Raw genomic sequence first — 57545 nt, 5'->3', positions numbered from 1 at the left:
GCGTTGACGAGCGGGTTGCCATTATAGGCCGGATGGAAATTGATTTCGCCACCGACCGTGGGCACGCCCACGCAATTGCCATAGCCACCAATCCCGCGGACGACGCCATCGATCACACGCTGCGTCACCGGAAGAGACGGATCGCCGAAGCGCAACGCGTTCAGGTTGGCGACGGGGCGCGCACCCATGGTGAAGACATCACGCAGGATGCCGCCCACACCTGTCGCCGCACCCTGATAGGGCTCGATGAAGGAAGGATGATTATGGCTCTCCATCTTGAAGACGGCGGCGAGCCCGTCACCGATATCGACCACACCGGCATTCTCACCCGGACCATGGATCACCCAGGGAGCCGTCGTCGGCAGGGTCTTGAGATGCACGCGTGAGGATTTGTAGGAACAATGCTCGGACCACATGACCGAGAAGATGCCGAGCTCTGTCAGGCTCGGCACGCGGCCCATGATGTCCAGAACCTTCTGGTATTCCTCAGCGGAGAGACCGAAGCGGGCGGCGAGTTCAGCGTTGACGATCATGCTCATGCGACGAGACTCTTCACCAGACCCGAGAACAGCGGCACGCCATCTGTCGCGCCAAGATCGGGATCGACCAGGTTTTCAGGATGGGGCATCAGACCGCAGACGCGCTTATTGGCGCTCAGGATGCCCGCGATCGAGCGCTGGCTGCCATTGGGATTGCTCAAGCGATTGGCGGCATCGAGCGTGCCTTGCGCACAGACATAGCGGAAGGCCACGCGGTCCTCGCCCTCAAGGCGGTCAAGTTCGGCTTCGGAAGCCGTGTAATTGCCATCGCCATGAGCGAGAGGCGCACGGAACACATCGCCCTTCGCCCAGTCGCGCGTGAAAGCCGTATCCTGCGTTTCAACACGCAGGAACCCGTCCTGCGAGAGAAACCGCATCCCGGCATTGCGCAACAGCGCTCCGGGCAGAAGCTGGGCTTCGGTCAGGATCTGGAAGCCGTTGCAAACGCCCAGCACATACCCGCCCCGTTCGGCGAAGGCACGAACCTCACGCAGGATGGGCGAGTGCGCGCCCATGGCGCCCGAACGCAGATAATCGCCGAAGCTGAACCCGCCTGGCAGGACGATCAGATCGAGATCAGGCAGGCTGGTGTCACGATGCCAGAGCATGGTGGGCGCCTTGCCGCTGACGAGACGGAGCGCCTGCTCCATGTCGCGCTCACGGTTCGTGCCGGGGAAAACGACGATACCGGCCTTCATGGCTTTCCTCCCTGGCCCGAACACGGATAGGCCTCGTGCAGAGCAGCGAATACGGATTTGCCAACCGGGAATTTCAGCACGTCCTGATGGCTTTTCAGCCAGGACAGGACCTTGCCACGTATGGCATCCGTCGTTTCGGCATCCGGCACGCAGAACCCGACAACGGCCGCGCCATCGCCAGAGCTTTTGGCGTTCAGGGCAGATAACGCCCCTGAATCGGCCATGCCCGCGATATAGGCGTCGCACACGGCCTTGCCCTGCGGCTTGGAGCAGATGGCGCCGAAACGACCCGCCTGCATGGAAGAGAGGCGATGCTCATCGGCCTGAGCCGTACCGGCCAGACCGCCCACGGGCAGCGCAAGAGCGACTACCGCCAGAAGAGCCAGCTTGCGGATCATCCAACGACCTCGACGGCAAAATCCTCGATCACGAGATTGGCGAGGAGTTCACGCGCCATGGCCTCACCCTGGGCGAGAGCCTTTTCGCGGTCGTCAGTCGCGATCTCGAGCTCCATGGTCTTGCCCACGCGCACTTCACCGACATTGGCAAAGCCCAGCACCTCAAGGGCGTGACCGATGGCCTTGCCCTGGGGATCGAGCACGCCTTCCTTCAGCATGACATTGACGCGAATTTTCATTGCATGACCTCCGGTCCTTTGAGATCGCCATTGCCTGCCTCAGGCAGAATTCCAAGGCGGCGGGCGACTTCCTGATACGCTTCCTCGACACGGCCCATATCCCGGCGGAAACGGTCCTTGTCGAGCTTCTCGCTCGTCTTGGTGTCCCACAGGCGGCAATTATCGGGAGAGATTTCATCGGCGAGAACGATACGCATCTCGTCATTTTCCCACAGACGGCCGAATTCCAGCTTGAAATCGACAAGCTGGATGCCGATCCCCTGAAACATACCGGTGAGAAAATCATTGGTGCGCAGGGCGTAGGCATTGATCTCATCGAGATCCTGGGCATTGGCCCAACCGAATGCCGTGACATGCTCTTCCGACACCATGGGGTCGTTCAGCGCATCGTTCTTGTAGTAATATTCAAGAATGGAGCGGGGCAGACGCGTCCCTTCCGCGAGGCCAAGACGCTTGGCGATCGAGCCCGCTGCAACATTGCGGACCACCACTTCGAGGGGGATGATCTCGACTTCGCGGATCAGCTGCTCGCGCATGTTGAGGCGGCGAACGAAATGCGTCGGAATGCCAATTTCATGCAGCCGGAGCATCAGGTGCTCGCTGATCCGATTGTTCAGCACGCCCTTGCCGGTGATGATGCCCTTCTTCACGCCATTGCCGGCGGAGGCGTCATCCTTGAAATACTGCACGAGCGTGCCGGGCTCGGGCCCCTCGAACAGGATCTTGGCTTTTCCTTCATAGAGCTGACGACGGCGTGCCATGACGATCTTTCAAAAACGGTGAACGGCGTTGTCCCGCATATAGCAGCGGAGCAACGCCGTTCATACCCATGATCGTCCCGGTCTTTACGACCGGGAGATGCGCCGGAGCTTACTGTGCGGCGGCAGCCTTTTCATGGGCAACCGGTGCGAAAGTGCCGTTGCGCAGGGAAGCCTCGAGTTCCTCGAGCGAGCGACCGCGCGTTTCGGGCACATAGCGCAGCACGAAGAAGAAGGAGACAGCGTTCACGGCTGCAAACAGCCAGAACGTGCCGCCTGCACCCAGCGCCTTCACCATGCTGAGCGTGGTGAGCGAGATGATCAGATCAGCGCCCCAATGGCTGGCTGCGACAAGGCTCATGCCCGTGCCACGGCAGGAAAGCGGAAACACTTCTGCTCCCACGAGCCAGATGGCCACCGAGAGACTGCCCACGTTGAACACGACGTAGCCGACGACGGCAGCAGCGGTCACGAAAGCGCCCCAGCCATGAGTCTGGCCGGTGAAGAACATGAAGCCAAGCAGGACGAGAGACACAACGGCCCCCGGGATCAGGCGAAGCATCAGGGTGCGACGGCCCCAGGCATCGACTGCCCAGCCACCGAACGCCACCGTACCAACCATGGACACGCCGACAGCAACCGAGGTCAGCAGCGCGGAAGACTGGCCGAATCCGGCATCGGCGAAGATGGTCGGCGCATAATACATCACGGCGTTGATACCCGTGAGCTGGCAGAGAAGAGCGATACCAACGGCGGCGATGGTAGCCGGGCGGACCCAGGGCTTGAACACTTCGGAAAGCGGCGCCTTCTCGTCATGCTGGTCCTGGATTTCCTGCAATTCGCGATCGGCTTCGGCATCCGTACGACGCACGCTGCGCAGAACCTGACGCGCGCGTTCGAATTCGCCCTGCATGGCCAGCCAGCGCGGGCTGTTAGGCAGGAACAGCATACCGACAAACAGGATCACGGCCGGGATCACACCCAGACCGAACATCAGACGCCAGGAGTAATCCTGCAGGACATAGCCGGTGATGAACGAGATCAGCTGGCCGAAAGCAATGGCGAACTGGAACGCGACCACGAGCGAGCCGCGACGCTCGGGAGGGGCGATCTCGGCAATATAGATCGGTACGATCTGTGAAGACGCGCCAATTGCCAGACCGAGGATCAGGCGGGCGAAAGTCAGGACGGCAACAGAATGCGCAAAGGTGACAATCACGGTGCCGATCAGGAACAGCGTGGCCGCCGCAATGATCGTGCGGCGGCGACCAAGCTTATCAGAGAGCGGCGCGGCACTGATGCACCCGATAAGGGCGCCGAGGATGACGGCCGAGGTCACGATCTCGGCGCTTTCCGTGGTCAGCTGGAACTGGGGGGTGAGCTGAAGCAGCGCCGCCGAGATGATGCCGGTGTCATAACCGAAAAGGAGACCACCGGTCGCCGCAATCACGGCGATAAAGTTAGTGAGTGCATGCCCTCGCGGGCGCGGTGTGGAAGCCATTGGTGAGCTTTCGTCCTGATCCAGGTGAACGTGCTTGAGATTACAAACACGTTACTTCCACACTATGCCCCCACAAGGTCAACACACAATGTGGGAAGTTAACCAAAAATCTTGTCATAGATGCGGTCTACCGCAACAAGATGTCGTGTGCTGTCCATGGCCTCATCCAGCACCGTCGAGTCCACGCGACCGGCAACCTCCGGGTCCTGCTCCAGATTCTCACGGAAGCTGCGACCATCGGGCGCGCCCAGCTTCGTCCACGTCTCCATCGCGTTACGCTGAACGATGCGATAGGCGTCCTCCCGCGAGATGCCCGAGCGCGCGAGGGCGAGCAGCACCTCCCCGGAATGGACCACGCCACCCAGCGATTCGAGATTGGCCATCATGCGCTCCGGATAGACCACGAGCTTGTCCATCATCCCGGCCAGACGCATCAGGGCAAAATCGAGCCCTACCGTCGCATCCGGACCGATATTCCGTTCGACGGAGGAGTGGCTGATATCGCGCTCATGCCACAGAGCAACGTTCTCAAGTGCCGGTACGACATGCGACCGCACCAGACGCGCCAGACCCGTCAGGTTCTCGGAGAGCACCGGGTTGCGCTTGTGCGGCATGGCCGAGCTGCCCTTCTGGCCCGGATGGAAGAATTCCTCTGCCTCGCGCACTTCCGAACGCTGCAGATGACGCACCTCAACAGCCAGACGCTCGATACCGCTGGCGATCACGCCCAGGGCGCAGAAGAACGCGGCATGACGGTCACGGGGAATGACCTGGGTTGAAACGTCCTCGGCCGCCAGCCCCAGACGAGCCGCAACGAATTCCTCCACGCGCGGGTCGATATGCGCATAGGTGCCGACCGCACCCGAAATGGCACAGATCGCGATCTCCTTGCGGGCCACGAGCAGACGCTCGCGGTTGCGCGCGAACTCGGCATAATGTCCGGCGATCTTGAGACCAAAGCTCGTGGGCTCGGCGTGAATGGCGTGCGAGCGCCCGATCGTGACCGTATTCTTGTGCGCGAAAGCCTGCTTCTTCAATGCAGCCAGAACCGCATCGATATCTTTCAGCAGAAGATCGGTCGCCTGCACGAGCTGCACCGAGAAACACGTGTCGAGCACGTCGGAGGAGGTCATGCCCAGATGCACGAAACGGCTCTCGGGACCGATCTTCTCGGCCAGCCAAGTCAGAAACGCGATCACATCGTGACGGGTCACGGCCTCGATCTCGTCAATCCGCGCGACATCGGCGTCCGAGAAAGCCGCCATGGCGGCATCGCCGCGCTCACGGATGACTGCAGCCGCCTCTTTCGGCATGTCGCCCAGTTCGGCCATCGCCTCGCAGGCCAGAGCCTCGATTTCGAACCAGATACGGTAGCGATTGGTGGGTGACCAGATGGCGGTCATTTCGGGGCGGCTGTAGCGAGGTACCATGGCTTGGCTCCTGGAATCTCTGGGACACGAATTGCGCTCCTCTTACCTCAACTCGGCGCGCGCGAATACCGTCCTTGTCATCCCGCTCAATTGCGCTGCCCCGAGGCTTTCTCTAGGCTTTCGCCGATCTATCGAATTGGAGGATGATGTGGCGCCTGATCTCACCTGGCATGCCCTGATCGCGCTCGCCCAGGTTGTCATGATCGATATCACCCTCGCCGGAGACAATGCGGTGGTGATCGGCATGGTCGTCCGCGGTCTGCCTGCAGCCCAGAGACGCAAGGCGATCATCGTCGGCGTAGCAAGCGCGGCGCTCATGCGGATCGTGCTTGCGCTTGTCGCATCGAAACTTCTGGCCGTGATCGGTCTCACCCTTGCAGGCGGGCTGCTCCTGCTCTGGGTGTGCTGGAAAATGTATCAGGAGATGCGTCACCCGGAGGTGGCCGAGGGAGAGGCGAAATCGGGCACACTCGGCCAGGCCATTTTCCGCATCATCCTCGCCGATCTCTCCATGAGTCTCGATAATGTCCTGGCAGTAGCCGGTGCCTCGCTGGGCCACCCATACGTGCTTGTGACTGGTCTCGCTTTTTCGGTCGTGCTGATGGGGGTGGCGGCAACACTCGTTGCACGGCTGCTCGAACGCTATCGCTGGATCGCGTGGTTCGGCCTGGCAATCGTCGCGTTCGTTGCGTGCGAACTGATCTACAAGGGAAGTATCGAGGTGGTCCATCATGTCGCGGGTTAAGTCTCTCCTCCTGGCTGGCACCTTCCTTCTCCTCGGCGGTTGTTCGTCCCAGGCGCAGGAACCAGAAAATGCCGTCCCGGCAAGCGAGACTCTGATTTCCGCCGAGACCACTCAGGACGCCCCTGCCCCGGCGGTCCCGACGCGCATCGACAATGTCGCGACCAGACTCGACATGTGGCTCGCGCTGGTACAGGCCAGCACACCCCCTTCGGCGCGCGCCTATGCCGATTTCCTGGACATCACGCCGGTCTGGCCTGAACGTGGCACCATGATGGCACGCTATCAGGCCGCACTCGCCACGCGTGCGAGCGACGCGGAGCTGCCGCAGCTCTGCCCGCGCGAGCCCCTCACGAATGTTCAGGCATTCATACGGTGTGCAACCCTCCTCCCGGACGCCGCCAGCCAGGCGAGGCGTATCTGGCGCAATGGCGCCGATCGCGAGACGGACCTGAGCCTGATCCTTGCGGAATACAGTGCATCACTCACACAGGATGACCACTGGGCCCGCTTCCAGCGCCAACTGCGCACAAGGCAATTCTCGGCGGCAAACAGGCAGATAGCCCTGCTGGCCCCTGACAGACAGGCGCGGGCGAGTACCCTCATCGCTCTCGCCTCCAACGCGCCGGATGCCGAGGTTCAGTTCGTCTCACTGCCTCCTTCACTTCAGTCAGACCCGCAGATACTTCTCGCCCGGCTGCGACAGATGCGGCGTTCGGGTGATCTCGCGGGCGCCTATGCACTCTGGCGCTCCAGCGGCTATGCGGTGCAAAAAAATACCCCCTCGCCGGAATGGACGACGGAACGGCTTGGTCTGGCCCGTGCCCTGCTGATGCAGGGTTCGGTTCCCGAAGCCCGCGATCTGGCGGACGATGTGACGCTTGGGCCTGCTGTCACTGCGGGCCTCGAGGCCCGTTTCCTGCGTGGCTGGATCGACCTGCGCTTCCTCAAAAAACCCTCCCAGGCCCGCGAGGCCTTCGCGCCTCTCACAAAGCAAAGCAGCCTCATCACCAGAAGCCGGGGCTGGTACTGGCTTGGCCGCACCTATGCTGCAGAGGGCAACACGGCACAGGCCAGCAATGCGTATCGTCAGGCGGCGGCGATGCCCACCACCTATTACGGTCAGCTTGCGCTGGCAGCTCTGGCGGGACGGGAAGATACACTCCTGCCCGATGGTGGCGATGTTCCCGGCCTCGACAACGCGCTCAGGACCCTGCCCTCTCTTTCATCGGGACCCGTCTCGCGCGCCGATCTGGTCGAGGCAGCACGCCTGCTGCATGAGCGTGGCGATGACGACCACGCCCGCGAATTCCTGATGCTGGGCTACAGTCAGGTCCAGGATGCGCCGGGTCAGGCCGCTCTCGCGCGCTTTGCCCTCTCAATCGATTCCTTTGAGCCTGCCGTTTTCGCGGCGCGCCGCACCGGCCGTCTCGGCTCCGCACTCTATCCTGAAGGCTGGCCGGTGCTTGACGCCGCGCAGGCGGAGGGCGATGCCCTGCCGCGCGGCCTTGCGCTGGGTGTAGCGCGGCAGGAGAGCAGCTTCGATGCGCATGTGGTCAGCCCGGCCAAGGCGATCGGCCTGATGCAGCTCCAGACCGGCACGGCAAAGGACGTGGCACGTCGCGGCGGCCTGGCAGGGCTGGATACCAGCGCCAGCGGTCTGCGCGATCCGGCAACGAACCTCACCCTCGGTCGTACCTATCTGGCACAGCTTCTGGCTCGGTTTGACAACGTCGTGCCACTTGTCCTGTCTGCCTATAATGCGGGACCCCATCGCACCGATCAGTGGCTGGCAAGCCTGCCCTTGCCGCAACCCCTGACACAGGACGGCCTCATCGACTGGATCGAGAGCCTGCCCTATGAGGAGACTCGCTCCTATATTCAGCGCGTGGAGGAAAACATGGCCCTTTATCGCGTCCTGGAGGCCGGCAACCATGGCTGACAACACCCTCATGACCCCGGATCTGATCGACAAGGCGTCGCAGGTTCTTTCATGGCTGCGCGGCCGGGGGGAGAAACTGGTCACAGCAGAGAGCTGCACGGGCGGTCTCATTGCTGCCACCCTCACCGCGCTTGCCGGGTCATCAGATGTGATCGAGGGAGGCGTCGTGACCTATTCGAACGCGATGAAAATAGCGACGCTGGGTGTATCGGCGTCAACGCTCGAGCGTCATGGGGCGGTCAGTGAGGCAACAGCGACTGAAATGGCCATGGGGGCCCTGGGCTGTGCGGAGGAGGCAACCATCGCCGTTGCAGTTACCGGCATTGCCGGGCCCGGGGGCGGAACGGCAGATAAACCCGTTGGCACGGTTTGTCTGTGTCTGATGCACGGCACGCATAATCCGGTGCTCGAAACCGCTCATTTCGCCGGAGACCGCGAAGCCGTACGCCACGCCACGGTAGAGCGTATCTTCGACCTGATTCTGACCAAAATCTGACCCCACCTGGGAGGTCAGCGGCGGAGTTACTTCGAAGGATCGGCTCTGGCCGATAGAATGCCAATGCCAATGCCAATGCCGCATCCCTGGCACCTCGCCCGGGGGACTCTCGCTGCGGTTTCCACGGCGTCGTGCGAAACGAGCCTGGAAACCGCGGGCGTAACTCAGTTATCGATGTGCTGAACCACCTCAAAGCCTTCGAATACCGGCGGTCCGAGTGTCAGGGGCTTGTTACCGCCCGCACCGGCATGGGCCTTGCGGAACTGCTCTGACTGGGTCCAGTCCTTGAACGCCTCCCGTGATTTCCAGATCGTGTGCGAGGACCACAGGATATGGTCATCCTTTACCGGGCCGCGCAGGAGCGAGAAAGAGACGAAGCCGGGTACGGTTGTCAGCAACACCTCGCGATCGAGCCAGCGCTGGCGGAATGCCTCTTCGCTCTCGGGGAGGACCTGAAACCTGTTCATTGCGATATACATCGACGATACCTTCATTTCTTCATGACAAACCGGGCAGAACGAGATCATGCGGCAGAAGAAAAGGCCGCCCCGTCTCGCCATGGCGCCCCAGAACGACATCGGTCAGGCCGAATACGTCCCGAAGCATAGTCGAGGTGATGACCCTGTCCGCAGGGCCGTCCGCATAGAGCCGCCCCTTGTCGATCACCACAACCCGATCGGCAAAGGCGGCTGCCCAGTTCAGGTCATGCAGGATGGCAAGACATGCCCCCGACCCCCATGATCCGCCCTTGCCCGTATGCGCCCGCGCAAGGGACAGAACCTGTCCCTGACGGGCGATATCCTGTGCCGAAACCGGTTCGTCCAGCAACAGGTATCCCTTGTCTCCATGCCAGCGAAGCTGGACGAACACGCGTGCCAGATGTGCGCGCTGCCGCTCGCCGCCGGACAGGCTCGTAATATCGCGCCCGGCGAGGTGCATGAGCCCGACCTCGGCAAGCGTCGAGTCAATCAGCGTGCTCAGCCGGGCGCGTTCTGACGCGCTCCCACGCGCGGCTACACCGAAACCCGCCAGTTCGGCGACAGAAAAACGGGCTTCCATCCCCTGGTCCTGCGTCAGCATGGCACGGTATCTGGCGAGTTCTGCCGGGGTGAACGCCTGCAAGGGACGGCCATCGAGGCTCACCTCACCGATACAGGGAGTGAGCAGCCCGGCAGCCACACGCATGAGTGTCGTCTTGCCCGCGCCATTCGGACCGATCACGGCAACCATCTCTCCCGGAGAAAGCGAGAGGGAAAAATCGTCCAGCAGCAGACGGCCCTGACGCATGACCGTGACATTTTTCAGCTCAAGGCTCACGCAGGAATCTCCTGGTCCCTCAGCCGGAGCAGCAGCCAGATGAAGACCGGAGCGCCAAGTCCGGCGGTAATGATCCCGACAGGCACCTCTGCGGGGGATGCGATCACACGCGCCAGCGTATCGGACAACACCAGCAGGATCGCGCCCAGCAAGGCGCTGCCCGGGATAAGAAACCGGTGATCGGGGCCGCACACAAGACGGACGAGATGCGGCACGATGACGCCGACAAAGCCGATGACCCCTGAAAAAGACACTGCCGGCCCAACCGCCATCGTCACGGCAAAAAGGCTCAAATACTTCACGGCCCTCACCCGACATCCCATCAGCATGGCGTTTTCCTCGCCAGCCAGAAGCAGGTTGAGTGGCCGAGTGAGCGCCATCAACAGGAGCAGCGCCAAGAGGATGAGGGGCGCCAGAATATCAATCTCCGGCCAGCGCGCACCCGACAGACTTCCCATGGACCAGAAGGTCAGGTCACGCAGGGCGGTGTCATTGGCGCGATAAAGCAGAATGCCGGTTGCGGCGGAGGCCAGGGCCCCAAGCGCCACGCCCGCAAGTACGAGCCTGTTGGTCGATAATCCGCCCTGCCTCGTGGACATCGCCTGCAAGACGAGCGTCAGGGCGCAGGCACCGAGCATCCCACCTGCGGGGATGCCCCAGCGCGCGATGATGCCTGCGCCGAACCAGATTGGTCCCTGAACGATCATCAGTGTGGCACCCAATGCTGCCCCGGATGACACACCGATCAGCCCCGGATCCGCCAGAGGGTTGCGGAACAGGCCCTGCATCACAGCCCCTGCGGCACCGAGCCCTGATCCGACGAGCAGGGCCAGAACCACACGGGGCAGACGGATGTCCATGATGATCATACGCGCCATCTGGGGGTCGCTCTCCCGGAAAGGCGCGAACCCGAAACCGGTCGCTCCCGAGGCGAGAGCGAGCAGAAAACTGGCAGCGAGACCAAGCCCCAGCAGGACGAGAGCCGGAAGCGCCGGAAGGCGGCGTATCGTCATGCGGGCTTCATATGTCCGTTGATCTGCTGCGCGAGTTCCAGCGCGGCCTCAGCCGTACGCGGGCCGAAACCAAGAAGCTTTTCACCTTCCATGTCGATAACCGCCCTGTTCCTGCCGGCCGGAGTGGCCAGAACGGCAGGATCTTCCAGCAATGCGTCGCGCATGGCCTGTCCGCCCTGACTCATCATCAGGATCACGTCGGGCTGAAGCGTGATCAATGCCTCACGCTCAAGTGCCTTGTACCCCTGCATGGCGCTTCCGGCATTCGTGCCCCCTGCAAGCGCGATGATGGCATCGGCTGCCGTTCCGGTGCCCGCAGCCATGGGGCGGCCATTGACCACACGCATCACAAACAGAACACGCGGTTGCTGCGGATGCAGTTCTTTCCAGGCCTTGAGCGTCCGCAGTTGATTATCGAAGCGCACCACCATCGAGGCGCCCTGCTCCCCCGCGCCAATGATGCTCGACAAGGTCAGGATACGCTTGCGTACCCCGTCGAGTGAGGGGGTTGCGTCGATCATGACCGTTGGGATCGACGCGTTCATGATCTGGTCGATCGCCGCTGGTGGTCCCGAGTCATTCATCGCCAGAACCAGATCAGGCTTGAGCGACAATATCCCATCAGCGGAGAGCTGACGCATATAGCCGACCGATTTCTTCTCCCTCAGGGCGGCGACCGGGTAGGTTGAGGTGATATCGACGCCGACCACGCGCCCTGAGGCCCCAAGCGCATAAAGCGTTTCGGTAATCGTCCCCCCAATCGAGACAATGCGGTCCATCGTGCCCAGAGTGACCCGGCGGCCACGGCAATCCTCGATCGTGAGCGGCCGTTTTTCGCCTGCCCGGGCACCACGCGCTGCTGCGCCCGATACCCCGGTGGCAAAGGCCGTCAAGCCGAACTGGCGTCGGCTGAACAATCTGATGCTCATGAACCCTGACCTTTCTCTCAACCGATCGAGGGGAAGCTGTTGCGTCATTCCCTCACCCGATGCGGCGGAGCTTTAGAGGAAGTTTTTCTCTCTTGCAAGTGCGAGTCATTCTCAATAACCCATCGTCGCATCCGTTAACGATTCGCAGGGCCGAAACGATGATCACAAAACGCCGGGCACTTTTCCTGTCCTCCGCTCTTGCCCTGACAGCCCTCCCCGCCAAACAGGCTTCTGCTCAATCTGCCACGCCCCCATCGGCGGGAAACGCTGCCGCCAACGCTGCCGACCGCGTGCCCGGAACCGGCGCGCATGAAAAAGCGGTCGTTGCGAGAACCTCTGCAACATCCCCAGGCGCGCCGATCCAGATGGCGAAGCTCGACACCGCGTCGCGTGCAGTGCTTCCTCCGGGCCGGACAGTCGGGGGCACCCGGAAGGAAGCTGCCGCGACGAGCGCCGCGCAGAACGGGGACGCCATCGCTCTGCCAAGTGTACGCGTGCACGGCGTTACTGAAACCACGGTGCCACAGGCCAGCGCGACCCTGACCCGCAAGGACATGCTTCGCGTCAATCCGACCGAGCCCTACATGATCCTGACCGGTTTGCCGGGGGTATATTTCCAGAATGACGGGTCGCCTGCGCTGGCCATATCGATACGCGGCATGCAGGATTTCGGCCGTGTGAATGTCATGGTGGATGGGGCGCGACAGAACTTCCAGACGAGTAATCATGGCGCCAATGGCAGCGTCTTTGTCGACCCTGCCCTCCTCGCCGGGCTCGACGTCGCCCGTGGCACAGTCTCGACTGCCGATGGCGCGGGAGCTATTGCGGGCGTGGTCAATATGCACACGCTCGGCGTGGATGACCTGGTCGCGTCAGGCAAGCGTTATGGCGTGATGGCCCGCGCTCTGGGTGGGTCCAATAACTACGATGGCTCGGGTGTGGTCGGTGCCGGGGTGCGGGTGCGCCCGTGGCTCGGCATCGCCGCCGCTTTCAGCATGCGCAGTTCGGGCGATTACGAAGACGGCGCTGGCACACGGGTTCCCAACAGCTACCAGCGTCTGCAATCGGGCCTGTTCAAGATCGACATCAAACCCGGCATCGGTCAGAGCCTGACGCTGGGTACCGTGATCTATCACAACCAGTTCGGTCAGGGGACCGAGGGGATCGCGACGGCCAATAGTATCCAGAACAATCAGGGCAATATCGAGTATCGGTTCACGCCTCAGGATAACAAGCTCGTCTCCCTCCACGTGAAGGGCTATGTAGTGTCAACCGGACTGGACAACGCCACCCCCGCCTATCGCGCGCTCACAATGGCTGCCGCGAACATGACCCGGTACGATCTCACCACCCTGGGGTTCGAGGCTGACAACACGTCCCAATTCCCCCTCGGGCCCGTACTGGCCTCACTCAATTATGGCGGGGAGTATTATCATGACTCGGTCAAGACCAAGGACCAGACCGGCTATGATGGCGCAACGCCATCAGGCGGACGTGAAGTAGGCAGTGCTTTCACACAGCTCGCCTTGAACTGGAAAATCATCCAGCTGACCGGCGCGCTGCGTTACGACGCCTATCATCTCTCCGGCGGCGGCGTGAACCAGGCCTCGGGGTTCACCTCGGTTCCGGCTGGCGCTTTCCATACCAGTACCAGTTCGGACGCGGTGAACCCGAAGGTCACGCTGGCGGTCACGCCAGTACATGGGCTTCAGCTTTACGGCAGCTACGGTCTCGGCTTTCGACCGCCCTCGACGACCGAGACGCTCATGGCCAGTTCGCATCCTGGTCTCGGCTTCCTGAAATTCATCCCGAACCCCAATCTCGCACCCGAGCAGACCTATGGGTGGGAGGCCGGCGCCAAGCTGCATTACCGTGACGTGCTTGCTGAAGGTGACAAAATCGAATTCGATGGCGACTATTTCGATACACGGATCAAGAACTATATTGCCCAGACACGCGTGATCGGCCGTCCCGCCCCAGGCTCCTATATTCCGGTCTACGGGTATTTCTACCAGAACATGGCAGGCAATACCTACACTCACGGGTTTGAGGGGCAGGCGAAATACGATAACCGCTTCGTCTTTGCCACCCTGTCCTACACGAACACCACCACCAAATTGCCTCGCCCCGATTACACCGGATTTGGCGCGATCCTGACCACGCCGCCGCGCTCGGTACTGGCTGGAACGGTGGGTCTGCACCTGTTCGATAGCAAGCTTTCCGTCGGCGCGCGTATCCGTGCAGCCACGCAGACGCTCGGCCAGCCCAAGAGCGGCACGCCGGGCTTCCCGAAACAGGGCGGCTATGTCGTCTTCGACATGTTCGGCGCCTACCAGATCACCAAGCAGATCCAGATGTTCGTCAATGCCGATAACGTCACCAACCGTCGCTATTACACGAGCCAGATCTCCTCAATCCCCAACCAAGGGCTGACCGTGATGGGAGGGCTGAATTTTGCACTGTCACGTTGAGGCGTGCCTTGCCCGTCCGCTCTTGTTCGGGGGACGGTAATCGGGCAATGGCGCGGCAACCAACAAGGAGCCGCGCCATGAACGCCCCCATGAACGCCCCTATGAAGGCCCTGGGCCAGACGGATACGACAACCGCGCTCGAACTCCGCCTGGGCCAGATGATTCGACGTCATCTGGACGGTTTCTCGGGACTTTTCATCCTATTCGTTCTAAAGCAGGGTTGGGCCTGTCTCTTCGGCGGCCTGATGCTGGGGGCCATTCTCATCAGCCACGCGCTCTGGTCGCCGGACTGGCCGCTCCATCGCTATGACGCGCTGTTCCTCTTCGCGCTGCTGACCCAGGCCGTGTTCCTCGCCTGCAAACTGGAGACGCGCCAGGAGGCGCTGATCATTCTTCTGTTTCATCTCACCGGGACAGCCATGGAGTGGTTCAAGGTCCATGCAGGGTCATGGTCCTACCCCGAACCCGGTTTCTTCAAGATCCTGCATGTGCCGCTTTTCTCCGGCTTCATGTACGCCTCGGTCGGCAGCTATATTGCCCGTGTGATCCGGCTATTCGACATGAGGTTCCTCGCCTATCCGCGTTTCGGCTTTTCTCTTGCTCTGGCCCTGGCGATCTATCTCAACTTCTTCACCCATCATTTCATCCCGGATCTGCGTTGGCTTCTGGTGCTCGCCACCATCGCAGTCTATTGGCGTTGCACGATCCTTTATCGCGTCTTCGATACGCAATGGCGCATGAGGCTTCCCCTCGCGGCGTTTCTCTCGAGCATCGCGCTCTGGATTGCGGAGAATATCGGCACTTTTACCGGCACATGGCTCTACGCTCACCGGCAATTCACCTGGGTCGTCCATCCGCAGAAGCTCGTGTCATGGTATCTCCTGCTCTATGTCGCTTTCATCACGGTCACGCTTCTTTTGAGGCCGGATCGTGACGTTCCCTCGCCGACGCCACGCCCAGCCTCTCGATGATTTTTCGATGGGGGCACGAGATACGCCGGGGGGCGATGGCCCTGCTCACACTGATCATCATTGCCGCTGGCATTGCTTGCCGCCTCGCCCCGCTTGGCCTCGACCCTGCCGTGCAGAAATGGGGCGGATCGATCCTCTGGGGATCGTTGTTCTGGTGCCTCGCTGCACTCATCCTGCCCGGCCGCCATCGCTCCGCCCTGTTCGCGCTCGCCTGTCTCGGCGCCTTCGGCAGTGAAGGGCTGAAACTGGTCCATATCGAACCGCTCGACACGCTTCGGTCTATGGCCGCCGGGCGCTTTTTGCTGGGGCAGCATTTTTCATGGAGCAATATGGCCGCCTATCTGCTGGGCATGACGCTCGTCACTCCCCTACGCGTTTGCTCAAATCCGGGGCCCGGTTCGGGTAGCGCCCCGACAGAGGAACGAGCGACCGTTATCAAGTCAGAATAATGACAGATCCATGACTGTTTTGTTTCCGATCTGATTTAATAAAACCATAATACTGTGTCACGCAGTGTCACGATATCTACGGGCCGCAAATCGACCTCAGTACGAAACGGCTCTTTTTCATGAAACTCAGACTCAGTCCTGTTCTATCGGCAAGCCTCCCTGCCCTGATCATTGCCGCGCAGTCTGTGGCGCATGCGCAAACCGTGACGAATACAGCAAAGCCGGTGAGCGCGCCGGTCAGCAAGAAGCAGCCGGGCAAGAAACGAAGCGCTGAAGTTCCGTCTCGGAAGGCGAGCGTGGAGGCCAAAAGCCCCGAAACCGTGATCGTTCTCGGCGCCGGACAGGCTCGTGAAACCCAGACCATTTCGCGCACGGCGATACAGGAATACACACCCGGGACGAGCCCCTTCAAGGCCTTGTCCAAGCTGCCGGGTGTGATGTTCACCTCATCCGATCCGCTTGGCTCCTATGAATGGTCGCAGCAGATCATCATTCGTGGCTTCGACCAGAGCCGCTTGGGCTTCACCTTCGATGGCGTGCCGCTGGGCAATCTGGCCTATGGCAATGACAATGGTCTCTCGATCGGCCGCGCGCTTCAGACAGAAAATAACGGCCCCGCCACGCTGACACAGGGCGCGGGAGCGGTCGGCGTTGCAGCCTCCAACGATCTTGGCGGCGCGCTGCAATTCAGTTCGATCGATCCCTCCGAAAAGTTTGGTGCCGATGTCAGCGGAACCATCGGCTCCGCCTCGACCTGGCGCACATTCGCCCGCATCAACAGCGGCGTGCTGAAGGGGGGCGGCAAATTCTATGTGTCCTATGATCATCAGGACGCCAATAAGTGGAAGGGCGATGGCGTGCAGCGTCAGGACCAGGCCAACGCCAAGTACGTCCAGCCTCTGGGCGAAAATCTGAAGCTCACGATCTTCGGCGACTGGTCCAAACGCGCCGAAAACGACTATCAGGATCTGTCGCTCTCCCAGATCAAGACCTATGGCTATAATCTGGACAACATCACCGGCAATTACGCTCTCGCCAAGCAGATTGCCTATGCCTATCAGAACGGCACGGCCTTCCCCAGAGGCATCGAAAACCAGGATACCGTTTATTATAACGCAGGCGGCCTTCGCGAAGATGCGCTGGGCTATGGCAAGCTGGATTTCAAGATCAATAACCGTCTGTCCGGCTATGTTATGGGCTATGGCCACACCAATAGTGGCGAAGGCGTATGGGTCACGCCCTATACCGCAACACCGGCGCAGCTTGGCGGCTCACCGCTTTCTACCCGTACGACCGAATATGACATCCACCGTGCCGGGTTTATCGGAAGCTTGACCTACAAGATTGCCAATCACAGCATCGAAGGCGGCTTCTGGTTCGAGAACAATAACTTCAATCAGGCGCGTCGTTTCTATCCTCTCGCGCTCGATGGCTCGCCCTCCTCCATCCATTGGTACAAGAACAATGCCTTTGCCACACAGTGGCAGAGCGCTTTCAACACAAAGACCTATCAGGTCCACCTGGGCGATACCTGGAAGATCACGCCGAAACTGAAGGTCAATTACGGCTTCAAATCCCTGATCGTCGACAACACGGCACGTGCCATGAACGGCAATTATCTGGGAATGCCGGTGGCGACGGCCTATCCCTCGGGTACGCTGAACGCCTCCAACGGTTTCCTGCCACAGATCGGAGCAAATTACCGCTTCAACCATAACCATGAAATCTTCGTCGATTACAGCCGCAACATGGCGGCTTTCGACAGCGCGCAGACCTCAGGCCCGTTCTCGACCACGGTAGCTGGCTTCCAGGCGCTGCAGGGCAGGCTGAAGCCCGAGATGTCGAACACCGAGGAACTCGGCTACCGCTATCATACCAAAACCTTCCAGGCGACAGTGACCGGTTACTATGTCGAGTTCGAGAACCGACTGCTTTCAGTCACACAGGGTGTGGGCATTCAGGGCAATGCCTCGGTACTCTCCAATGTGGGCGGCGTGATCTCGCGCGGTATCGATACTGCCGTGAACTGGCAGTTCGCACCGAACTGGTCGATCTTCGCCTCCTACGCCTTCAATAACTCCTTCTACCAGGACGACGTGATAGCAGATGGCAAGGTCTCCGCGGCCATCAAGGGCAAGAACGTCGTAGGAATGCCGCGTAATCTGGCCAATGTGCAGCTTGGCTATGACGACGGGCAGATCTGGGGCAACGTGCTGATGCAGATCCAGGATCGGCGCTATTACACCTATACCAATGACGCTTATGTCCCCGCCAATGACGTCTTCAACCTGAATCTGGGTTATCGCTTCAAGAGCCATAATTTCTGGCTGCGTGGACTGGACACCCAGATCAATGTCTCCAATCTGTTCGACAAGCGCTATGTGGCCACTGTAGGCAGCAACGGGTTCATCAACTCCGATCCCTCCGGCAGCTTCCAGACCCTTCAGGCCGCCGCGCCGCGTATGGTCTTCTTCACCATCCGCAAGCATTTCAACTGAGAAGCGGAAGTCCCAGCATGAAACCCGGCCGTCGGCAATTTCTCTCCCTTGGTGCTGCCGCTCTGGCCGGAACTGCCCTGCCCGATAATCTGCGCAAGGCCCTTGCCATCCCCGCCCATCGCGAAACGGGAACGATACAGGACGTCAAGCATGTGGTGATCCTGATGCAGGAAAACCGCAGCTTCGACCATTATTTCGGGTCCCTGCGCGGTGTACGTGGCTTTGGCGACCCACGGGCCGAGACACAGGCCGATGGCAGTTCAGTCTTTGCCCAGAAAGATGCCAAAGGCCGCGCCGTCTGGCCTTTCCTGTTCGACACGATCCATACCTCGGCGGCTTGCCTGAAAAGCCTCGATCACAGCTGGAAAGGCACGCAAGCCGCCTGGAATGAATGGGAGGGCTGGGTTCCGCATAAATCTCCCATGACCATGGGGTATTTCACGCGACGCGAGATTCCCTATTACTATGCGCTTGCCGACGCCTTCACCATCTGTGACGCCTATCACGCCTCCATCTTCGGGCCGACCAATCCGAACCGCCTCTATTTCTTCACCGGCACCAATGGCCTCTCCGTTGGGTCAGATGGAAAGCAGGCTGTCGAGAATGTGGATGACGGCAACTGGTCTGCCGACATGGCGCATGACAACCCGCATTTCGCGCCCTTCGACTGGACGACCTATCCTGAACGCCTCCAGGAAGCCGGTGTCAGCTGGAAGTTCTATCAGGAATACGATAATTTCGGCGATAATCCTCTCGCCTCATTCAGGCAGTTCCGCAACCTTGACCCGAAAGACTGGCGCTACCGCAATGCCCGCGCCATCGTCCCCGGATCGACGAAGGAGAATACGCACGAACTCGAGGGCCGCTATCTGCTGGACGCATTCGAGAAGGATATCGCCCAAGGCACTCTGCCGCAGGTTTCCTGGATCGTCCCCCCTGCCGCCCTGTCGGAGCATCCGGAAGCACCACCGGGATTCGGCGAACATCTGATTTCCAAGCTCATCGATATCTTCGTCCGCCACCCGGACACCTGGTCAAAAACCGTGTTCATTCTGAATTACGACGAGAATGACGGGTTTTTCGATCACGTCCCACCGCCAGTCCCGGATCTTGGGGGAACACAAAGCGGGAATGCGGGCGTTTCAACCCAGGGTGAGAGTTTTCACGGCGAACCGGTCGGGCTTGGACCACGCGTTCCGGCACTCGTCATTTCTCCATGGAGCAAGGGTGGCTGGGTCAACTCACAGCTATTCGATCACACCTCGGTCATCCAGTTTCTGGAGAAGCGCTTTGGTGTGACCTGCCCTACAATCACACCATGGCGTCGGGCTGTTTGCGGCGATCTGACCTCGGCATTCGATTTTGGCAAGGCCGACCCGGTCTGGTCGGCCGATCTGCCCAATACTGACGACTACCTGCCCCAGACGCGCCTCTCCTGCGCCCATCCACCGCCACTGGTCCCTGAACATGGGAGCCTTCCGGTGCAGGAAGCGGGCCAGCGCCCTGCCCGCGCCTTACCCTATCGTTTGAGGCTCACGACCCGGTCCGACAGGAATGATCGGCTCGAATTGACCAATGCCGGTTCACAAGGTGTCGTATTCCGTATCCGGCAAAAAGGTCAGCCTTCCCGGCATGTGACGCTTCCAGCCCACTCCTCCGCCCGTTACACCTGTACCGCTAATGTGCCGGTCGAAGTCTACGGGCCGAACGGTTTCTACAGACTTCATACCCCCATGGCTGGTCTGGGACTCACAGAGGAAAACAGCAGCGATTATCTAACCCTTATGATTGAAGTCGCCCGGACCCCTGAAAGCAGCATGACCCTGACTGACCATTACGGCGGTCAAACGACCGCGCTCGATCTCGCCTCACACACCCGCCTTGCCCTGAAAATCGCGCTCGGTGCGAGTGACGGATGGTATCATCTCGAGCTACGCGCGGCGGATGGCACGCCGTTGCATGTCCTCGCCGGCCATGTCGAGACCGGAAGCCCGAGCCGCTCCGACCCCCATCTCGCAAGAACGGTCGTAGATCCGGCCTGAGCGGAGGCCGCCATGCCACGTTGTCAGACATCCGGAACTTGCCGCTTCCGGTGCGGGTGAAGCTGTGCCCGAAACGTCGCAGAGGAAGCGTGAAAACCGTGATGCGGGTGTGGTCTCGTTGACACGCCGTTTCTCCACGCTAGGGTCGCCCCCGATGGTTCCCGGGTGACCGGGATGAAAAGGGAACATGGTCCAAGGCCATGACTGCCCCCGCAACTGTAGGTGAGGAGCACGCGCGCGCGGGCCGAAAGGCCCAGTCACTGGGTATCTATCCCCGGGAAGGCCAGCGCTCGTGTCATGATGCACAAGTCAGGAGACCTGCCATCATCCATGGTCACGGACGGAACCTGACGGGCGGGGTGTCCCAGAGGTGGCGTATCATGATGCGCCCATCGTAGTGACGTGAGTTCAGGATAGAAGCCGCCGTCATGCGCACCTTCCCCCCTCGCCCACCGGCCGGAAGCACCCGGCCAGTATCGATATTCCCCGCTTCCGCAGAGCCGCCCGGCCCCGTGTCCGATGCCGCGGCGGCCTCCGTGCGTCGATCTTCAGCGCCTTTCCCGTTGCCTGTCGGAGCGCTCCCACTATGGCCGCTGCTCGTTATCGCCGTACTTGCCATGCCCAAGACCGCACTCGGTCAGGATCGGACAGAAACGGACGAGTACATTACGACCAAGGGCGAGAGCACCGGGCTTAAGGCGCGTCCGGCCATTGGCGGAAGGCTCGGACTAACCCTGCAGCATAACCCGGCTTCCATTGCGGTTGTTGATCGTCGCACCATCTTGCAACGCGGATACGTGCATGCTGAAGAGGCCGCTGATTCCGCTCCGGGAGTGACCTCTGGTGGATCGCCGGGGAATCCCGCCCAGTTGCTGATGCGCGGATTCAGCGGCAACCAGATTCTGATTTTGCGTGACGGGTTCTATTTCGGCCCGACAACCATGGTGAACCGCCCGCTCAATGCCTTCAATCTGGAAGCTGTAGAAGTTCTCAAAGGCCCATCCTCGGTGCTTTACGGGCAGGGCGCGGTGGGCGGAACGGTGGATATGCGCAGCCGTACGCCTGATCTGGAGCGTGTACGCGCGGACGCCCTTGTCTCATATGGCAGCTTCAATAGCTGGAGCGCAGGGTTCGGCGGTTCAGTGCCACTTTCGCGCACGGTGGCGATCAGGAGTGATTTCAGCCGCACCTCTTCAGACGGTTACGTCAGGAATGCCAACCCGCATAGTAATGACTGGACGACCACGCTCCTGTGGCATCCGTCCCGGAGCTTCACCGCGCGCCTTGGCGTCGATTACCTGACCGATGAGCTTTCCACCTATTACGGCGCCCCGCTTGTGCCCGGAAGCGCTGTGGGGGATGCCGCAACCGGTTTGCTGCATTCCACCCGTGGGTTGGTCATCAGCAAGGCTTCGCTGTGGCGCAATTACAATGTAGCCAATCCCCAGGCCAGCTCCGTGAACGCCACCCCGACCCTACATCTCGACTGGGTTGTGAACTCTCACGTCACGCTGCACGACAAGGCGTATTTCATGTATGCCAAGCGTCGGTGGAACAATGCGGAGACATACAGCTTCATCGGCACGACAGGGTCTCTCGACTCAAATGGTGTTGCGATACCTCCCGGGCGTATCGGACGTGACCGGTTCTATGTCTATCAGAACCAGCATCAGGTGGGTGACAGTATCGACGCGCGTATCGACCATACCCTATTCGGTCTGCACAACCGGCTGGTCATGGGAGGCGACGCCTATTATCTGCGTTTCATCCGCAACCGTGGTTTCCCGGATGCCGATTACGCCGATAGTGTTTCGCTGGTTAGCCCCGAAGGTGGGGCAGTTGGGCCGTTCGCCGGGGAGCTCCCGTTTCGCAAATCTCCCACTACCATGATCGATGCCGGTCTTTTCCTTGAGGATACGCTCTCTGTCACCGCGAAGCTGCGTCTCGTTGGGGGATTCAGGTATGACTGGCTCTCGCTCGACCGACAGAACTACAACCAGAACGGTCAGTTCAATACCGCCACCAGCTTCAAGGGGCACTATAACCCCGCCAATTTCCGTATCGGCCCCGTTTACGATCTGATGCCCGGTCTCAGCCTTTATGGTGTGTACACGACTGCCGAGGACCCTCCGGGCTCCAATTTATTTCTGGCCAACCGGGGACAGTTCTCGCGTTTGTCGCATTCGCGCCAGGGCGAGATTGGCATCAAGGCCACCGCACTCTCGGGGAAGTTGATAACAACGCTCTCGCTCTACGATATCAAGCGCACGAAGGTCCTAGTCCAGACGGGGCAGGACAGCGTTTCGACTGCGGGGAGCCAGAAGTCGCGCGGGGTCGAAAGCCAGATCGACTGGCGTATCAACTGGCACTGGAGCGTCTCCGGCAACGTCGCGTATACGGACTCCCATTACGGCACATTCTTCCCGGATGCCTCGACGAATGCCTCCGGTCATTTGGTGCCGAATGTGCCCAAGGTGACGGCCAATCTGTGGGGTATCTGGTCAGCAGTACTGGACCTGCCGCTCGATCTCGGGGCAGGCATGCGTTACGTTTCCGCGCGCAAGGGAGATTACGCCAATACATTGTCGCTCAAGGACTACGCCTTGGTGAGTGTTTTCGCGGGGTGGCATATCTACAAGGGTTTCACCCTGTACGGGCGGATCGATAACATCGGTAACAAGCATTATGTGCAGTGGGCGGATACGAGCTATCCATCCGAGGTCCTGATCGGTGCCCCCAGGGCGTTTTCCGCCAGTATGCAGGCCAGTTTCTGAGGGTTCCCTACCGGCCCCGTGACGGGGCCGGAGGTCAGTCTGATCGCAGCATCGCGTGCCGCGGACTTCGTCAGGCCGCGTGCCTTTTAAAGTTCGCCTTCAGATAGGCCACGCGGCGTGTGAGGCGCGGGTGGGTCGATGCGATTTCGACCACAAAGCCCGCCAGCCCCGGTACCCGGAAATCCTGCGCCGCGAATGCATCGACATTCATTGCTTTGTTCAGACGCTTGGTACCACAGGCGAGCATTTGCAGGGCTGTGAGCGCGTCATGTACATCCGGCAGGACCGAGGCCCCGACTGCATCGCAGCTGAACTCACGCGCACGGGAATAGGCCCGATAGAGAAATGGAACAAGAAAGGCTGGGAGTCGTATGAAATGCTTGAACGCATTCAGATGGCCCAACGCATGATGCGCGATTTCATGCGCCATGATGAAACGAAGCTGCGCATTGTCTTCCGCCTCGACAATGGCTGAAGTCAGGAAAACGTAACGCCCGCGCAAAAGCCGTATCGCAAATGCGTTCATGACCCCACCGGAGTTATGAATGAAAGCCTGCGGTGTCTCGGCCAAACCGAGCTCACGGGCGATCGCGACAAACTGGGTATGAAGCTCCGGGAATTGATCTTCCGAGAGCGCGACCATATTACCTATGGCGTAGGCCCGGTAGAGCGCAGCCGTCATGATCGAAGTGAGGTATACAAACAGCCCGTACACGCAGATCATGAATAGATGAGCGATCCCGCGGGGACTCTCGAGCGCTCCTACAACGACGAACAGCATAAACAGGAACCAGAATAATCCTCCGAAAACCGTGAGGAGGAAACCGTAGAGATGCTCACTTGGATGGCGATGTATCTTGAGCGTGGGCGACATTGCAAGCCTCTGTTATTTTTGGTTCTTCAACATGATAAATAAAAACAGAAACTAAGATATAAAAATAATACATATTCAGATGATATTCTGTTTCTGTCCTGGAGCGACGTGCTCTTCTGCTCGGCGCGGACAGCCTTCGCTCTACCGCTGATTTCCCCTCCCCTCGATTGCGCGCTATCCTCCTGCCGATGATTGAAAGGGCAGGTATGAACGATTTCACTGCGCTCCTCGCAGATACGGGCCTCTTTGTCTGTGTCCCGTGGCTTTTGTGGCGCCTGGTTGGCAAGGCTGTGCCGATCGCAGTCATTCCCATCCTGATCGGAATCATGGCAGCTGTCTGGCATCTTCCCCTGAAGTCGATCGGCGTTCCCTCATTTTACGGCGATACGATTGGCTGGGTTGCTGTGCTTGTCCTGGCGTTTACGGCCGGCATGGAGATGTGGCAGCACCCGGAAGGTACATCCCAGCAAGACGCCCTGCCCCGCCCTTCATTGCCGCGCCTTCTTGGCGGCGCTGCTGCTGCGCTCGGTGGCCCTTTCCTCGTCGGCGCAGTTCTTGTCTATCTTTTCTTCCTGCCGCTGCCGGGTTGGCATGCCACGGCAGTCAGTCCAGGCATTGCCGCGGCCTCGATTGGGTTATGTATTGCGGTAAGCGCCCTGCCCGTCCTGATCGGGATTGTGCGGGAGCTTCCGACGCGGGACAAGCCGATTGGACAACTTGCGCTGAAGCTCGCAGTCATTGACGATGCGACACTCTGGATCGGCCTTGCGCTGCTGCAGCTTGCCGCAGAACGCCAAACCGCAATGCATAGCTGGGGCCTCAGAGAGTGCTCGGCGTTTCTGCTGCTCATACTCCTCGGCTTCGGGGGGTGGCTTGCCACGCGGTACATCCGTAACCCTCCCAAACTACTCATTTGGGCCGTGATTCCCATCTATCTCAGCCTTGGTTCTTGGGCGAGCATGACGCTTGGCCTGCACGAACTTATTGGCGCTTACTTTGCTGGCGCGTTCATGCCCCCTTCATGGGTGAAGCGTCTCCCCTTCGAGGCGATTTCCACCTTTTGCCTCATCTGGCTCGCACCGCTCTTTTTTGGCCATAGTGGTTTGAAGATCAACGGCGACGCCCTGACCTGGCCGTCGGTGATCGCATCCCTATCGCTTGTCGCCATTTCCATCATTGCCAAGATCGGGTCCATCTACCTCTTCCCCCCTGCCGGCGGCCTCTCCCGCAGGCAGACGCTGAGCCTTGGTGCTTTGCTGCAATGCAAGGGGCTCATGGAGATCGTCGCCGCCACTATTCTTCATGAACAGGGAATGCTGTCAGAATTCGCCTTTGCTTCGCTCATGGTCCTCGCCGTGATCTCAACCCTTCTCACCGGACCGCTTTTCCATCTGTTCAAGCCGAGAACTGAAAGTCCGGTATAAACAGTGAATAGCTGATGAGTGAGTGACTTTCGGTCAGGCAGTCGGTCTGATCCGCGCCGAGAGTTAACCCTTCCTTGCGCTGGTCCAAGCAACGACACGGGGCAAAGAGAAGTGACCTCTCCTCCCCTTTAAGCGATGGACCACGCGGCAGGACCAAAAGGGTCCGTGGTTTGGTGCAGATGAGACAACGCTGTTCTTACAGGAACGCGTCAGGATTCTGAGCGTCACAAGACCCAGCGTGATATAGGGCGACAAGCTAGACACACCGCCGAGACAAACGTTCGCTTTCGTCAAGTTGAATGCAAGGAAACCGGTACGTTCAAGTGGCTTCCCAGCTCTGACAAGCAACAGCCGGCTAAGGTTGTACGGGCTGTACGACGCGGTTATGGCAAACCATCAGGTACAAGGTCGGTTCCGAAATCAAGACAGGCGGCGCATCATAGGACGCGTCGTCAGACGCTCGTGCGGCCGACGCCACTTTCAAACTCTGCCCGCCGCGAAGCGAAGTAAATACCTCATGCTGGGCCTGCAACTCTCAACAGGTCTGTGGAGCGGGCAGACGCAAACAATCATGTCTCGGCAACCATAACGGGCGCCCGATGAACACGCCGTTCATTGTTTGTCTCTCCTTCAGTTCTCGATAGCACGGATATGATGCTTGTTCAGCATAGCCGTGAGACAACGCTTCTGAAATCTTGCCCTCTGAACCGTGGCCAAAACCTTAGACACGCCCTGGCGGATCACGGCCTCATGCACGGCCTTGAGGTAGGGACCTGCATCCAGCGCCTCCAACAGCTTGGGGGGCTAAACGTCACGTGTCTCTCAGTCCATTCTCGCCACGAGAGACAAATAACTCTTCCGCATTGCGTTGCGTGTACTGTCCCCGCATCAGACTCGATCGGCGCGGCAGTCGAACGCCCGCTCCACAGCAGATCTGGATATTCACGACGCCTAGGATCCGGAACGGTCGTGCCCAGCGTCTCTCACACCACCCGTAGCCCCGAGCCTGCAAACAGCCAAGGAGGATTCTTGCGCACGGCTTCGTGTGCAAGACTACAGGGATGCTCCGTTGACTGGAGGAACCCAGGACGGGACGCCTCCAAAACCCAAGTAGTGATCTGCTGCCCCTACGCAATATTGCCCCCTTGTCCCGGCATCGGGAAATATCGGAGGGCTATGCTTTTGTGCCGCCGTAGGGCGTTTTGCCGCGCCAGTGAGACTCAAGGCCGACTTTACTCGAATATCTCTCGACTCTGGTCGGGTCGGGTCGGTTTGAGTAGAGCAAATTTGTTAGAAATCTGCCTTGCCTCATGCCTGTTTCGCCAGTTATTCCCTACCGGAGATACGGGGGCCACCTCAGCCTTGCATCTGATTTCAAGGCCCAGGTGGCGCGGGCATACGCTCGCGGATTAGCGGAAGCCGCGTCGAGACCCGGAGAGATCGCATGTTATCCTCCTAGTCATTCGGGACCGTAAAGATAGGCTGGCGTGGACGGCCCTTTCGACGCTGACACGCTTACCCTTCCTGCACCCATTGGGCTCACATCAGTATCAACCCAACCTCGAAAGTCCACCGGCCAGAACGAGAGCCCCATGGCACCTCTCTATAGTTGCAGACTCAGGCAAACACTTAGGCGCGCACTCACGCTGGAACTTCGAACATACGGGTTCCTAGCGCGCGCTACTCGATGCGTTATTTTGCAACCCATGCTGCTGTGATCGCCGGTCCCGTCAATGCTCCAATCAGCTGGTTGAACTTGTAGAATCGGTTCGTCCGAGCATTGGCGACGAGGAGAACATCTTTGTTTTTCATCGGAAAATGCTGTGCCAGAAAGTAGCTCGTCGGGTTCATCATATCGAGATGATAGATCACTGGAACGCCGTCGTGAATCCCCTGCCTGATAGAGGGCGTCGTCAGACCCATCTGACGAGCCGCCGGCACATCCTCGAACCTGAAAAGAAAGACTGCATTCGGATCTGCGCGGGCATCATTGGGGCCACCGGCACGAGCAATCGCCTCGGCGAGCGTCAGATCGGGCGATTTGAACTGGGTTTCAGACACGCGATCCGAGGCACCGAACACCGTATAGCTACGAGGCTCGTAGATGATCTGTATGCGGTCTCCGGGAAGCCCGGCAACATCGAGATCAGGGTGTGACTGCAATGTCCCCAGATCCGTGCCACCCGTCTTACCGTTGCGCAGGAGCTGCACATAGGTATCTTGCGGCGCCCATTTTGCTCCGCCAGCGATCGCGATAAGATCAGACAGACGTTCTCTCGCAGAGGAGAGAACGACGCGACCAGGTCGCTCGACCTCGCCGGAGACAATCACAGTATTCCCGATATCCCGCACGATATGGACCATGACCTGCGGGTTGTCAGTCTTGCCCTTCAACCCCTGCTGGATGACATCTGCGACCTGACGCGGGGTAAGACCCGCGGCCTTGATCCGCCCCACATAAGGCATGCCGAAGGTACCGTCAGCCTCGACCTCAGCAGGAGGAAGCTCAGTGTTCGAGGCGCCTGCTGAGGTCGCGGGGGTCGAACCACTGATACCTGCCGAACCGGCATGGGTGGCGCTTGAGAAAAGACTGTTCCCCACCTCGAAAACCGAGACCGAGAGCATGTCGCCCCGACCGATCCTATCATTGTAGACAACCGGCATATGTCCGACGTCGAGGCTCGAAAGAAGAGGCGGCCTCTCGTCGGAAAGGATCGAAATGGTCTTCATATCGACAGGACGAATCTCGAACCCCAGCGGATTGGCGCCCTCCTTTTTGACGCTGGACAGCACTCCTCGTTCTGACGGGCCACTATCAGGGAGAGCATTGCAACCGGCGAGAGAAACACCGATAGCCGCGAGGCACAGGCGGTAAGCCCCGAAAGATTTATGAACCATCAGCACTTTCAAACACCGTAATTCGTTAATGATCTTATATCAGCTTTTGGGCGATCGGACGTGAGCGACACTACACAAAAGTTGCACAGGAGGGACTCCTCCCTATTAGTCACAGCGACTCATAATCATGGACTGCCTGCTCGACGGTATCGCATACACGAAAATGTCCCCCGTGGAGCAGTGCCCCTGTGTCGCAGTGTTCCTTGATAAACCCCATATCGTGGGAGACGATGATGAGGGCGCGGTCAGCTCTCTTGCCAAACAACTCATCCTGGCATTTCTGCAGAAAGCGGGCATCGCCGACCATGATCACTTCGTCGATCAGGTAGCAATCGAATTCAATGATAATCGATAAGGCAAAAGCCAGCCGCGCTCGCATACCAGAGGAATAGGTCTTCACCGGTTCGCCCAGTTGCCGCCCAAGTTCGGCGAAATCGTCAACGAAAACACGCGTGGAAGCGTAATCCAGCCCGTAGATACGACATATGAAACGCAAGTTGTCCAATCCGCTAAGGCTACCCTGGAAAGCCCCTCCGAAAGCCAGTGGCCATGAAACAGACATCAGACGCTCGACACGGCCGGAAGTCGGGAAATCAACTCCGCCAATAATTTTAATCAGCGTAGACTTACCAGCTCCATTGCGACCGATAATACCCATCTTCTGTCCAGGGTTGACGACAAAATTGACATTATCGAGAACCCGCCGCCTCCCATGGTGAGTGGAAAACTCACGGACTATGTCAATACATCTGATCACTTGTTGAGACACTTCTTGGGCTGGTTGGTGGATATCCGGGATTGGCACATTGGAGAGTAAACAATTCCTGCCGTTATCGGGGGCTGACTTATCTTCCGACGCCCGAGAGCGTTCTCTCCACGCACCCGGACCAGCGACAAATGGCTTGCCCGCGGGACAGACAGATCAGTACTACCCGCTCAGCGACGCTCGAGGACATGTCGATGCTCATGACGAGTAGCCCCCCAGTTCCAAGAGAAGCTTCGCCGATGAGACATTGAGAGCGAGCAATCTCTCGATACGCGCCGCTTCGTTCGAAAAGTTACGTTCTGAGCGTCCCACTTACATGACGCGATGCTCTCGAGCCCCCGAAATAACTAATCTACCGATCGCATAGAACATTCCCAAGGTCATGAATACGACAAAGATTGACGCCAAAGCCTTCGGATAGGCGGCGTAATCAGGGAGGTTAGGCTGAACAACCTCATCTATATAAAGACGCTGCCGATCGGCACGTGTCTTTGCTGCCTCCAGAGCCATAGCGGCGCCCTCAAGTTGCTTCTCGAGCAAGGTACGCTGAGTGATTAGATCATCGTATTCGGTGATCTTCGGCACCAATGTTGACCCTGGCCCCGCGACTTTCCCATTGAGCTCATCGATATGCTGACGCAGGATCTTGACCCTCTCCCGCAGAACAGGAAGCAAAGGGCTCTGCGGAGCAGATTGAGTGAGTTGACCAATCTGAACTAGGCTGGACGTCAGCATGATCGTGAGATCATTCGCATGATTGAGCAAGGGCGCTGACTGCTTCAGCGGATCGATCAAGGCTTCCTTCGTACGGTAAGCCGCAATCTTCATGTTCACGTCGCGCAGAGCCTGCTGCGTGTCCGCCTGTTCCTTGCGCGAACTGCTGATCAGGTTCTCTCTTTGCCGCTCATTCATGCGGTTCACGAGCTGCTCGGCGGCATTCATTAGGGCGCGAGCAAGAGTCTGAGAGTCTGACGCAGAGAAGGTCCTGACCGTGAGCGTGGATATCCCTGTCGTCGAGTCGAGCTCTGCCTCAACGTGGTTCTGATAGTATTTGTAGAAATGCTCTCGGGTTACGCCGCGAAATGGTCCAGGGAAGCGAGCAAAGATGTCTGCATCCCGACTGGCGTACACCTTCTCTAGGTTGAAGTCATGGATGAGAAATTCCATGGCGTCTCGCGACATCATGTAATCCTGCACAGCGAACGTATCCTCGCTTGCGCTTCCCCCCCCCCCGGTGGCGCCTAGCAAGGTCGACAATGCGCCGGGTGGGGCAGTGCCTTCACCACGGACAACAAACTGAGCTTCTGACACATATTGAGGCGCGGCTAAAAAAAGAAAGTACGCTGCGGCTATCAGCGTGGGCAGCAGTACGATGAGCGTGAAAGGGCGACGTACGAATTGGGCAATCTGCGCCGCGGCACCCGGCCCATGGGGACGTGGATTACCTTCCCTGCCCGGTAAGGCAAGATTGAAGCCCCCTTGAACCGATCCCCTCATAATCTTTCAACTTCCCTTATGAACAGCCTGACAACAAACAGGCGCCTTAACTCTGTTGCGTTTTCTTAGCACATACGTGTTGCTTTGGCGAAATTAGCAACACCTTTAATACCTCAATCACGTTCCACTCATCGACAGGTAGGAATCTCGGTCCCATATATCTCGCGGTGGGGTGTCTTGAGAAGGAGTGAACACTTATTACCTGAATTCAAATGCCATGGCAGGTACTCTCAGAGCTTGTGTTAGCGCATTTAGATGGGAGATCGCGGCGGAAAAATGACCTTCATGCCACTGTGCTTTGCGGCGCCCGTCGCCGTTGTATCCGGAGCCATGCCCGGATTTGATCTCTCTACCCGTGAAGTTTTCCCCGAGGGGCGCTTCAGCGGACACAAGCACTGTACAAGGCCCCTAGCCGCTCCTCATACGATCGCATGTCGTACTTGCGCACCTGCATAGGTGCCATTCGCCTTATATCGGCACGTATTGTTTCGTCGCGATCCAGTTTCTCGATACCCGCGGCAATGCTGGCTGTGTCATACGGATCAACGAACACTGCGGCATCGCCAGCAACTTCTTTGAGGGCGCCCTCTCCTGAGGTCAAAACGGGCGTATCTACTGCAAGTGCCTCGAGCACGGGCAATCCAAAGCCTTCGCATATAGACGGAAACAAGAGGCCCTTGGCAGTCCGCGTGAGTGCCGTCAGCAAATCGCGGCTGAGGTAATCGAGCTTGATGACCTTACCAGCCTCAACACCCCGCTCTATAAAGCGGAGTTCTGCATCTGACTTCCAAGCCATCGCACCGACGATGACCAGGGGCACTGTCACGTCCGCCACAAGAAAACTCTCAAGGAGCCGTCCGAGATTTTTCTTTGGCTCCAGTGATCCGAAAAACAGGTAATATCCCTCTTTCTTCAGCCCAAACAGCGCCTTCACCTTACGAGCGGCGAGTTCGGCCGCCTCTTCTGAGGCTTCCCCATCCTGATGAAACGACTGATACGTATTATGAGTGCGTCCTGCCGCCTCAGGGAAAAAGGAGATAATATCCGCTTTAGAACTTTCTGAGACCGTGCAAAGGCCATCTGCCTGGGCCACTAGTTTTTTCAGCAACCGGTGATGATACGCTTTGTCGTCCAAGGTGGTATAGGGCAACCGGAGCGGAACCAGATCGTGGATCGTATAGATATTCTTTGCCCCCTCCAACTTGATAGGTAAGGGGTAGGTCCAGTGCATGATCTGTGGCGGCGCTGGCAATCGCACTGACATGAGCTTTCCAGTCAGGCGAAAGTGCCGCGCGGCCTTGCGATAAAGACCTGGAACATTCCAGATCTTGTCAAATGACGGCAGGCGGTCTGCCACACCGCGGGGTTCCACCGCCCCCGTTATGGGTACTGGCTGCCCGCGCTGCACCTGAAGCATCTCCCATGTCTCAACGCACCAACGGGGTGAGAGCACAGGAGATCTGCGCCTGGGTTTGACTCCATCCAGACTGTTGAAAAACTCAACCTCCATCAGGTTCCCGCTGGCATGTCGAGGCATCTCGAGACCATAAAGAATACCCGTCTCACAGCCCATGTTTCTCAGGCATTGCGTCAAAGTGCGAGCGTAGGTGGCAACGCCTGTTCCCTTCGGCATAGCAAGATTGTAGCCGTCAACGACAACGCTCGGATGGATGTCAGACATGGAGAAAGCAGCCAAATTCAATCGCGCGTGGAAAACAGAGAATCGATAAACGGAACGGTAATCGAGAAATTGTGTTCATCACTGACATAATGGTGCTTCAGGTGGTGGCGCTTCACACGGGCCGCCCAAGGAGATTTCATTTCGAAATTATGGCATGCGTAGTGGGTCAGATCGTAGATAAAATAACCCAGAACGAAGCCCGCCATGAGAGCGGTCCCCGTAGCGAGCCCGAACACCGCTATGGCACCCAACTCGAACAACGCCGCAAGGGGTAGGGAAACACTCAGGGGCATCAGGGTGCGCAGTCGATGGGATGGCTGTATATGATGGTTAGTGTGCATCATCCACACGAGGGCATCGATATGACGATTTCCCGACTTCAGATGGAACAGGAAACGATGCATCACATATTCGAAGATAAACCAGACGACCAACCCGCCGGCAATCATCCCAATTGTCTTTCCAGCCCCTTGAGCTTCTGAGATGACAAGAACAATTTGCAGCAACAAAAGCGGGATCCAGACACCGAGGAACATGTTGATCGATATAAGCGTGAACCGCTCCAGTCGATCAGACTTAAAAATGCGGATTGGGGGATCGTTTCTCCCCAAACGAGGCATAACAGCGGACTTTCTTCGACGGGCGTGCGGCATAGCTTGGGCCCTCATGCCAAATAGGTCTCGACCTCGGGGATCACTTTATCAAGCTGACTTATGGACGCCTCAACGCTCTCAGTCCATCCCCAAAAGCGGGCTGTTACAACAGCTTTACCCTGCCTAACATAGCGCTCGCCACGGTTACAGAAATCCTCAATCGCGCATCGCCAGCCAGGGCCGTCGAGCGGGTCGAGATACTCAGGAATGTGACCGCCTACTTCTCTGAGGACCGGGATATCAGCACAAATGGCGGGTACCCCCAGCATGAGCGCCTCGGCCAGCGGGAGCCCAAACCCCTCCGAAAAGCTCGGGAAAAGAAGCGCGCGTGCACCGCGAAGGATATCCACCGTTTCGCGATCGGGAAGCCCGTTCATCTCCTGTACCTTCCCTCGCAGAGCTGGGCACCGTTCGAGCATGTCGATGACGTTCTCATTCTCCCACCCGCGCTTTCCGATTAGAATCAGACGAGGCACCTGTCTGCCTTCCGCTTGAACCATCTCACGCCACAAATTGAGAAGGAGAAGATGGTTCTTGCGCGGCTCAATCGTCCCGAGACAAACGAAATACACGTCCTCCTCATTCATCTCGCTCTCAGGAGGCGCAGGTGAGCGTGCATAGGCAGGAACACCGTGACGTATCGTCCACACTGGGATTGCACGCGTTGTCTTACTCTTTAGCGTGATGCGTAATGCATCTCCAACAACGTCCGAGGGTACTATGACACCGTCAGCCAGCGCGGCAACAGTCTCGATGCGGCGTCGATGGCGCTCAGGCTCCCTGGGGCGGGAATACTCAGGGTACTCGAGCGGGATAAGATCGTGGATCATGGTGATGAAGACAGCATTCCAGCGCCTCAATGCGCGGGCGATAGTGTCTTTGCGCATAAGATGGTGGTGTGACGTCAGGAGATAAGCGATCCTCCTGCCGTGTGCCCTCTGCCGCAACATACCCACGCGGTTCGGCCACCAGAGCAGCAGGCGTTGAAGTCTTCGCGCTGCGCCCTGAGCTGAGACGCGCGTATCACCATTCCATCGAGCCTCGATCAAATCGACGAAATTCTCCGTTGCCTGCAATGGCAAGAGTCTGAGTATGCCCAGTGGATGCATGGCACAGAAGCCCGTGCGGTGCCGCGCGTGGTCCAGTAGGTATCGCGCATACGCCAGCTCAACCCTGTCGATACCGGTCGCCGCTGCCGCAGTCGCCCTTGAGATCAGACGAGAAATATCAAGCACAATGAAAGGTGCGTCATCATGGTGCTTCAGCAAATCTTGAGTCTCACTTTCCGCGCGGGCAGGTCAGCCATCCCGAGTGGCCTGTAGATATTGTTCACTGCCTGTTGTGGTGAGCGCGGCAACAACCAACGGGCATATTCCATCGGGCAATGCGCCTTGAGCCGTTTCACGCTGCCTTTTACGAGCATGTCCAGAGCCTCGTCCGAGAAGAACCCCCCCTTGACAAGGCATCGCTCTATCAGCACCCGCCTGAACGCATCGAACAATGCCATATCCGGCTCGCCGGGGTCACTCCAGAATTCGTCGAGGCTACGTGTGTAGGTGATGCCGGGGACACCGTATACGGCATCACCGAGCGTGATGACGGGCCGCCCAGAATTCAGAGCAAGCGTGCCGGTCGTACTGTTGATCGTCACCAATCCTCGGGAGTCACGCACCATCAGGGCGATATCCCCCTCCTCCACGTAATCCACCCTATGTCGAACGCCATGCTGCGCAGCCACATCGGCAACGCGATGCCGCCAGTCCACCACCCCATTATCGAGCGGATGCTCCTTGACAACCAGTCGGAGATCTTCGGGGGCATGCATGGCGAAAGATGAGATCACCCGCACGAGAGCATCGCCAATAGAAGCGAAAGGGGAATGCAGGCGCACCTGCGCATCTGCATCGAGCTGCAACGGAAAGAGCATGTAACGCGCCTTCGTAGCACTCAGGCGCTCAAGCACTGCTTTCGAGCGACGACGTGCCGGCTTCCGATCGACGAGCCGCTTCAGCCAGCCCATCCCCTCCACCAGAGGCGGCCAAGGACGGTGTGTAGTCCAGTGACGGTAATACCAGCGTGAGAGCAGGTCTGCCGCGTTGTAAGCGACCCCCTCGAGTGCGCGACGTCTGAAGGAAGACGGAACGGTCTGCGGAAGATGTTCACTTGGTTCGCTGAATTCATGGTCAAGATACCAGGCAGGGTCTCTCGGCAGAGCGGAATAGCCGTTTACGCCGCCAATCTCCAGGGTCACCCAGTCGGGCCTGATGTAGCCTTCCTCAAAGACGTGAACCGTTGTCAGTTGCTCGCGACATACTTCAATCGCTGCTCTGTGGAGCGTTCGGCAATCTCCGAACAGAAGCACATCGGTGATACGGTGCTTGGCGATCAGTCCGCGCAACTCTGCCGGCCAGTCTTCCTCGGTGCCTGTGTAATCAATCCCGCCGGGCTGGCGCCAGAAGAGTCGGTCTCCGCCATTAAAGTTGACCTTGTGGACGCTGAATCCCTCACGCCTGAGAGCGGCACCGACCAGCTGAAAGAAAGGACCCATCAGCCCTTGGAGCAACAGGAAATGACGCTTGGCGGGCTGCATAGATGATGGCGGTACCGGGTTGTCACTTCTGTCAGTCATGAGAAAATACTCGTGCCAGCTCGTGGCAAAATTTTGTCACGTTTTTGGTCAAGGCTCCCTGCTTTCTTCGTAGCGAAGTCCTCATACCGGTGCGCCACAGCCCAGGCTCCCCCAACCTTCCGATCAATGTCTCAGGCGAGCAGGGCAAGCCACTCACTGGATCGAGATACCTCGGATAGATAATGAGCGTGGCTGCGATCAGTTCCTCAAGCGTTAGAATTCTGTTTCGACGTCCGGTCGGGGCCGCGAAATCGGTTGTGAGCCCCCACCCCGAGTAGAAGGGCTGTCCCCATGTCGAAACCTTGATCCCACGCATCAAGGCTTCGAACCCTGTCAGAGAGGTTAGCGTATGGACCTCATCGATCTCACCCAGCAGTCCCGGCATCGATCCGCCACGATGAATCTCATCAGCGACCAGGAGGGCCGCATCATCGGCTATGGCCCCTGCTCGATGTCCCGCATCCACATCAGGATGGGGTCGGTAAATGATCCAGGCATCGGGTTCAACCTGCCTCACACGTCTGATGAGTTCGAGGTTACTGTACACCCCGGCGCCACCTTTCAAGACCGACTGATCGTCTGAAACTTGTCCGGGCACAAGAATGACATGCCTTCGCTCTCGGCTTTTCACCCTAATCGGTGTTCCCGCCTCAACGCGGGAATGAGTGCCATATTTTGAGATACGTTCTTCCACGATACGTCTTGCGAGACATCTCGCACGCTCAATCAGCAAAGGATCGAAGACTTGTGTCGAGAGGATCGTTTCCAGATCGCTGGGAGAAGCTGGATCATAATAGATGCCACTCTTATCCAGGACGATTGAGGCTGGCGGGAGGAGATCGCTACCGAGCCCCAGCGAGCGGATGAAGCCATCTTCGATGCGCAAGATCGACTGCCCCTCTTGCGCAACCCGTCCTTCCAGCCCAGACGGCACGCGTGTCGACCAACAAGCGACAGCGCCGTTACTGTCTCTCGCCGCACGCACAGCCGAGGCGGTGTGACGCATGAAACGAGGAGACCCAGGGGCTTGGGCGAGGAATTGCCGCATCCTGGCTTTCTTCCACCAGGCCATCCCCATGCAGGCAGCTATCTCTCGATTATCCTGCACGATGTCGCGCCAATCTGACAGATGCACGAGGATGTCATCGAAGGTCGTTTCCGTTCCAAAGAACGGATCATGGTATCGGGTACCATACACAATGGCGCTCGCTGCCTTCAGACGGTTCGCTTGGGACGGAATCTTCTTATCCATGCACCAGACGGCTCGATCATAGGCCAGTCCTAACAGACCCAGATCGCCCATTCCGAAGGTCAGAACGACAGCGCTGTGTTCGAGAAGAGCGTGAGGATTGATTGGTCGCCTGACAATTCTCGCACCTTCCGCCGCAGCCCCCCGTAACAGGTGAGATATCGAAGGCTGGCTTCGGGTGGAGACGCTGACCGTGATTTCGTTAGCGTACCATCCCGACTTTGCGATGCGCCACGCCTGTCGCGCCTCAAGGGGATTGGACGGCAACTCAAGGAGTACCCGACGACTCGAATCGGGTTTGAGACCATGAGGGTTCGTGTAATCCCCGCCCAAACGTCGTCGGGCCAGTTCCTCGAATTTTGAGAGGGCCGTCTCAGGGTCACCCCCGAAGCTGTCGGCCTCAAACTCCTCCCACGAGCACGGGAATACTCCAAGGTCGGGAAGCCTGGGACGGAATGGTGGCGCACGCAGCAGCACAGGTAATGGACATTGCTGGCGACGCATCATGCTCCAATCGTCAACGAGCTACTAGGGTGACCTGACAGACAACGATATCTCTCACAAATCCCTGCGTGTGGCAAAATGCAATTCCCAGCACGATTGCCGAAAATGTAAATTCAGGTAACAGGCGAAACTGAGTATCATTTCGGTATCGATATTTTCCTCATTGCGTGAGACTACCATGTTTTCCGCGTCAGGAAGAACCAACGTCCTGCCCTGAGCCGCTCTTTATTATCGGTTACGCTCCCGGTGGAACCGATCAGTCCCCAGAAGAATTCGACATCAGGCAGGTTTGTATCGCGTAAATGTCCAAAGCACTGCTGGGGTTTCCCATGTATGCCTCATCATCAGTCGAACCAGCGCTCCACGGGATTGCGCGGCGTGGCACACCGCCTCGGCGTCACGACTGCAAGATCTTCAAGCACATTTATCCGTGCTCCAACATTTTGGGGTCCTTCGGTTGAATCCTTAACCCAGAAGTTTGCCGTAGCCTTCTCTTCGACCGCTCGACTATGTTCCCCCTGATCCGCAGCTTCCTCATCTGCGAGGCGGTTGACCAAATGGCGCCGCTTGGAGCGGTATATTGTCTCCTATGGGGCTGACCAGTTGCTCTCGCCATTCTTTTCACGCGTGAAACTTGCTACTGGGCTGGCTTCTGTGAAAGCAGACACTGACGAATCATTTTCATCCCAGCTGTCCAGGACCATGCAAACAGAATCGATCTTCTTCGTGATCATGGCCTGTGTAAGCGCGATATGCGCCGAAATCACCGACCGCCTTACCATTCCTTCTCGATTACACAGGAGCGCTCATGGCGCAGCCCTGAGAATTCTCCCTGTCCTCTGGGCCTACGCGGTACTGACCGCTCTTTCCGGGTCGCCGGTTATCGGCGCGGCATTACCGCTGATGAGCGTACTGGCGCTTGTCATCGGTTCGAACACGAAATACCGCATCCTCGGTGAGCCGCTCGTCTTCTCCGACCTGGTCGTTGTCCGATCCTTTATCATGTACCCCCGCTTCTATCTTGAAGCGATCTCGCTGCCACTGCGCTGCTTGCTTCTTATCTCGGCGGTTTTGATCATCTACCTCGTCATGAGCTTCTCCTCCCCTGATCGCACAATGGCAGCGGCAGGCCTGTCCCTCGCCCTCGCCAGCACCGCCGGTCTGCTGATTGCGTCGAGTCAGACGCGGAAGTCGACGAGAATGTCCGAGCCGGCGCTGGAGCATGATATTGCAACCTACGGTTTGTTTGCGGTGCTGATCATCTACTGGCTTCGTTGGCGTCAAACGCGCGACCACCCTGCCCCGGCGCCTGTCGAGGAAACGTCTGTCGGGGCGACGCCGCACTCAATCGTCATCGTGCAGTGCGAGTCCTTTGCACAATTGACCGCCCAGCTCGCTTATCTGCCGGGCCTCAGTCTCGCGAGGCACCGTGCAATAGCGTGGGGGAATCTCGAAGTTAGTGGTTTCGGCGCTTACACAATGCGCACCGAGTTCGGGGTGCTCTGTGGAATAGACGAAGAGGCTTTGGGACTGCGACGCTACGACCCCTTCCTGACAGCCGGACACGTACCAGGTCATTCACTCCCGGTGAAACTCGCCGCACTATATCCTCAGAGTTTCTTTCTGCATCCGCACGACCTACGTTTCTACGATCGGATAAAACTCATGCCTCGTCTGGGTTTCCAACATCTGATCGGAGAAAACCATTTCCCTCCGGCCGAAGCAGGATCGCCCTACGTGAGCGATCGGGAGATAGGCCACAAGATTTTGTCCCTTGTGGACCAGGCTTCCGAACCCACGTTGATCTACGCCGTCACGATGGAGAATCACGGGCCGTGGGACAAGGGTCGAGCAGGTCAAACCGACGGCATCAGCGCCTGGGCCCATCACGTCCGGAATAGCGATAAACTGCTCAACCAGCTCGTCGATGGGCTCGATAGAAGCGAGCAGTCGAGTCTATTGATTTTCTTTGGCGATCACCGCCCTACAATTCCCGGCCACATCGCTCCAGGCCGTGTGCGTCACACGCCTTATGTAGCACTCCAGTTCCCCGCCGGCGGGGAACACTGTCTAGACATCGCCGAGACGCCCTCCACGCGCACGCCGGCGGAACTTCATCAGCTGATCCTTAATCTTGTATCGGGCATCGAGGCAAATCCCGGGTCGACGGTTGCGTAAAAACTGCTCAAACGTCTCGTGAAATGTTCCTGACTGAAGCGCGCAGCACGCGCCCTTCCACGGGCAGATAACTGCTGCAGATACCCGTCTTCCAACTCGCTATCCAAGGCCGCAATTCCATCAGCGATATCTCGGACACTTAGCGGGTCCACGAGGTATGCGGCATCGCCGGCGACTTCCCCAGTCGCTCCCCCTCGTGATGTCAGTACCGGCGTGCCAAGACTCATAGCCTCAATGATCGGCAGGCCAAACCCTTCCGCCAATGAAGGAAAGAGAAGAGCACGGGCCCCTTTCAGGGTCCGCAGGAGGCGGATCTTGTCGCACCATGGGATCCTTACAACATGACTAGTCGCCCCACGGGACCGGCAGTCCGGTCGGTCGTCACCGTCAGGCCCAATCAGTGTAAGGGTACGAACACTCGAACTCATCGCATGAGCTTCGAGCAATCGGTCGATATTTTTTCGGGACTCAACGCGGCCGATACAGATGAAACCTCCATCCGGCACAAGCGGTTCAGCCTGCATGACGGCCTCCAGCAAGGCAGCATCGAATGACACAGGTTGATAAAGGTTATGCAGTTTCTGCGGTTCGATAGAGAATTGCTCGATCAACTGCGTTCGGACCGTTTCGGACACCGTAGCCACTGCGTCGACGGTTTTAAGCAATACTCGAAGGAGGCGTTCGTGACGATCTGGGGCGATTCCGGTCAACTCTGGATGCGTCAGGGGGATCAAATCGTGGATCGTCACGACATTCGGCACATTTGCGAGCGTGATCGGCAGAGGCGCCGTCCAGTGCATCAAACGAGGGCGTTGTAGCGACGGCGGCAATCTCAACTCGGTTAAACGCCTTCGCAATCCGAATCGAGAGTGAGCAGTACGGAAGAGGTCGGTTGCGTACAGAAAGTTGCCTTGGGCATCTTCCAACGTCTGTCCGCGACGGGACACTGCAGAGACAAAGCGGCCTGCCCTCGCAAATCGAGCATGACGCCCTCCATAGGCCTCCTGAAGCACAATCCGCGAAGGTATCCCACACTCAGTCAGTGTGTCGCGAAGGCCGTGCACATAACTATGGACGCCTGTCCCACCTGGTTGCCAGTTGCGGCCGTCGAGCCATACAGTGTTATCATTTTCAGACATGTCCACGAGCATAAGACTAGTTCAAGACATGCGCGAGCCTAGATAGGGCGAGGCGCCCGGCAATGTGAAAAGGGTGGCGATCGTGAGTTTGTGCGGAATTCGGCGATCTCGGTAGATTGCAGGAATGTTATCCTTCATCACGTATTGAAATCCGTCTCTGTGACGCGCGCAAAAACGTGGGCTCGAGATCGAGTCTTTAGACAGTTGTGCCCGAAGATGGTTATGGATGTGTGAGAAACTTGCCTAGCGAGTCGCGGGCTAAGCCCGCCATGCGTATTAGATCTCGACAAAATCTGCCGCGGCAGCAACGCAGACCACGGAAGCGGCAGTTTACTCGTATCGGGTACCAGTAGTTCACCGCCCTTTGGGGCGAGCCCATAAAATTTTGACCAGATGGCGGTGTCCATAAGCCTATTTGGAGCACGAAAGGGACGGCTCATTTCGTTTCAACGGAACGACAGGCCGCGGGTCTTTGCTTCACAAACCTCGCGCAACCGGTTTGAGGCCGATCACCCGTCGCAAGCGACATAGTGTGGCACACCTGGCAGTACGTTCAGGTGAGCTATAGCGGACGGCAGTTCGAGCCTTGCCCCTGGGTCAGGGTCAATAACAGGGTATTTCCGCGCCCATCTGTCGCTATGCGTATCTTGCCGCCAAAGCCTCTGGGCGAGCGGCTAAGTGTTTGGGACAGTAACTTCGGCCTTTTCCCGTCTGAGCGGCTTCTGCCGCTCTGCGATGCGCCATGATGCTCGTGCGTCCAGAAAGACCATACCCAAGGTTAGATCCCTGTTCTTTTCCCTTTCAGTGAGTACCTCCCCCAGATCTAGCTTCACTCAGCGAATGAAAAGGTGAGCTCCAGTCCACCCAGAGTTGAACTCCGAAGGAAAAAAGCGCCTTTTCACGCCGTTCTGATGACGCCAGAAGAACGCCAATACCGTCAGGCGCCGATTGCGTGGGGGTCGTTTGCCTCTGGGTCGCGCCGCCTCGATCGAAGGCTCGCAGTTTCACCATGCAACATCAGAAATCCCAGACTGCTCCAAACTTATCACAAAGAGCTAGGCAGACCCACTGGGGATGCAAGGCCTAACAGGCCCTAATCGAATTGGGAGGCAAGTTGGTCGCGCCAGTGAACGCCAGCCGCACAACACAAAGAACGCCTCGAGCGTTGGCTCTAAGGCGCTGTCCGAGAGTTCGTTAAAGTTGGTTGCGGGGGCAGGCAACCATCTCAACTTGCTCTTCCGCGCTGCGACCTAAACGACTTGAGACGATAGGCCCCCTCACCCTCTCGGCTTCAGCCACCATGTGAACGTGGGCGTCCCAGACAGCCGCCTTGAAGAAGCATCCTGCGCCGCACGATTTCAATTGATCAAAGAGAAATCAAAATTTCACCCGGATATAATTGACATGCCACTTTTATCCGGGTATTAATCGGGCAATCCACAAGCGAGCATCATATGTCCGATCCTACTCTCAAGACCTGCACGGCATTCGTCGGGCATCAATTGCTGCTCTCAGGACCTCTCGCTGAAGTGGCCCTGGCAGTTCGGCATTCGAGCGAAGCGGCAGACATGGTTCTCGTGTTTGACGACGCAACGGGTCACATTGTCGATCTCGATCTGCGTGGCAATGACGCCGATATTCTTGAACGGATTTCCCAGCCCCCGACGACCTATGCGGGGCGCTATCGCCCCAAAATTGATGTGGTGCCGACCCCGCAGGGATCGGACGAAGCCCCGAGCCAGAAAACCCGAGGCCGGCCGAAGTTGGGCGTCGTCGCCCGCGAGGTGACCTTGCTGCCCCGGCAGTGGGAATGGCTGACGGACCAGCCCGGCGGAGCGTCCGCGACGCTGAGACGTCTCGTCGACGACGCGCGCAAAGCGGCGAACCCACTCCAGCTGAAGCGAGCGGCGCAGGAGGCCGCTTACCAGTTCATGCAGGCGATCGCAGGCGATCTGCCCGGCTACGAAGAAGCGACTCGGGCACTCTTTGCCGACGACCGGTCCTCATTGGAACAACGGATCGCTGCGTGGCCTGAAGACATCCGCACCTATGCGCTGCGTCTAGCATTCGGTGCGAGCGACAACCAAGGCTTAACCCGCCATTCAACGGAACGCTAATGACCAGAACTGAAACCATTTCCTACCTGGAACCGACACAGGAAGCCGGCCGTACGTTCGTAAAGCGCGATCTTGCCGGCCCCGTCGTGATGCTTAACCTGCTGCGCTTCAGGGACATGGCCGATTATTCGAGCCACCCCGATCTGGCGCCTACCGTGCCGATCAGCGGCGCTGAAGCTTTCGATCGCTACATTCAGCACACACTGCCTTTTCTGCGGGAAACGGGGGGCGATATCCTGTTTTTAGGCCATGGTGGCCCCTTCCTGATCGGCCCCGGCGACGAACGCTGGGATATGGCAATGCTGATCAGGCAGGCAAGCGCCGCGTCCTTCCTCTCCTTCGCCAGCCGCGCGGGGTATCTGGCGGGGCTCGGTCATCGTACGGCGGCGGTGACGGATGCACGACTTCTGCCGCTATCCGAAATGCCGCTGCCCATCGCCGTTGATGGAGCGAGGCCATGAATATTGTGAAAGCCAATGGCATCGAACTTGCCTGGGACAGTTTCGGCCATGCCGATGCGGAACCGGTCCTGCTGATTTCGGGGCTCGGAACGCAGATGATCCGCTGGTCCGAACCCTTCTGTACGGGGCTGGCCGCGCGAGGCTATCGCGTGATCCGCTTCGACAATCGCGATGCGGGCCGCTCGACGCATTTCAGCGTTTCGCCCGCGCCGGATTTCGGCGCGCTCGCGGCTGCCCTGATGGCCGGGCGCAGACCTGACGTGCCCTATACGCTTGACGACATGGCGGCGGATGCTATCGGCCTCCTCGATGCGCTCGGGATCGTCAGGGCGCATGTCGTCGGGCGCTCGATGGGGGGCATGATCGCGCAGGTTCTCGCCAGCGATCATGCCGATCGGGTCCTTTCGCTGACGTCGATCATGTCGAGCACCGGCAATCCGGCCCTGCCGCAGGCGGAAGCCGATGTGATGGCGATGATGATGCGCGCCGCGCCTGATCCTGTGATCGACCCGGAAGGCTTTCTGGCGGTGCGCCTCGCGTTCGCGCGGAGGATCGCCGGGACAGGTTATCCTTTCGATGAAGAGGCTCATCGCGCCATTCTCCTTGACGAAGCAAGGCGTTGCTACGATCCGGGCGGGGCCGCGCGGCAGATCGCCGCAATGGCGGTGGCTGGAGACCGGCGGGCACGGCTTGCGGACATCACGATACCAACCGTCGTCATCCACGGAACGGATGATCCATTAATACCGCCCGCCTGCGGTCAGGACACGGCGCGCTCGATCCCAAATGCGATCTACCTGCCTATCGAGGGAATGGGTCATGATTTGCCGCGCGAAGTTGAAGAACGGATCATCGACGCGATTTGCAACGTGATGGCAGGCCAATCACGGCTTGAAAAAGTTTGACGGCTTCGCAGAGTATGAGGGTGACGCCGGTCGTCACCCTCATACTCCCTGTGCCAGTAGACTTTACGAGGACACAACCGGGCCAACAATGGCCTGGCCAAACGTTTCGCAGACGGACTGGACGTCGTTGAGGTCATGCGGAACCGGCAGAGCATCCATGGCCTGGAAAAAGCGGTCATGGCGTGAGGGTGTCGATACCAACATCAAGCGCGCCACGCCTCCCATCGCGGAAAAGCCATGGGTGACGCCTTTGGCAACGAACAGCCGATCTCCCGCCTTTACTTCAATCTTTTGCACGTCGATCAGGAACCGCAACCGCCCTTCGCTGATGCAGAAGACCTTGTCCTCCTCAAACGAGATGTGCGCCGGCGCGCCCTGATCCGGTTGTACCGTCATTGCCATGACGGTCATGGGTGCAGCTTCGCCACCGAGCAGGATTTCGGCATCGATGCCCGAGAAGCGGACGGTGGCGTGGGAGGAGAGTACGCCGCTTGCAGGCGCAGCAGGATGAGGGGTGATGTCCATGATGTGGTCTCCTTACTATCCGGACCGACTGTACCTCATCAGAGTAAGCACCATTACCTGGCAAGTTCTGCCATCATCATCTATTATTCTGAACAATGATGAAACTTGATCCGATCCAAAGCTTTGTCGAAGTGGTTCGTGCTGGCGGGTTTACCGCGGCGGCGCGGTACACGGGCATGCCGCGTTCGACGGTAAGCCTTCAGGTCAGGGTGCTCGAAGAAGCGTTAGGGGTTCGGTTGCTCAAGCGCTCGACCCGTTCCTTTGCCCTGACGGACGAGGGGCAGCGCCTCTATGACAAGGCGTCGGGTCCAGTAGATCTTCTCGTCCGGGCGCTTGATGACCTGCAAGCGGGAGATGGCGTATTGGGCGGTCTGATCAGGCTGACCGTCCCGGCGGATTTTCCCACCGCGTTGCTGGCGAGCGCAATCACCAGCTTCACGCAGACCCACGCGGCAGTCCGCTTCCAGATTATGTCGACAAATGCCGTGATGGACCTTGTCGAGGACAACATCGACATTGCGGTCAGAGTCGGCGCGAACCCTGCCCAGACTGCAATCGAACGACGCTTACTCGACATCGAATGGGCTTTCTATGCGAGCACATCGTGGCTGAAGCGAAAGGGGCGGCCGGAAAATATCAGCGAGGTGGAGGATTTCATCTCCCCGCAACCAGTCTTGCGCGGATATCTGGAAAAGCATGTGCTTGGTGGTGTTTCCCTACCTGCCGGTGCGATCGAGGTCGATAGCCATGCCTTGGCCCGGGATCTGATGTTGAACGGCTTTGGTGTTGCTGTGTTGCCGCAAGGCTTGTGCCAGGATGCAGTTATGACTGGCAGTGCAGAACCTCTCCTCCCGCACGCGGGGCTCCGCCCGACGCGGCTCAATCTAACGTTTCCAAATCGAGCGGACATGGTGCCAAGAGTGCGTGCATTCGCTGACCACATATGCACTCACTTCCGCTGAAGTGAAAAAGGAAAAGAGAATGGCGTTCCTAAAAGCAACACGGACTTTAGCTGACGACACGTCAAGGCCGCACCGCCTGATATTGCGCGCACGCGATCCTTCCGACGCGGAAGCCTTGTTTTCGACGATGGCCGATGCAGACATTATGCGGTGGTGGTCTCGCGCGCCCTTTGAAGATATCGGGGATCTGCGGGAGTATTTCGCCAGTGACGATCAATCGAGCTGGCGCTCGTGGGTAATTGCACGGACAGGTGACGAACTTGTCGTTGGCTTCGTCGCTGCTGGCCAGAAACGCGAAGGCGTTTGCGAGATCGGCTATCTGCTTGCACGCGAAGCACAGGGGCATGGATATGCGCGCGAGGCCGTCGCCATGTTAATTGACCAATTGTTCGCCGAGGGCCAACGGCGGATTTTCGCCGATACCGATCCGGACAACCAACCCTCAATCGCGCTGCTCACGGCGCTGGGCTTTAAACTGGAGGGGCATCTGCGGGCCGAATGGCAGACGCATATCGGCGTTCGCGATTCTCTGATTTATGGTCTTTTAGCCGACGAGTGGCGCTCTCGGTCCAGCAGATAGATGTTGATCATGCCTGCTTATTGTTGTCTGCGCCCTCGCCCACCCCACTGACGCGCCGCGAGAGCCGCCATGTCATCAATGCGTCGGCACCGGGACCTGGGCGCGTGCCGAGATGTGCCGCATCAAGCGCCTCGTGGGTTTCCTCATCGACCGTCATCAGTTTGACGCCATGGCCCGTCCGCCTGTCGATGAACTCTAGAGGCGCCCCTTGAAATCCGGGCATTTCCCACTGATCCCCAATCTGGACCAAGGCCTGCATGAGGAGGCTGAGATCGCGACCTCTTGCCGTCGGCTGATATTCAAACCGATCGGGTCGCGTCTGATACTGCCGTCGTTCGACGAGCCCGTTTTCCTCCAGGGATTTCAGGCGATCGGACAAGGTCGCGTTTGTAACACCGCTCGATTGGCGCAGATCGTCGTACCGGCGAATGCCGAGCAGCAGATCGCGCATGATGAGCATGCCCCAGCGATCTCCGATCGCTCCCATCACGGCGGCAATGGGGCACACCATCCCTTCAAACCCTTTGGAGCGCATCGCCTTCTCTCGTCTCCGCTCTTTTTCTCGGCCCCCTTGATAGCAGATTTCTACTCTGATGATAAGAGCTTGACCAACTCTTATTATGAGAGTTACATGACCTTCGTGAAGAAGGAGATTGCCGATGCACCAGAATCATGGGGTAGAACGCAGGACAGCTATCGTAACGGGCGCATCGTCGGGGATCGGCGCGGCCTATGCCGATCGCCTTGCCCGACGCGGTTTCGATCTGGTTCTGGTTGCGCGTCGCGCCGACCGGCTGGAGGCTCTCGCCAAGGAAATCGCGAGCTCTCTTGGACGGCAGGTGCGGGTCGTAGCCGCAGATCTCGCGTGCGAGAGCGATCTTCGCCGCATCGAGGGGATCGTTGAGGCGACATCTGATCTCAGCTTGATCGCCAATGTTGCGGGGACCGGCGCATTGGGTCCGGCGACAAGCATCAATCCGTCAGCGGTCGAGGCGATGCTAAAGGTTAATGTTATCGCATTGACAAGGCTGTCGCTGGCGGCGTCCCGACGCTTTACCGCAGTCGGAGCAGGAACGATCATCAATATCGGATCGATTGTGGCAGTCATGGCCGTGCCAGGTGCTGGGGCGTACAGCGGCTCGAAGGCTTATGTGTTCGATTTCTCTCGGGCACTTCAGGCCGAGGCGGAAGGCCATGGCGTAACAGTTCAGGTCGTCATGCCCGGCCCTGTGTATTCGGAGTTTTTTGGCGAGGCCCCGCCACCCTTCCCGGCCGGTTTGTTCATGTCGGCGGACATGCTTGTCGATACGGCCTTAGCAGGTCTCGACCGTGGCGAGACTGTGACGTTCCCGACCCTGCACGATTCAGATCGTTGGGACGCATTCGAGGCTGCCCGCAAGCAATTGGTGCATGGCCTCCTGCAAACGGGACTGCCGGCGCAACGCTACGCCAGCCAGTCGGCTATTATGGAATAACCCAATTTATTCAAGGAGAACCATTATGCCAATGTGGCAAATCTACCATCCTGAAGCTGCTTTTTCTCAATCCGACAAACAGGAACTGGCTGCGAAAATCACGGCGATCTACGAGAGTTTCCTTCCGAGATTCTATGTGAATGTCTTTTTCCATTCGATCCCGAAGGGCGGCCTTTTCATCGGCGGCGAAGTGGCGAACGATTTTGTCCGCGTCACGATCGATCATATCGCGCGCTCGATCGACGATCCCGAAATGCAACAGCAGTTCCTTCGCGGCTGTGCACGCGTACTGGAACCCTATGTCGCCGGGCGCGGCTATCGTTGGGAACTCCATATCGACGACACACCCTTCGACCTGTGGATGATCAACGGCCTGAAACCGCCCCATCCCGGCACGCCAGCCGAATTGAAATGGCGATCGGAAAACAAGCCGTCCACTTATTGAGGCGAGTGTCGCGCGGCACTAGGCGGAGCTCTTGCATCGCATGCTTCGCTTGGGTGGATTGCACAGTTGTCGGGAGGGGAGACGGATGATCAGGATCAGAGCGGCGAGATCGGAGGATTTGGCCACGGTTCATTCGATCACACAAAGGGCGTATGCTGCCTGGCTTCCGGCCTTGGGCTACCCAGCCCAGCCGATGACGGATGATCATGGGCCTCGCATCAAACGAGGCGAAGTTTTGCTGGCTTGCCATGGCGAGCATGTGCTCGGCCTGATTGCTGTAGAACCCAGTGACGACCATCACCTTATTTTCAGTGTCGCCGGTGATCCGGACAGCGCTGGAAAAGGTATCGGCCCCCGTCTTATCGCAGAGGCGGAGCGACAGGCGTTCCTTGCAGGCAAGAGACGCATGGACGTATATCTCTGACCCGGATGGCAACACGCTTGAATTGTCGTTCGGGCAGGAAATAGCATTCAGTATCGGCAGTGGTGACGATGCTCTCGAAGTGTCGTCCCGAACTTGATCCAGAAGACCGAAAGTCGGAAAGTAACGAGCAGCGTAGCCGTCGTCGCCCCGCAGATGGCTTTTCTCAATCACGGCTGTAGCGTCCATCTGCCTCGGTCGCCAGCCAGCATTATTGGAAACTTCTAATGGCTCTTCCCAAGCTGCCCTCTCATCCACTTGAAGTGCGGTGAATGACCGCAGCTTTCATATCTCATAACCTCAAGTTCTTTGAAGTCACGTCCTGGCAGATCACTGACACGCGACGTGCATCAAGAGGCGGAGGCAATCTAGGTGAGTATACTGACTAGCCTCGGGACTGCCCGGCGCCTGGTCACAAATCGGACTAAAAAGCAATATCAATCCCGATGCAGAAGCTGATGCATGGGTCACAAAAAAGAGCAGCTCGAAGATAAGGCTGAAGTAAATAAAAAATGACCCAGATGTTCACACGACGGACTACATTTCTGACCCTACTCATTGCATTACCTTGTTTGTTCGGGCGTGGCGCGCGCGCAGATGACGGCCGAAGCATTGTCGAAGACCGGCTTCGGGAACTCGAAATCCGCAGTGGTGGTCATCTTGGCGTTGCGGTCCTAGACACCACGACCGGTCAGATATTTGGGAACCGTCTCGATGAACGCTTCGCTCTGTGCAGCACGTTCAAGGCTCTGGCTATCGCGTTCACGCTCGCTCGCGTTGATCGCGGAGAAGAGAAGCTGGACCGAAGAGTCTTCTTCGGCGAAAAAGATCTGGTCATGCCTTTCAAGGCGACTAAACCGCACCTTGCTGACGGCATGACAGTCGAGCAGCTCTGCGAAGCGGCAGCAATTGTCAGCGACAGCACCGCGGCAAATCTGCTGATGGCCAGCTTCGGCGGACCTTCTGCATTGACCGCCTATCTGCGCTCAATAGGTGATCACACGACCCGTATCGACAAGACCGAACTGGCTCTCAATATCGTCAAGCCCGGAGAAACGCACGACACGACTTCGCCGCGCGCGATGGTTAGCACACTGCAGAAGATTATCCTAGGTTCCGTTCTGTCCCCCTCCTCACGCGGTCGTCTCACCGCGTGGATGATGGCGTCTAGGGATGCCGCCGCACTGCGTCTGCGGGCAGGCTTGCCGGAGGGATGGCGTATCGCCAACAAACCAGGCACTTGGAATGGAATATCAACGAATGATATCGGTGTGCTTTTCCCTCCTGACCGTCCTCCGATCGTTGTCGCAGCTTATCTTGGCAGGGCACGCGGCACCGTTCCGCAACAGGAAGCCATCTTGTCGGAGGTCGCGCGCATCGTTGCTAATGCCATGTAGTCGCGCGCTTTGGCGAAGGCTGCCGGCACCTTTTCGAAAGACCCGGCTGCGATCGTATCTCGCAATTCCATCCTCGTCGATTCAGACGAATACTTGGTCCGAAGGAGGCGCCGCAGCACCCCCGATAATTGAACGTTGGCGAAGCTGTCCGCCTTTGCGCCACTGGCTCGTTCAGCCCTGAAGATTTACAACAGCCGACAAAACGTTAAGGTCTCGCCAGTCAGGATAATTATGGAGCCGGAGATCCTGTTGGGGCGGGTACTGAAGCATCATTATCCTGTTCTTGACAGAATGCCGGCCGTGTTATCACTAAGATATGACCCATCAATTATCACGAACTAATGATCCGTCTCGAAATAGATGCGAAGCGTTTTCAAGAATTTAAAGGTCTCACGTCGCAGGGTATCGATTTTCTTCTCCGATATTCCGGCATGTTCGATTGCAATGCGAAGGGCGTATGCCGTTTCTCGATCCGACGATGACATATCGAGCCGCCGTGCTTCTTTAAGAAGCGCAAGGCATTCGTGCGCGCGCAAAAGGGTAAGAAAGGTCTGCGACATCGGCACGGTGAGTGCCGGGTGATCAATCCAATTAAGGCCATCGAAGAATTGTTGGGTTACGCGCTGCCCTGCTCCGAAGCAATCAAAGTCGACGCATCCCTGATAGCCTTGAGGCCTGCGGTTTGCGTGGATTGAACACTGACCGCACTCATTCAAATTCGGGCATCGTTGCCCACTCGGCTTGTTAATAGCGAATAGACGCGATTTATCAAAAGCCAGAGCAACACAGCACAAGGCAGCGCACCGCGTGCAATCGGCGCGTAGATCTATATTTGTCATTTGAAGATAACCCGAACACCAAGCAGCAGGTCACTTCGACCGACTTTGAAAACATGGCGCTGGGGAAAATTGTCGAGCCGCGAAAGGGCTCGTGAACTGAGTTGCTGATAGCCAAAAGCCGTCGCGATGTAAAGACTCGATTTTGTTCAGCCTGCTAGGGAAGCTTTTGGCTTAGGTCTTCCAAGGCATTCAGAAACAAGCACGACGCCCCTTTATTCGATTCGTACACGAAGTCTCTCAGGGCCCTGCTTCGCGCGCATGCGGCTGAGATATCGCCGAGGACTGCCAGGCGCAGTTGGTAATTGACGAATTTCTGGACGAGCAGCCCCGCAAATCCCGTTTGGAGATCGAAGAAATTTTGGCCTAGTCGCGCTGCAGGCAATGCGACTAGGCCGGCTCTTCCGCTAAAGGCGGCTCCGACAAGACTGTTGACGTCGGCCTCTGTAGAGATTCGCGGACCATTCACGTCGCAGGAGAGTACTCGTATATTGCCCAGCATTGTAATGACGTCGCTCATGGAATGCGTCCGATTTGCTTGTCCCGAAGAAAATTGAAGATGGTTTCCCGCTGATTGGGAAGGTGATGAAAGGCCTGTTCCAGATAATGGAGCTGGGCATTGGGCATAGTGCTCTCCACCCGGCGCCTGGTTTCGTTGGAATTGATGAGAGCATCCCGTCCCCCAATAATGATGAGGACCGGCATCTTCAGGCTGCTGAGATCTGCATCTGAGACAAGCGGAATCCTAATCGACCGTGGGCGGACTTTCGAATGGATGCTGGAGACGAGATCCATCAAAGGTCGCGCCCTGTCGGCGAACGCTTGCGGCTGCGGCCCCATGACCATAGCGCGAACCTTGGCCTTTCCCCAGGACCCGAGCAGCAGAAGCGGCAAGGCTTTTAGGAAGAACGACTTCTGGCGGCCGATTCCTGCCGGACAAAGCAACGCGAGACGATCGACACGATGCGGCCGGCGGACGGCGTAATCCAGAGCAAGCCACCCTCCGAAAGAAACGCCGACAAAGGCGGCGCTTTCCAGATCCAGCCCGGCAAGCACGTCGTCGAGCCACGCCGCGTACCTACCGCCTTCCACGGAAGGACGTTGGCCCGAACTCAGTCCCGGCTCCCCGATCACATCGACGGCATAGACACGAAACGACTGCGACCAGAGTTCAGCATCGAACATCCAGATCGCCGAATTGGTCAGCGCTCCATGCAGGAGGACGAGCGGGGGCGCATCCTTGGGGCCACAGGCGATGACAAAAGTGGTGCCCTCTCGTGTATCGACCAAGAGGTGATCGGCAGGAACCGGCCATTGACCAAGAACGTCCCGATACTGATCGACGAGCACGGCGTCGAGTGTGGAAACATTCGATATCTCCGTCGTCATCTGACCGCCTCCAGTTGCCTGTCCAGGCTTCTCAAGAGTTCGGAGGTATCGGATGCGGAGCCGATCATGATCAGCTTCAAATGCCGCAACTCCGCATCATAGACGGAATTGAATTGAACGCGGTCGGGGCTGTGCTCCTGAGAGAGCAGCATCGCCTGAATGGTTACCGTCAGGCGACGCGACAGCTCGGGGGAGACATCCGGCACATCGACAACACAAGATACTCGCGCCGTGATCGGCTGCTGTGGAGCCCGCCCCGCGCCGGCGAATGTATCCAGGTTGGATCGTAGAATTCGATAGGATTTCCCGATCTTCGTCCCTTTCAGGCGTCCTTCGCGGATAAGCCGGAGCACGGTTTTCGGGTGCAGGGTCAAACGCTCCGCCGCCTGATCGACAGTATAAAACTCTTCAGACATGTCGTCCAAAACATCCTTATTATTCCACAAAGGGGTATATCATGGATATAATAAGGCTCATTGAGGAGCATGGCAAGGCGCAACATTCAGCGCGACCTGTTAGGTATGCCCGTCTCGAGCATTTCCGGGGCTGATGACCGGCGCCGCGGCTGAGCGCCAACGTCGTTTCTGGCCGACCAAGTGCATAGTCAAGCAACGGATTTTGTATCGGACGGGATCGATATCGTTGCGATAGCTGCAGCGATGGAGGCTATGCCCGCCAGAACGAACGTTGTGGACAAGGGCGACGTGATTACCATGCCGGCCAAGGCCGAACCCAGAGGGAAGCCAGCCAGGTTCAGGCTCATCGAAATCGACATGACGCGGCCAAGTTGTTGCGGATCACCGTGTCGGCAGTTGGCCAGCCACGCCTAGATTTTCGATCGTAGCCTTGAGGAGGCGCGCGAGATCCTGAGCGGCTTCTGGCAGATGGTCCTGCTTCAACATCCGCAACTCAAGTGGCGGCAGTGCCGGCAAGCAATTGTCCAGCCGGCGTATTCCGGGCGGCACGCCATGGGCTGTGCGCACGGTGACGCCCAATCCAAACCGTAAGGCCGCCCAAACACCGGGTAAGCTGGGCGTGGTAAGGGAAAGGCGCCATCGGATGCCAGCCTCATCAAGCGAGCGAAGTGCAGCCTGCCGGAACAGGCAGGGATGATCAAAGAGCACAAGCGGAAGAGAGCCAGAGACATCGCGAAGAGGTTCACTGTCTTCATCTTTGGAAAGCCACGACATCGGCATAGTCGCCAGAAGGTCCCCAGTTCGCGGACGATCCATGCCTGCGAAGGCGAGAGCAAGATCGAGCCGCCCGGACTTTACTTCGTCTTCGAGCGCGTAGTTTCTGCCTGCACGAACCGCGACATGCACGTTCGGTCGTTTCTGGGAGAAGGTCGCGAGAGCACTGGGCATAACGTCCTCGAAGAAATCCTGCGGCAGGCCCAGGCGGATGGTTGGGGGTGCCACCGATGCACCCAACGCCATGGCTGCCTCATCATGCATGGCTACGATCCGACGGGCGTAACTGAGGAGAGTGTCGCCTGCTTCCGTTGGCACCAATCCGCGACCGCGCCGGTGGAACAGGGCATGACCTGCCTGCTCTTCGAGGCGCTTCAGCTGCATACTGACAGCTGACTGCGATCTGCCGAGATGTAGAGCGGCGCGCGCGAAACTCCCGAGGTCGGTGCCCACGATCATCGTACGCAGCGCTTCAATGTCGAACTGTGGTACCATCTACCCGATTCCTTGAAGTAGCAATTCAATCTTATCAAATTTTCGGATTTGTTGGGATGGATTAATCTCCTGAGAGAACAGGAGACACAGGATGAATAAGTCGACGTCGATCGGGTTCATTGGGCTAGGCACAATGGGATTGCCGATAGCTTTGAATCTCGTCCGAGCGGGGACGAAACTGATCGTGTGGAACCGTTCTGCCGAGCGTTGCGGGCCGTTGGTGGAGCTCGGCGCGATCGCGCCACCCAGCCCTGCCGATGTATTTGAACGATCCGAGACGGTTATCTTGATGCTTGCCGACGAGGCTGCCACCGACGCCGTGCTTGGCCGCGGATTACCCGATTTTACCCAACGTGTGGCCGGACGCCGGATCGTCACGATGGGCACAATGAGTCCCGGGTACTCACTTGCGTTGGCAGACGATGTTCAAATGGCGGGCGGGCGCTATATAGAGGCGCCGGTTTCTGGTTCACGCATTCCTGCGGAGACAGGACAGCTTATTGGGATGCTCGCGGGTGAAAGCGAGGACCGAATAGAGGTTCGATCTCTACTGGCCCCTGTTTGCCGACAAATCTTCGATTGTGGCTCTGCGCCAAACGCTTTGCGCATGAAGCTTGCGGTAAACGTGTTTCTCATCACCATGGTGACCGGCCTCGCAGAGGCGACCTATTTCGCCAGGCGCCACAATCTTGATCTGGGATGTTTCGAGGCCATTCTCGGTGCCGGTCCGATGGCGAGCGACGTGTCGCGGATCAAGATCGCAAAGGCGGCACGTCGAGATTTCGAGCGTCAGGCCGGCATCTCCGACGTTCTGAAAAACAGTCGCCTCATTATTAAGTCCGCCCGGGAGACGTCTATCGCCTCTCCCCAAATGGACGTTTGCTTAATGCTTTACACACAGGCCGAAGCGTTAGGTCTCGGTGACAAAGACATGATCTCTGTCATCACAGCGATAGAGAACCTTACCGAAGCAGAGAGCCGATATGACGATTGAAATTCGTCATCTGCGGTACTTTCTTTCAGCAGCAACACATGGGAGCTTTCGCAAAGCTGGTATCGCTCTCGGCATCGGAGAATCTGCAATAAGCCGCCGTATTCGTGACCTTGAAGACCGTCTCGGGGCCTCGCTTTTCCATCGTTTGACAACCGGCGTCACGCTGACTTTAGCGGGTGAGCGCTTCTTGCATCGAGCGCAAATTGCGCTGCAAAGCGTAGGCGATGGCGCTCTTGACATTGCGGCCATCGGACGAGTGGAGGAAGGGCGGATCAGGGTCGGGATATTTTCCTCTCTCGCCTCTGGCTTCCTTCACGACTTGCTCAATTCTTACGACCAAGCGCATTCCAGTGTTCTGGTTGAATTGATCGACGGCAATCCCGAAGAGCACGTTGCGTCGGTGCGACAACTTCGAATCGACGTGGCATTCATCACCGGCACTTCGTCATGGGATGGTTGCGATACAGCCCACCTCTGGAGCGAGCGCGTTTTCCTGGCTCTCCCAAACGGTCATGCTTTGGCGGGACTTGACGACATCGGTTGGGGTGACATAGCCGACCAACGCTTCATCGTCAGCAATGCCGCTCCAGGCCCGGAAATCCACGACTATCTGGTGCAACGTCTTGCTGATCTGGGGCGTCACCCGGACATTCAGCCGCAGTGCGTTGGCCGGGATAATTTGATGACGTTAGTCGCGATCGGCCGGGGGCTAACCGTCACGAGCGAGGCGACCACCGCGGCACAGTTTCCTGGCGTTGTCTATCGGCCAATCCGCGATGAGATCCTGCCCTTTAGCGCGGTATGGTCGCCGCAGAACGACAATCCCGCCTGTCGCCGACTGCTCAGCATGGCGCGAGATATGGCAAGGCCGCGCTATGCAGGACAATTCAGTCCTTTGTCATCGCCCGGCGCGCCTTCGCAAAGCCCCGATCCGTTGCCATGAACCGCTCCAGCATGGGGACTATCAGGCGGACGGGATCGGTGGCGGGCTGCCCTGCCTCGCGGGCGAGGATCGCGGCATAGGCGGTCAGATCGCGGTGTAAGGCGGCGGACAGTTCGACCGTGACCTTGACCGGCTTGTCATCAGCGATCGGGCCGAGCTTGAGCTTGCTCATGGCGTGGCTCCGTAGGGTTCAAGGACGAGATCGCGCGTCACCAACACGCGGACGGGGAAACCGGGGCGGATGGTGAGCGTGGGCGCGATGTCGAGCTGCCGACCAACCACCTGCCGTCCGACCTGGCTCACGCTGTCGGAAGCGCCCTGACGCAGCGCGCGGGCAATCTCGCTCTCGTCGCCGGATGATCCCATCTGGCTGCCGATGCTCAGCAACGTGGACAAGGCAGCGGCCTTGAACAGTTCTCCCCAATGGTAATCGACGCCATCCTCCAGCCCGGCGAAGCCTTGCGGGTCGGCACCGGGCTGGCGTTCGAGAACGATGCTGCGCCCGTTCGGGAAAATCAGGCGGTTCCAGACCAGCAGGATGCGGCGCTGGCCAAAGCCGACGCCGTTGTCGTATTGGCCGACGACGCGGGTGCCCTGCGGGATCAGCAGGATTTTTCCCGTCGGGCTGTCGTAGATGTTTTCCGTCACCTGCGCGGTGATCTGGCCGGGCAGATCGGAGCGGATGCCGGTGATGAGCGCGGCGGCGATCACCGCGCCCGCCTGAAGGACGTTCGGAGATGCCGGTGCGGCGACACGATCGGTCGAGACGGTGCGCTTGTCCGGCGTCTGGTTGAGGAAGGCGAGCTGGCGATCCTGCGCGGAGGGCGTTGCCGGCTGCGGCGTCAGGCCGAGGCCGACGAGATCGGGCATCGGTGCAGCGGATGCTGTCGCGGGAGCCGGGGCCGCCATATGCGTCTCGGTCGGGGCGAACAGCTTGGCGAGGCGCGCCGCCTCCAGTTCCTGCAAGCGGCGCTGTTCCTCCGGGCTGGGACCGGCGGGCATCGGCGCCGTCATCGCCGGCGGCGTCACGGGCTGACCACGATTCTGCGCGTCGAGCATGGGGCGGCCGAGATCACCGGGCAGCGGCGGGCCGAGCACCGGGCCGGTGTAGTCCTTCGGCAGGCCGTTCAGCCCGTCCGGCGTCGTCCGGTTGTCGTTCGAATAGAGTTCCTCGCTCTTGCCGTCACCGTGGCCGACCTGAAGCGCATAGATCAGCGCCCCGCCAACGCCCATGCTGGCGGCGAGGCTCAAGCCCGCCAGCACCTTGCGCGACAGCCGGGTCACGCGCGGCGGCTCGGGACGCAGCCGCATGGGGGCTGCCAGTTCGCCGGTCAGCGGCCGGGCGTCGTCGTCCGCCTTTACCGGATCGGGCTTCCGCCCATCTTCCTTCTCGGGATCGTTGTCGCTCACGACGCGGGCCTCCCATCAGTGCGGGAGATGCGGACGCGCTTCTGGTTCCGGTCCGCCCCGAAGCGCAGTTCGGCAGCGGCGAACAGCCGGTCCACGATCATGTAGTTGCCGCGCACACGGTAGTTCACCAGCTCGGAGGTCGCGCCCTCCGGCCCGACGACAAACAGGGGCGGCATCTCTCCCTGTCCGATTCCGCGCGGAAACTCGATGAACACCTGCCGCCCGTCGTCGAAGGCGCGCAGCGGTTTCCACGGGGCGCGGTCGCCCGACACCTCATAGCGGAAGTTGACGTTGGCGAGAT

Annotated in this window: 52 protein-coding genes and 1 riboswitch (2 of these 53 running past the window's edge); of the genes, 22 read left to right on the top strand and 30 right to left on the bottom strand. The window is 58.7% G+C overall.

The genetic code is table 11. The features are described 5' to 3' along the window. The 7 genes from purL to purB form a co-directional block, all read right to left on the bottom strand. Positions 1–539: the 5' end (the start) of a phosphoribosylformylglycinamidine synthase subunit PurL gene (gene purL, locus AA0535_RS08240; RefSeq protein ID WP_264815481.1), read on the bottom strand. The gene continues 1660 nt to the left of window position 1, outside the view; the window shows 539 of its 2199 coding nt (coding positions 1–539); the start codon lies at positions 537–539; its stop codon lies off the left edge, out of view. After that, complete coding sequence (gene purQ / locus AA0535_RS08235) at positions 536–1237, bottom strand: phosphoribosylformylglycinamidine synthase subunit PurQ (RefSeq protein ID WP_264815480.1); 702 nt, start codon at positions 1235–1237, stop codon at positions 536–538. Before purQ ends, purL begins: the two co-directional genes overlap by 4 nt. Beyond that, a complete protein-coding gene (locus AA0535_RS08230; protein WP_264815479.1) occupies positions 1234–1635 on the bottom strand; it encodes a Rap1a/Tai family immunity protein in 402 nt (133 codons plus the stop codon). The genes purQ and AA0535_RS08230 overlap by 4 nt, the downstream gene beginning before the upstream one ends. Next, positions 1632–1874: a phosphoribosylformylglycinamidine synthase subunit PurS gene (gene purS, locus AA0535_RS08225; RefSeq protein WP_127101953.1), complete on the bottom strand. Its 243-nt coding sequence runs from the start codon at positions 1872–1874 to the stop codon at positions 1632–1634. Before purS ends, AA0535_RS08230 begins: the two co-directional genes overlap by 4 nt. Then, positions 1871–2635: a phosphoribosylaminoimidazolesuccinocarboxamide synthase gene (gene purC / locus AA0535_RS08220; RefSeq protein ID WP_025886165.1), complete on the bottom strand. Its 765-nt coding sequence runs from the start codon at positions 2633–2635 to the stop codon at positions 1871–1873. The genes purS and purC overlap by 4 nt, the downstream gene beginning before the upstream one ends. A gap of 109 nt (positions 2636–2744) precedes the next feature. Then, the gene (locus tag AA0535_RS08215; RefSeq protein WP_264815477.1) at positions 2745–4133 is read right to left on the bottom strand and encodes a sugar porter family MFS transporter; all 1389 of its coding nucleotides are present in this window, start codon (positions 4131–4133) and stop codon (positions 2745–2747) included. Positions 4134–4231: 98 nt separating this feature from the next. Then, on the bottom strand, positions 4232–5563 hold the full coding sequence (purB, locus tag AA0535_RS08210) for an adenylosuccinate lyase (RefSeq protein ID WP_264815476.1): 1332 nt from the start codon (positions 5561–5563) through the stop codon (positions 4232–4234). Between the two features lie 148 nt (positions 5564–5711). On the opposite strand from purB, the gene AA0535_RS08205 reads away from it, so the two are divergent. The 3 genes from AA0535_RS08205 to AA0535_RS08195 are packed head-to-tail and all read left to right on the top strand — an operon-like array spanning position 5712 to position 8743. After that, positions 5712–6308, top strand: coding sequence for a TerC family protein (locus AA0535_RS08205; RefSeq protein ID WP_264815588.1), 597 nt, complete (start codon positions 5712–5714; stop codon positions 6306–6308). Continuing rightward, a complete protein-coding gene (locus tag AA0535_RS08200) occupies positions 6295–8247 on the top strand; it encodes a lytic transglycosylase domain-containing protein (protein ID WP_264815475.1) in 1953 nt (650 codons plus the stop codon). The genes AA0535_RS08205 and AA0535_RS08200 overlap by 14 nt, the downstream gene beginning before the upstream one ends. Further along, positions 8240–8743, top strand: coding sequence for a CinA family protein (locus tag AA0535_RS08195; protein WP_264815474.1), 504 nt, complete (start codon positions 8240–8242; stop codon positions 8741–8743). The genes AA0535_RS08200 and AA0535_RS08195 overlap by 8 nt, the downstream gene beginning before the upstream one ends. Before the next feature lie 164 nt (positions 8744–8907). Here AA0535_RS08195 and AA0535_RS08190 read toward each other — a convergent pair whose 3' ends face one another. The 4 genes from AA0535_RS08190 to AA0535_RS08175 are packed head-to-tail and all read right to left on the bottom strand — an operon-like array spanning position 8908 to position 12002. Next, positions 8908–9222, bottom strand: a complete 315-nt coding sequence (locus tag AA0535_RS08190; RefSeq protein ID WP_264815473.1) for an antibiotic biosynthesis monooxygenase family protein — start codon at positions 9220–9222, stop codon at positions 8908–8910. A 19-nt stretch (positions 9223–9241) separates the two neighbouring features. Then, a complete protein-coding gene (locus tag AA0535_RS08185) occupies positions 9242–10060 on the bottom strand; it encodes an ATP-binding cassette domain-containing protein (RefSeq protein ID WP_264815472.1) in 819 nt (272 codons plus the stop codon). Then, entirely contained in the window at positions 10057–11073 is a 1017-nt protein-coding gene (locus tag AA0535_RS08180; protein ID WP_264815471.1) for a FecCD family ABC transporter permease, read from the bottom strand. The genes AA0535_RS08185 and AA0535_RS08180 overlap by 4 nt, the downstream gene beginning before the upstream one ends. Further along, entirely contained in the window at positions 11070–12002 is a 933-nt protein-coding gene (locus AA0535_RS08175) for a heme/hemin ABC transporter substrate-binding protein (protein WP_264815470.1), read from the bottom strand. Before AA0535_RS08175 ends, AA0535_RS08180 begins: the two co-directional genes overlap by 4 nt. A gap of 158 nt (positions 12003–12160) precedes the next feature. Here AA0535_RS08175 and AA0535_RS08170 point away from each other — a divergent pair, with 158 nt between their 5' ends. From AA0535_RS08170 to AA0535_RS08145, 6 genes are all read left to right on the top strand, one after another. After that, on the top strand, positions 12161–14473 hold the full coding sequence (locus tag AA0535_RS08170) for a TonB-dependent receptor domain-containing protein (RefSeq protein WP_264815469.1): 2313 nt from the start codon (positions 12161–12163) through the stop codon (positions 14471–14473). 77 nt (positions 14474–14550) lie between these two features. Beyond that, complete coding sequence (locus tag AA0535_RS08165) at positions 14551–15444, top strand: DUF817 domain-containing protein (RefSeq protein WP_264815468.1); 894 nt, start codon at positions 14551–14553, stop codon at positions 15442–15444. A 35-nt stretch (positions 15445–15479) separates the two neighbouring features. Continuing rightward, positions 15480–15893: a ribosomal maturation YjgA family protein gene (locus AA0535_RS08160; RefSeq protein ID WP_264815467.1), complete on the top strand. Its 414-nt coding sequence runs from the start codon at positions 15480–15482 to the stop codon at positions 15891–15893. A gap of 119 nt (positions 15894–16012) precedes the next feature. After that, positions 16013–18391 carry a TonB-dependent receptor gene (locus AA0535_RS08155; protein ID WP_264815466.1) on the top strand — a complete coding sequence of 793 codons (2379 nt, stop codon included), beginning with the start codon at positions 16013–16015 and terminating at the stop codon, positions 18389–18391. Positions 18392–18408: 17 nt separating this feature from the next. Continuing rightward, entirely contained in the window at positions 18409–20433 is a 2025-nt protein-coding gene (locus tag AA0535_RS08150) for a phosphocholine-specific phospholipase C (RefSeq protein ID WP_264815465.1), read from the top strand. A 138-nt stretch (positions 20434–20571) separates the two neighbouring features. Next, positions 20572–20773: riboswitch (cobalamin riboswitch) on the top strand. Positions 20774–20945: 172 nt separating this feature from the next. Next, the gene (locus AA0535_RS08145) at positions 20946–23207 is read left to right on the top strand and encodes a TonB-dependent receptor (protein ID WP_264815464.1); all 2262 of its coding nucleotides are present in this window, start codon (positions 20946–20948) and stop codon (positions 23205–23207) included. A gap of 70 nt (positions 23208–23277) precedes the next feature. Here AA0535_RS08145 and AA0535_RS08140 read toward each other — a convergent pair whose 3' ends face one another. Beyond that, a complete protein-coding gene (locus AA0535_RS08140) occupies positions 23278–23931 on the bottom strand; it encodes a M48 family metallopeptidase (RefSeq protein ID WP_264815463.1) in 654 nt (217 codons plus the stop codon). 356 nt (positions 23932–24287) lie between these two features. Here AA0535_RS08140 and AA0535_RS08135 point away from each other — a divergent pair, with 356 nt between their 5' ends. Continuing rightward, entirely contained in the window at positions 24288–25505 is a 1218-nt protein-coding gene (locus AA0535_RS08135; protein WP_264815462.1) for a cation:proton antiporter, read from the top strand. Between the two features lie 1692 nt (positions 25506–27197). On the opposite strand, the gene AA0535_RS08130 is transcribed toward AA0535_RS08135, so the two are convergent. The 8 genes from AA0535_RS08130 to AA0535_RS08095 all read right to left on the bottom strand — a co-directional run bounded on the left by AA0535_RS08130 (position 27198) and on the right by AA0535_RS08095 (position 37385). Beyond that, positions 27198–28403, bottom strand: coding sequence for a polysaccharide biosynthesis/export family protein (locus AA0535_RS08130; protein WP_264815461.1), 1206 nt, complete (start codon positions 28401–28403; stop codon positions 27198–27200). 109 nt (positions 28404–28512) lie between these two features. Continuing rightward, positions 28513–29160 carry an ABC transporter ATP-binding protein gene (locus tag AA0535_RS08125; protein WP_264815460.1) on the bottom strand — a complete coding sequence of 216 codons (648 nt, stop codon included), beginning with the start codon at positions 29158–29160 and terminating at the stop codon, positions 28513–28515. Between the two features lie 321 nt (positions 29161–29481). Further along, positions 29482–30666 carry a capsule biosynthesis protein gene (locus AA0535_RS08120; protein WP_264815459.1) on the bottom strand — a complete coding sequence of 395 codons (1185 nt, stop codon included), beginning with the start codon at positions 30664–30666 and terminating at the stop codon, positions 29482–29484. A 379-nt stretch (positions 30667–31045) separates the two neighbouring features. Beyond that, positions 31046–32347, bottom strand: a complete 1302-nt coding sequence (locus AA0535_RS08115; protein WP_264815458.1) for a glycosyltransferase family 4 protein — start codon at positions 32345–32347, stop codon at positions 31046–31048. Positions 32348–32364: 17 nt separating this feature from the next. Next, complete coding sequence (locus tag AA0535_RS08110) at positions 32365–33000, bottom strand: sterol desaturase family protein (RefSeq protein ID WP_264815457.1); 636 nt, start codon at positions 32998–33000, stop codon at positions 32365–32367. Positions 33001–33011: 11 nt separating this feature from the next. Continuing rightward, positions 33012–34268 carry a glycosyltransferase family 4 protein gene (locus tag AA0535_RS08105; RefSeq protein WP_264815456.1) on the bottom strand — a complete coding sequence of 419 codons (1257 nt, stop codon included), beginning with the start codon at positions 34266–34268 and terminating at the stop codon, positions 33012–33014. Further along, positions 34262–35629: a capsule biosynthesis protein gene (locus AA0535_RS08100; RefSeq protein ID WP_264815455.1), complete on the bottom strand. Its 1368-nt coding sequence runs from the start codon at positions 35627–35629 to the stop codon at positions 34262–34264. Before AA0535_RS08100 ends, AA0535_RS08105 begins: the two co-directional genes overlap by 7 nt. Next, positions 35622–37385, bottom strand: coding sequence for a capsular polysaccharide export protein, LipB/KpsS family (locus tag AA0535_RS08095; RefSeq protein ID WP_264815454.1), 1764 nt, complete (start codon positions 37383–37385; stop codon positions 35622–35624). Before AA0535_RS08095 ends, AA0535_RS08100 begins: the two co-directional genes overlap by 8 nt. A 546-nt stretch (positions 37386–37931) precedes the next feature. On the opposite strand from AA0535_RS08095, the gene AA0535_RS08090 reads away from it, so the two are divergent. Then, on the top strand, positions 37932–39560 hold the full coding sequence (locus tag AA0535_RS08090) for an LTA synthase family protein (protein ID WP_264815453.1): 1629 nt from the start codon (positions 37932–37934) through the stop codon (positions 39558–39560). Here AA0535_RS08090 and AA0535_RS08085 read toward each other — a convergent pair. Next, entirely contained in the window at positions 39500–40699 is a 1200-nt protein-coding gene (locus AA0535_RS08085) for a glycosyltransferase (RefSeq protein ID WP_264815452.1), read from the bottom strand. The two genes, AA0535_RS08090 and AA0535_RS08085, sit on opposite strands and share 61 nt — an antisense overlap. 1454 nt (positions 40700–42153) lie before the next feature. Between AA0535_RS08085 and AA0535_RS08080 the strand changes: the two genes are divergently transcribed. Genes AA0535_RS08080 through AA0535_RS08070 form a run of 3 tightly spaced genes read left to right on the top strand, consistent with a single transcriptional unit; the run spans position 42154 to position 44182 of the window. Next, positions 42154–42816, top strand: a complete 663-nt coding sequence (locus AA0535_RS08080) for a DUF2239 family protein (protein WP_264815451.1) — start codon at positions 42154–42156, stop codon at positions 42814–42816. Then, positions 42816–43277 carry a DUF1330 domain-containing protein gene (locus AA0535_RS08075; RefSeq protein WP_264815449.1) on the top strand — a complete coding sequence of 154 codons (462 nt, stop codon included), beginning with the start codon at positions 42816–42818 and terminating at the stop codon, positions 43275–43277. Before AA0535_RS08080 ends, AA0535_RS08075 begins: the two co-directional genes overlap by 1 nt. Further along, positions 43274–44182, top strand: a complete 909-nt coding sequence (locus AA0535_RS08070) for an alpha/beta fold hydrolase (protein ID WP_264815448.1) — start codon at positions 43274–43276, stop codon at positions 44180–44182. The genes AA0535_RS08075 and AA0535_RS08070 overlap by 4 nt, the downstream gene beginning before the upstream one ends. 63 nt (positions 44183–44245) lie before the next feature. Here AA0535_RS08070 and AA0535_RS08065 read toward each other — a convergent pair whose 3' ends face one another. Next, a complete protein-coding gene (locus AA0535_RS08065) occupies positions 44246–44707 on the bottom strand; it encodes a cupin domain-containing protein (protein WP_264815446.1) in 462 nt (153 codons plus the stop codon). A 95-nt stretch (positions 44708–44802) separates the two neighbouring features. Here AA0535_RS08065 and AA0535_RS08060 point away from each other — a divergent pair, with 95 nt between their 5' ends. Then, positions 44803–45669 carry a LysR family transcriptional regulator gene (locus AA0535_RS08060; protein ID WP_264815445.1) on the top strand — a complete coding sequence of 289 codons (867 nt, stop codon included), beginning with the start codon at positions 44803–44805 and terminating at the stop codon, positions 45667–45669. Continuing rightward, the gene (locus tag AA0535_RS08055; RefSeq protein ID WP_264815444.1) at positions 45632–46249 is read left to right on the top strand and encodes a GNAT family N-acetyltransferase; all 618 of its coding nucleotides are present in this window, start codon (positions 45632–45634) and stop codon (positions 46247–46249) included. The genes AA0535_RS08060 and AA0535_RS08055 overlap by 38 nt, the downstream gene beginning before the upstream one ends. Positions 46250–46256: 7 nt before the next feature. On the opposite strand, the gene AA0535_RS08050 is transcribed toward AA0535_RS08055, so the two are convergent. Beyond that, positions 46257–46760, bottom strand: a complete 504-nt coding sequence (locus tag AA0535_RS08050) for a winged helix-turn-helix transcriptional regulator (protein ID WP_264815443.1) — start codon at positions 46758–46760, stop codon at positions 46257–46259. Between the two features lie 148 nt (positions 46761–46908). Between AA0535_RS08050 and AA0535_RS08045 the strand changes: the two genes are divergently transcribed. From AA0535_RS08045 to bla, 4 genes are all read left to right on the top strand, one after another. Continuing rightward, positions 46909–47724 (top strand): SDR family NAD(P)-dependent oxidoreductase, encoded by an 816-nt coding sequence (locus tag AA0535_RS08045; RefSeq protein ID WP_264815441.1) that lies wholly within the window; start codon positions 46909–46911, stop codon positions 47722–47724. Positions 47725–47749: 25 nt separating this feature from the next. Continuing rightward, a complete protein-coding gene (locus tag AA0535_RS08040) occupies positions 47750–48169 on the top strand; it encodes a tautomerase family protein (protein WP_264815439.1) in 420 nt (139 codons plus the stop codon). An 85-nt stretch (positions 48170–48254) separates the two neighbouring features. After that, positions 48255–48593 (top strand): GNAT family N-acetyltransferase, encoded by a 339-nt coding sequence (locus tag AA0535_RS08035; RefSeq protein WP_264815438.1) that lies wholly within the window; start codon positions 48255–48257, stop codon positions 48591–48593. A 509-nt stretch (positions 48594–49102) separates the two neighbouring features. Further along, the gene (gene bla / locus AA0535_RS08030; RefSeq protein WP_264815437.1) at positions 49103–49987 is read left to right on the top strand and encodes a class A beta-lactamase; all 885 of its coding nucleotides are present in this window, start codon (positions 49103–49105) and stop codon (positions 49985–49987) included. A 993-nt stretch (positions 49988–50980) separates the two neighbouring features. Here the strand turns inward: bla and AA0535_RS08025 are convergent. From AA0535_RS08025 to AA0535_RS08010, 4 genes are all read right to left on the bottom strand, one after another. After that, the gene (locus AA0535_RS08025) at positions 50981–51325 is read right to left on the bottom strand and encodes a DUF4180 domain-containing protein (protein WP_264815586.1); all 345 of its coding nucleotides are present in this window, start codon (positions 51323–51325) and stop codon (positions 50981–50983) included. A gap of 14 nt (positions 51326–51339) precedes the next feature. Further along, positions 51340–52212: an alpha/beta fold hydrolase gene (locus tag AA0535_RS08020; RefSeq protein WP_264815436.1), complete on the bottom strand. Its 873-nt coding sequence runs from the start codon at positions 52210–52212 to the stop codon at positions 51340–51342. After that, positions 52209–52628, bottom strand: a complete 420-nt coding sequence (locus tag AA0535_RS08015) for a helix-turn-helix domain-containing protein (RefSeq protein ID WP_264815435.1) — start codon at positions 52626–52628, stop codon at positions 52209–52211. Before AA0535_RS08015 ends, AA0535_RS08020 begins: the two co-directional genes overlap by 4 nt. 381 nt (positions 52629–53009) lie before the next feature. Further along, entirely contained in the window at positions 53010–53897 is an 888-nt protein-coding gene (locus tag AA0535_RS08010; protein ID WP_264815433.1) for a LysR substrate-binding domain-containing protein, read from the bottom strand. Between the two features lie 91 nt (positions 53898–53988). Here AA0535_RS08010 and AA0535_RS08005 point away from each other — a divergent pair, with 91 nt between their 5' ends. Both AA0535_RS08005 and AA0535_RS08000 read left to right on the top strand, forming a co-directional pair. Next, positions 53989–54891, top strand: coding sequence for an NAD(P)-dependent oxidoreductase (locus tag AA0535_RS08005; RefSeq protein WP_264815432.1), 903 nt, complete (start codon positions 53989–53991; stop codon positions 54889–54891). Then, on the top strand, positions 54881–55834 hold the full coding sequence (locus AA0535_RS08000) for a LysR family transcriptional regulator (protein ID WP_264815431.1): 954 nt from the start codon (positions 54881–54883) through the stop codon (positions 55832–55834). The genes AA0535_RS08005 and AA0535_RS08000 overlap by 11 nt, the downstream gene beginning before the upstream one ends. Here the strand turns inward: AA0535_RS08000 and AA0535_RS07995 are convergent. The 3 genes in view from AA0535_RS07995 to trbG are tightly spaced (each overlapping or abutting the next) and all read right to left on the bottom strand, a layout consistent with a single transcriptional unit that may run on beyond the window. Continuing rightward, positions 55779–56006 carry a DUF2274 domain-containing protein gene (locus AA0535_RS07995; RefSeq protein WP_264815430.1) on the bottom strand — a complete coding sequence of 76 codons (228 nt, stop codon included), beginning with the start codon at positions 56004–56006 and terminating at the stop codon, positions 55779–55781. The two genes, AA0535_RS08000 and AA0535_RS07995, sit on opposite strands and share 56 nt — an antisense overlap. Continuing rightward, positions 56003–57244 carry a TrbI/VirB10 family protein gene (locus tag AA0535_RS07990; protein WP_373319297.1) on the bottom strand — a complete coding sequence of 414 codons (1242 nt, stop codon included), beginning with the start codon at positions 57242–57244 and terminating at the stop codon, positions 56003–56005. The genes AA0535_RS07995 and AA0535_RS07990 overlap by 4 nt, the downstream gene beginning before the upstream one ends. Continuing rightward, positions 57241–57545 carry the end of a P-type conjugative transfer protein TrbG gene (gene trbG, locus AA0535_RS07985; protein ID WP_264815429.1) on the bottom strand. Its footprint extends 748 nt past the window's final position, so 305 of the gene's 1053 nt are visible here — the last part of the coding sequence; the start codon falls outside the window, past its right edge; its stop codon occupies positions 57241–57243. The genes AA0535_RS07990 and trbG overlap by 4 nt, the downstream gene beginning before the upstream one ends.

Source organism: Asaia krungthepensis NRIC 0535, assembly GCF_025995175.1.
Classification (GTDB): domain Bacteria; phylum Pseudomonadota; class Alphaproteobacteria; order Acetobacterales; family Acetobacteraceae; genus Asaia; species Asaia krungthepensis.
This window is presented reverse-complemented; position numbering and strand designations above follow the sequence as displayed.

What these genes read in the sequence shown, in the direction of transcription:
- AA0535_RS08070 (WP_264815448.1), top strand. Translation starts at nt 43,274, where the DNA reads ATGAATATTGTGAAAGCCAATGGCATCGAACTTGCCTGGGACAGTTTC.
- AA0535_RS08175 (WP_264815470.1), bottom strand. Translation starts at nt 12,002, where the DNA reads ATGAGCATCAGATTGTTCAGCCGACGCCAGTTCGGCTTGACGGCCTTT.
- AA0535_RS08120 (WP_264815459.1), bottom strand. Translation starts at nt 30,666, where the DNA reads ATGAGGGGATCGGTTCAAGGGGGCTTCAATCTTGCCTTACCGGGCAGG.
- purB (WP_264815476.1), bottom strand. Translation starts at nt 5,563, where the DNA reads ATGGTACCTCGCTACAGCCGCCCCGAAATGACCGCCATCTGGTCACCC.
- AA0535_RS08130 (WP_264815461.1), bottom strand. Translation starts at nt 28,403, where the DNA reads ATGGTTCATAAATCTTTCGGGGCTTACCGCCTGTGCCTCGCGGCTATC.
- AA0535_RS08195 (WP_264815474.1), top strand. Translation starts at nt 8,240, where the DNA reads ATGGCTGACAACACCCTCATGACCCCGGATCTGATCGACAAGGCGTCG.
- AA0535_RS08140 (WP_264815463.1), bottom strand. Translation starts at nt 23,931, where the DNA reads ATGATCTGCGTGTACGGGCTGTTTGTATACCTCACTTCGATCATGACG.
- AA0535_RS08180 (WP_264815471.1), bottom strand. Translation starts at nt 11,073, where the DNA reads ATGACGATACGCCGCCTTCCGGCGCTTCCGGCTCTCGTCCTGCTGGGG.
- AA0535_RS08095 (WP_264815454.1), bottom strand. Translation starts at nt 37,385, where the DNA reads ATGATGCGTCGCCAGCAATGTCCATTACCTGTGCTGCTGCGTGCGCCA.
- AA0535_RS08170 (WP_264815469.1), top strand. Translation starts at nt 12,161, where the DNA reads ATGATCACAAAACGCCGGGCACTTTTCCTGTCCTCCGCTCTTGCCCTG.
- AA0535_RS08100 (WP_264815455.1), bottom strand. Translation starts at nt 35,629, where the DNA reads ATGACTGACAGAAGTGACAACCCGGTACCGCCATCATCTATGCAGCCC.
- AA0535_RS08080 (WP_264815451.1), top strand. Translation starts at nt 42,154, where the DNA reads ATGTCCGATCCTACTCTCAAGACCTGCACGGCATTCGTCGGGCATCAA.
- AA0535_RS08000 (WP_264815431.1), top strand. Translation starts at nt 54,881, where the DNA reads ATGACGATTGAAATTCGTCATCTGCGGTACTTTCTTTCAGCAGCAACA.
- AA0535_RS08040 (WP_264815439.1), top strand. Translation starts at nt 47,750, where the DNA reads ATGCCAATGTGGCAAATCTACCATCCTGAAGCTGCTTTTTCTCAATCC.
- AA0535_RS08155 (WP_264815466.1), top strand. Translation starts at nt 16,013, where the DNA reads ATGAAACTCAGACTCAGTCCTGTTCTATCGGCAAGCCTCCCTGCCCTG.
- AA0535_RS08005 (WP_264815432.1), top strand. Translation starts at nt 53,989, where the DNA reads ATGAATAAGTCGACGTCGATCGGGTTCATTGGGCTAGGCACAATGGGA.
- AA0535_RS08230 (WP_264815479.1), bottom strand. Translation starts at nt 1,635, where the DNA reads ATGATCCGCAAGCTGGCTCTTCTGGCGGTAGTCGCTCTTGCGCTGCCC.
- AA0535_RS08190 (WP_264815473.1), bottom strand. Translation starts at nt 9,222, where the DNA reads ATGTATATCGCAATGAACAGGTTTCAGGTCCTCCCCGAGAGCGAAGAG.
- AA0535_RS08115 (WP_264815458.1), bottom strand. Translation starts at nt 32,347, where the DNA reads ATGTCTGACATCCATCCGAGCGTTGTCGTTGACGGCTACAATCTTGCT.
- bla (WP_264815437.1), top strand. Translation starts at nt 49,103, where the DNA reads ATGACCCAGATGTTCACACGACGGACTACATTTCTGACCCTACTCATT.
- AA0535_RS08075 (WP_264815449.1), top strand. Translation starts at nt 42,816, where the DNA reads ATGACCAGAACTGAAACCATTTCCTACCTGGAACCGACACAGGAAGCC.
- AA0535_RS08015 (WP_264815435.1), bottom strand. Translation starts at nt 52,628, where the DNA reads ATGTCTGAAGAGTTTTATACTGTCGATCAGGCGGCGGAGCGTTTGACC.
- AA0535_RS08045 (WP_264815441.1), top strand. Translation starts at nt 46,909, where the DNA reads ATGCACCAGAATCATGGGGTAGAACGCAGGACAGCTATCGTAACGGGC.
- AA0535_RS08165 (WP_264815468.1), top strand. Translation starts at nt 14,551, where the DNA reads ATGAACGCCCCCATGAACGCCCCTATGAAGGCCCTGGGCCAGACGGAT.
- AA0535_RS08010 (WP_264815433.1), bottom strand. Translation starts at nt 53,897, where the DNA reads ATGGTACCACAGTTCGACATTGAAGCGCTGCGTACGATGATCGTGGGC.
- AA0535_RS08200 (WP_264815475.1), top strand. Translation starts at nt 6,295, where the DNA reads ATGTCGCGGGTTAAGTCTCTCCTCCTGGCTGGCACCTTCCTTCTCCTC.
- AA0535_RS08065 (WP_264815446.1), bottom strand. Translation starts at nt 44,707, where the DNA reads ATGGACATCACCCCTCATCCTGCTGCGCCTGCAAGCGGCGTACTCTCC.
- AA0535_RS08025 (WP_264815586.1), bottom strand. Translation starts at nt 51,325, where the DNA reads ATGCTGGGCAATATACGAGTACTCTCCTGCGACGTGAATGGTCCGCGA.
- AA0535_RS08035 (WP_264815438.1), top strand. Translation starts at nt 48,255, where the DNA reads ATGATCAGGATCAGAGCGGCGAGATCGGAGGATTTGGCCACGGTTCAT.
- AA0535_RS08150 (WP_264815465.1), top strand. Translation starts at nt 18,409, where the DNA reads ATGAAACCCGGCCGTCGGCAATTTCTCTCCCTTGGTGCTGCCGCTCTG.
- purQ (WP_264815480.1), bottom strand. Translation starts at nt 1,237, where the DNA reads ATGAAGGCCGGTATCGTCGTTTTCCCCGGCACGAACCGTGAGCGCGAC.
- AA0535_RS08215 (WP_264815477.1), bottom strand. Translation starts at nt 4,133, where the DNA reads ATGGCTTCCACACCGCGCCCGCGAGGGCATGCACTCACTAACTTTATC.
- AA0535_RS08085 (WP_264815452.1), bottom strand. Translation starts at nt 40,699, where the DNA reads ATGTCTGAAAATGATAACACTGTATGGCTCGACGGCCGCAACTGGCAA.
- AA0535_RS08020 (WP_264815436.1), bottom strand. Translation starts at nt 52,212, where the DNA reads ATGACGACGGAGATATCGAATGTTTCCACACTCGACGCCGTGCTCGTC.
- AA0535_RS08050 (WP_264815443.1), bottom strand. Translation starts at nt 46,760, where the DNA reads ATGGTGTGCCCCATTGCCGCCGTGATGGGAGCGATCGGAGATCGCTGG.
- AA0535_RS08110 (WP_264815457.1), bottom strand. Translation starts at nt 33,000, where the DNA reads ATGCCGCACGCCCGTCGAAGAAAGTCCGCTGTTATGCCTCGTTTGGGG.
- AA0535_RS07995 (WP_264815430.1), bottom strand. Translation starts at nt 56,006, where the DNA reads ATGAGCAAGCTCAAGCTCGGCCCGATCGCTGATGACAAGCCGGTCAAG.
- AA0535_RS08060 (WP_264815445.1), top strand. Translation starts at nt 44,803, where the DNA reads ATGATGAAACTTGATCCGATCCAAAGCTTTGTCGAAGTGGTTCGTGCT.
- AA0535_RS08135 (WP_264815462.1), top strand. Translation starts at nt 24,288, where the DNA reads ATGAACGATTTCACTGCGCTCCTCGCAGATACGGGCCTCTTTGTCTGT.
- purC (WP_025886165.1), bottom strand. Translation starts at nt 2,635, where the DNA reads ATGGCACGCCGTCGTCAGCTCTATGAAGGAAAAGCCAAGATCCTGTTC.
- AA0535_RS08160 (WP_264815467.1), top strand. Translation starts at nt 15,480, where the DNA reads ATGGCCCTGCTCACACTGATCATCATTGCCGCTGGCATTGCTTGCCGC.
- purS (WP_127101953.1), bottom strand. Translation starts at nt 1,874, where the DNA reads ATGAAAATTCGCGTCAATGTCATGCTGAAGGAAGGCGTGCTCGATCCC.